This is a genomic window from Actinomadura sp. RB99 (assembly GCF_014706005.1).
Classification (GTDB): domain Bacteria; phylum Actinomycetota; class Actinomycetes; order Streptosporangiales; family Streptosporangiaceae; genus Spirillospora.
On record NZ_JABMCA010000003.1, the window covers coordinates 169,855 to 226,034 of the forward strand.

54 protein-coding genes (2 of these 54 only partly in view) are annotated in these 56,180 nt (G+C 73.4%); 23 read left to right on the top strand and 31 right to left on the bottom strand.

The genetic code is table 11. The features are described from left to right. On the top strand, window positions 1-294 hold the 3' end of the coding sequence (locus amrb99_RS04365) for a DUF4097 family beta strand repeat-containing protein (protein ID WP_190852520.1). It extends 531 nt beyond the left edge of the window; the window shows 294 of its 825 coding nt (coding positions 532-825); its start codon lies beyond the left edge, outside the window; it ends in the stop codon at window positions 292-294. A 1-nt stretch (window position 295) separates the two neighbouring features. Next, window positions 296-1,039, top strand: a complete 744-nt coding sequence (locus amrb99_RS04370) for a PadR family transcriptional regulator (RefSeq protein ID WP_190852523.1) — start codon at window positions 296-298, stop codon at window positions 1,037-1,039. A gap of 72 nt (window positions 1,040-1,111) precedes the next feature. Here the strand turns inward: amrb99_RS04370 and amrb99_RS04375 are convergent, their stop codons facing one another. From amrb99_RS04375 to amrb99_RS04390, 4 genes are all read right to left on the bottom strand, one after another. Then, window positions 1,112-2,080: a zinc-binding dehydrogenase gene (locus tag amrb99_RS04375; protein ID WP_190852525.1), complete on the bottom strand. Its 969-nt coding sequence runs from the start codon at window positions 2,078-2,080 to the stop codon at window positions 1,112-1,114. Between the two features lie 130 nt (window positions 2,081-2,210). After that, complete coding sequence (locus amrb99_RS04380; protein ID WP_190852829.1) at window positions 2,211-2,963, bottom strand: amino acid ABC transporter ATP-binding protein; 753 nt, start codon at window positions 2,961-2,963, stop codon at window positions 2,211-2,213. An 86-nt stretch (window positions 2,964-3,049) separates the two neighbouring features. Next, window positions 3,050-3,997, bottom strand: coding sequence for an amino acid ABC transporter permease (locus amrb99_RS04385; RefSeq protein WP_190852528.1), 948 nt, complete (start codon window positions 3,995-3,997; stop codon window positions 3,050-3,052). A gap of 4 nt (window positions 3,998-4,001) precedes the next feature. Continuing rightward, window positions 4,002-4,973 (bottom strand): transporter substrate-binding domain-containing protein, encoded by a 972-nt coding sequence (locus tag amrb99_RS04390; RefSeq protein ID WP_190852531.1) that lies wholly within the window; start codon window positions 4,971-4,973, stop codon window positions 4,002-4,004. Window positions 4,974-5,328: 355 nt separating this feature from the next. Between amrb99_RS04390 and amrb99_RS04395 the strand changes: the two genes are divergently transcribed. Then, on the top strand, window positions 5,329-6,519 hold the full coding sequence (locus amrb99_RS04395) for an NADP-dependent malic enzyme (RefSeq protein WP_190852532.1): 1,191 nt from the start codon (window positions 5,329-5,331) through the stop codon (window positions 6,517-6,519). A 70-nt stretch (window positions 6,520-6,589) separates the two neighbouring features. Here the strand turns inward: amrb99_RS04395 and sodX are convergent, their stop codons facing one another. Next, window positions 6,590-7,003 (bottom strand): nickel-type superoxide dismutase maturation protease, encoded by a 414-nt coding sequence (sodX, locus tag amrb99_RS04400; RefSeq protein WP_241755228.1) that lies wholly within the window; start codon window positions 7,001-7,003, stop codon window positions 6,590-6,592. Window positions 7,004-7,186: 183 nt separating this feature from the next. Between sodX and sodN the strand changes: the two genes are divergently transcribed. Further along, window positions 7,187-7,615 (top strand): superoxide dismutase, Ni, encoded by a 429-nt coding sequence (gene sodN, locus amrb99_RS04405; protein WP_173099294.1) that lies wholly within the window; start codon window positions 7,187-7,189, stop codon window positions 7,613-7,615. Between the two features lie 55 nt (window positions 7,616-7,670). Here the strand turns inward: sodN and amrb99_RS04410 are convergent, their stop codons facing one another. The 13 genes from amrb99_RS04410 to amrb99_RS04470 form a co-directional block, all read right to left on the bottom strand. Then, window positions 7,671-8,141: a GNAT family N-acetyltransferase gene (locus amrb99_RS04410; protein WP_190852534.1), complete on the bottom strand. Its 471-nt coding sequence runs from the start codon at window positions 8,139-8,141 to the stop codon at window positions 7,671-7,673. Between the two features lie 83 nt (window positions 8,142-8,224). Next, window positions 8,225-9,460: an enolase C-terminal domain-like protein gene (locus amrb99_RS04415; RefSeq protein WP_190852538.1), complete on the bottom strand. Its 1,236-nt coding sequence runs from the start codon at window positions 9,458-9,460 to the stop codon at window positions 8,225-8,227. After that, a complete protein-coding gene (locus amrb99_RS04420; protein ID WP_190852540.1) occupies window positions 9,457-12,504 on the bottom strand; it encodes a glycoside hydrolase family 38 C-terminal domain-containing protein in 3,048 nt (1,015 codons plus the stop codon). The genes amrb99_RS04415 and amrb99_RS04420 overlap by 4 nt, the downstream gene beginning before the upstream one ends. 33 nt (window positions 12,505-12,537) lie before the next feature. Then, window positions 12,538-13,344, bottom strand: a complete 807-nt coding sequence (locus tag amrb99_RS04425) for a carbohydrate ABC transporter permease (protein ID WP_190852542.1) — start codon at window positions 13,342-13,344, stop codon at window positions 12,538-12,540. Beyond that, the gene (locus amrb99_RS04430) at window positions 13,344-14,306 is read right to left on the bottom strand and encodes a sugar ABC transporter permease (RefSeq protein WP_241755229.1); all 963 of its coding nucleotides are present in this window, start codon (window positions 14,304-14,306) and stop codon (window positions 13,344-13,346) included. Before amrb99_RS04430 ends, amrb99_RS04425 begins: the two co-directional genes overlap by 1 nt. A 4-nt stretch (window positions 14,307-14,310) precedes the next feature. Beyond that, complete coding sequence (locus tag amrb99_RS04435) at window positions 14,311-15,588, bottom strand: extracellular solute-binding protein (protein WP_190852544.1); 1,278 nt, start codon at window positions 15,586-15,588, stop codon at window positions 14,311-14,313. A 222-nt stretch (window positions 15,589-15,810) separates the two neighbouring features. After that, window positions 15,811-16,503: an FCD domain-containing protein gene (locus tag amrb99_RS04440; RefSeq protein ID WP_190852546.1), complete on the bottom strand. Its 693-nt coding sequence runs from the start codon at window positions 16,501-16,503 to the stop codon at window positions 15,811-15,813. A 37-nt stretch (window positions 16,504-16,540) separates the two neighbouring features. Next, window positions 16,541-17,506, bottom strand: coding sequence for an alpha/beta hydrolase (locus amrb99_RS04445; RefSeq protein WP_190852548.1), 966 nt, complete (start codon window positions 17,504-17,506; stop codon window positions 16,541-16,543). A gap of 4 nt (window positions 17,507-17,510) precedes the next feature. Further along, on the bottom strand, window positions 17,511-18,686 hold the full coding sequence (locus tag amrb99_RS04450) for a DUF5005 domain-containing protein (RefSeq protein ID WP_190852551.1): 1,176 nt from the start codon (window positions 18,684-18,686) through the stop codon (window positions 17,511-17,513). Between the two features lie 19 nt (window positions 18,687-18,705). Beyond that, window positions 18,706-19,518, bottom strand: a complete 813-nt coding sequence (locus tag amrb99_RS04455) for an SMP-30/gluconolactonase/LRE family protein (RefSeq protein WP_190852553.1) — start codon at window positions 19,516-19,518, stop codon at window positions 18,706-18,708. Next, window positions 19,519-20,328: an SDR family oxidoreductase gene (locus tag amrb99_RS04460; protein WP_190852555.1), complete on the bottom strand. Its 810-nt coding sequence runs from the start codon at window positions 20,326-20,328 to the stop codon at window positions 19,519-19,521. Continuing rightward, on the bottom strand, window positions 20,325-21,287 hold the full coding sequence (locus tag amrb99_RS04465) for a DUF4432 family protein (RefSeq protein ID WP_190852557.1): 963 nt from the start codon (window positions 21,285-21,287) through the stop codon (window positions 20,325-20,327). The genes amrb99_RS04460 and amrb99_RS04465 overlap by 4 nt, the downstream gene beginning before the upstream one ends. 2 nt (window positions 21,288-21,289) lie before the next feature. Further along, complete coding sequence (locus amrb99_RS04470) at window positions 21,290-22,477, bottom strand: DUF5005 domain-containing protein (RefSeq protein WP_190852560.1); 1,188 nt, start codon at window positions 22,475-22,477, stop codon at window positions 21,290-21,292. A gap of 35 nt (window positions 22,478-22,512) precedes the next feature. Between amrb99_RS04470 and amrb99_RS04475 the strand changes: the two genes are divergently transcribed. The 3 genes from amrb99_RS04475 (at window position 22,513) to amrb99_RS04485 (ending at window position 24,840) form a co-directional block, all read left to right on the top strand. Further along, entirely contained in the window at window positions 22,513-23,448 is a 936-nt protein-coding gene (locus amrb99_RS04475; RefSeq protein WP_206699784.1) for a sugar kinase, read from the top strand. Window positions 23,449-23,602: 154 nt separating this feature from the next. Further along, window positions 23,603-24,031, top strand: coding sequence for an anti-sigma factor (locus amrb99_RS04480; RefSeq protein ID WP_151598884.1), 429 nt, complete (start codon window positions 23,603-23,605; stop codon window positions 24,029-24,031). Continuing rightward, the gene (locus tag amrb99_RS04485) at window positions 24,028-24,840 is read left to right on the top strand and encodes an RNA polymerase sigma factor SigF (protein ID WP_190852562.1); all 813 of its coding nucleotides are present in this window, start codon (window positions 24,028-24,030) and stop codon (window positions 24,838-24,840) included. Before amrb99_RS04480 ends, amrb99_RS04485 begins: the two co-directional genes overlap by 4 nt. An 89-nt stretch (window positions 24,841-24,929) precedes the next feature. Here the strand turns inward: amrb99_RS04485 and amrb99_RS04490 are convergent, their stop codons facing one another. Then, the gene (locus tag amrb99_RS04490; RefSeq protein WP_190852564.1) at window positions 24,930-25,478 is read right to left on the bottom strand and encodes a hypothetical protein; all 549 of its coding nucleotides are present in this window, start codon (window positions 25,476-25,478) and stop codon (window positions 24,930-24,932) included. 75 nt (window positions 25,479-25,553) lie between these two features. On the opposite strand from amrb99_RS04490, the gene amrb99_RS04495 reads away from it, so the two are divergent. Further along, the gene (locus amrb99_RS04495; protein WP_190852566.1) at window positions 25,554-26,495 is read left to right on the top strand and encodes a diacylglycerol kinase family protein; all 942 of its coding nucleotides are present in this window, start codon (window positions 25,554-25,556) and stop codon (window positions 26,493-26,495) included. A gap of 295 nt (window positions 26,496-26,790) precedes the next feature. Then, window positions 26,791-27,051 carry a WhiB family transcriptional regulator gene (locus amrb99_RS04500; RefSeq protein ID WP_151541468.1) on the top strand — a complete coding sequence of 87 codons (261 nt, stop codon included), beginning with the start codon at window positions 26,791-26,793 and terminating at the stop codon, window positions 27,049-27,051. A 185-nt stretch (window positions 27,052-27,236) separates the two neighbouring features. On the opposite strand, the gene amrb99_RS04505 is transcribed toward amrb99_RS04500, so the two are convergent. Next, entirely contained in the window at window positions 27,237-28,931 is a 1,695-nt protein-coding gene (locus amrb99_RS04505) for a histidine kinase N-terminal domain-containing protein (protein WP_190852574.1), read from the bottom strand. A 73-nt stretch (window positions 28,932-29,004) separates the two neighbouring features. On the opposite strand from amrb99_RS04505, the gene amrb99_RS04510 reads away from it, so the two are divergent. Both amrb99_RS04510 and amrb99_RS04515 read left to right on the top strand, forming a co-directional pair. After that, window positions 29,005-30,171: an 8-amino-7-oxononanoate synthase gene (locus amrb99_RS04510; RefSeq protein ID WP_190852576.1), complete on the top strand. Its 1,167-nt coding sequence runs from the start codon at window positions 29,005-29,007 to the stop codon at window positions 30,169-30,171. 37 nt (window positions 30,172-30,208) lie between these two features. Further along, window positions 30,209-31,018, top strand: coding sequence for a GntR family transcriptional regulator (locus amrb99_RS04515; RefSeq protein ID WP_347256527.1), 810 nt, complete (start codon window positions 30,209-30,211; stop codon window positions 31,016-31,018). A 76-nt stretch (window positions 31,019-31,094) separates the two neighbouring features. On the opposite strand, the gene bioD is transcribed toward amrb99_RS04515, so the two are convergent. Then, window positions 31,095-31,820, bottom strand: coding sequence for a dethiobiotin synthase (bioD, locus tag amrb99_RS04520; RefSeq protein WP_190852584.1), 726 nt, complete (start codon window positions 31,818-31,820; stop codon window positions 31,095-31,097). Between the two features lie 141 nt (window positions 31,821-31,961). Here bioD and amrb99_RS04525 point away from each other — a divergent pair, with 141 nt between their 5' ends. After that, window positions 31,962-32,708 carry a hypothetical protein gene (locus tag amrb99_RS04525; protein WP_190852600.1) on the top strand — a complete coding sequence of 249 codons (747 nt, stop codon included), beginning with the start codon at window positions 31,962-31,964 and terminating at the stop codon, window positions 32,706-32,708. A 36-nt stretch (window positions 32,709-32,744) separates the two neighbouring features. On the opposite strand, the gene amrb99_RS04530 is transcribed toward amrb99_RS04525, so the two are convergent. Continuing rightward, a complete protein-coding gene (locus tag amrb99_RS04530; protein ID WP_190852602.1) occupies window positions 32,745-34,406 on the bottom strand; it encodes a carotenoid oxygenase family protein in 1,662 nt (553 codons plus the stop codon). Between the two features lie 214 nt (window positions 34,407-34,620). On the opposite strand from amrb99_RS04530, the gene amrb99_RS04535 reads away from it, so the two are divergent. Beyond that, window positions 34,621-35,112 (top strand): GNAT family N-acetyltransferase, encoded by a 492-nt coding sequence (locus tag amrb99_RS04535; protein WP_190852604.1) that lies wholly within the window; start codon window positions 34,621-34,623, stop codon window positions 35,110-35,112. Between the two features lie 75 nt (window positions 35,113-35,187). Here amrb99_RS04535 and amrb99_RS04540 read toward each other — a convergent pair whose 3' ends face one another. From amrb99_RS04540 to amrb99_RS04565, 6 genes are all read right to left on the bottom strand, one after another. Continuing rightward, a complete protein-coding gene (locus amrb99_RS04540) occupies window positions 35,188-36,525 on the bottom strand; it encodes a biotin carboxylase N-terminal domain-containing protein (protein ID WP_190852606.1) in 1,338 nt (445 codons plus the stop codon). A gap of 146 nt (window positions 36,526-36,671) precedes the next feature. Further along, a complete protein-coding gene (locus amrb99_RS04545; RefSeq protein WP_190852608.1) occupies window positions 36,672-38,018 on the bottom strand; it encodes an HD domain-containing phosphohydrolase in 1,347 nt (448 codons plus the stop codon). Between the two features lie 11 nt (window positions 38,019-38,029). Further along, entirely contained in the window at window positions 38,030-39,376 is a 1,347-nt protein-coding gene (locus tag amrb99_RS04550; protein WP_190852610.1) for an HD-GYP domain-containing protein, read from the bottom strand. 680 nt (window positions 39,377-40,056) lie between these two features. Next, the gene (locus amrb99_RS04555) at window positions 40,057-40,974 is read right to left on the bottom strand and encodes an NAD-dependent epimerase/dehydratase family protein (RefSeq protein ID WP_190852612.1); all 918 of its coding nucleotides are present in this window, start codon (window positions 40,972-40,974) and stop codon (window positions 40,057-40,059) included. Between the two features lie 78 nt (window positions 40,975-41,052). Next, complete coding sequence (gene rsrA / locus amrb99_RS04560; RefSeq protein WP_151541342.1) at window positions 41,053-41,364, bottom strand: mycothiol system anti-sigma-R factor; 312 nt, start codon at window positions 41,362-41,364, stop codon at window positions 41,053-41,055. A gap of 89 nt (window positions 41,365-41,453) precedes the next feature. Next, window positions 41,454-42,059, bottom strand: a complete 606-nt coding sequence (locus amrb99_RS04565; RefSeq protein ID WP_151541343.1) for a sigma-70 family RNA polymerase sigma factor — start codon at window positions 42,057-42,059, stop codon at window positions 41,454-41,456. A 444-nt stretch (window positions 42,060-42,503) separates the two neighbouring features. On the opposite strand from amrb99_RS04565, the gene amrb99_RS04570 reads away from it, so the two are divergent. After that, complete coding sequence (locus amrb99_RS04570; protein WP_190852615.1) at window positions 42,504-43,307, top strand: methyltransferase domain-containing protein; 804 nt, start codon at window positions 42,504-42,506, stop codon at window positions 43,305-43,307. A gap of 21 nt (window positions 43,308-43,328) precedes the next feature. Here the strand turns inward: amrb99_RS04570 and amrb99_RS04575 are convergent, their stop codons facing one another. Beyond that, window positions 43,329-43,661, bottom strand: coding sequence for a TraR/DksA C4-type zinc finger protein (locus tag amrb99_RS04575; protein ID WP_190852617.1), 333 nt, complete (start codon window positions 43,659-43,661; stop codon window positions 43,329-43,331). 103 nt (window positions 43,662-43,764) lie between these two features. After that, complete coding sequence (locus tag amrb99_RS04580) at window positions 43,765-44,613, bottom strand: SOS response-associated peptidase (RefSeq protein WP_241755230.1); 849 nt, start codon at window positions 44,611-44,613, stop codon at window positions 43,765-43,767. Between amrb99_RS04580 and amrb99_RS04585 the strand changes: the two genes are divergently transcribed. From amrb99_RS04585 to amrb99_RS04615, 7 genes are all read left to right on the top strand, one after another. Continuing rightward, window positions 44,612-45,718, top strand: a complete 1,107-nt coding sequence (locus tag amrb99_RS04585; protein ID WP_190852619.1) for a DoxX family protein — start codon at window positions 44,612-44,614, stop codon at window positions 45,716-45,718. The genes amrb99_RS04580 and amrb99_RS04585 overlap by 2 nt on opposite strands. Before the next feature lie 297 nt (window positions 45,719-46,015). Continuing rightward, window positions 46,016-46,507, top strand: a complete 492-nt coding sequence (locus amrb99_RS04590; protein ID WP_347256542.1) for a sigma-70 family RNA polymerase sigma factor — start codon at window positions 46,016-46,018, stop codon at window positions 46,505-46,507. Window positions 46,508-46,620: 113 nt separating this feature from the next. Next, complete coding sequence (tnpB, locus tag amrb99_RS04595) at window positions 46,621-47,958, top strand: IS607 family element RNA-guided endonuclease TnpB (RefSeq protein ID WP_241755251.1); 1,338 nt, start codon at window positions 46,621-46,623, stop codon at window positions 47,956-47,958. Continuing rightward, complete coding sequence (locus amrb99_RS04600) at window positions 47,955-48,656, top strand: zf-HC2 domain-containing protein (protein WP_190852623.1); 702 nt, start codon at window positions 47,955-47,957, stop codon at window positions 48,654-48,656. The genes tnpB and amrb99_RS04600 overlap by 4 nt, the downstream gene beginning before the upstream one ends. Before the next feature lie 72 nt (window positions 48,657-48,728). Next, window positions 48,729-50,036, top strand: coding sequence for a 3-phosphoshikimate 1-carboxyvinyltransferase (gene aroA, locus amrb99_RS04605; RefSeq protein WP_190852625.1), 1,308 nt, complete (start codon window positions 48,729-48,731; stop codon window positions 50,034-50,036). Between the two features lie 75 nt (window positions 50,037-50,111). Next, the gene (gene rsgA, locus amrb99_RS04610) at window positions 50,112-51,077 is read left to right on the top strand and encodes a ribosome small subunit-dependent GTPase A (RefSeq protein WP_347256528.1); all 966 of its coding nucleotides are present in this window, start codon (window positions 50,112-50,114) and stop codon (window positions 51,075-51,077) included. Between the two features lie 68 nt (window positions 51,078-51,145). Next, entirely contained in the window at window positions 51,146-52,723 is a 1,578-nt protein-coding gene (locus amrb99_RS04615) for a serine/threonine-protein kinase (RefSeq protein ID WP_190852627.1), read from the top strand. 58 nt (window positions 52,724-52,781) lie between these two features. Here amrb99_RS04615 and amrb99_RS04620 read toward each other — a convergent pair whose 3' ends face one another. Further along, a complete protein-coding gene (locus amrb99_RS04620) occupies window positions 52,782-53,654 on the bottom strand; it encodes a hypothetical protein (protein WP_190852630.1) in 873 nt (290 codons plus the stop codon). A gap of 251 nt (window positions 53,655-53,905) precedes the next feature. On the opposite strand from amrb99_RS04620, the gene amrb99_RS04625 reads away from it, so the two are divergent. Both amrb99_RS04625 and hisN read left to right on the top strand, forming a co-directional pair. Beyond that, window positions 53,906-55,564, top strand: coding sequence for a transposase (locus amrb99_RS04625; RefSeq protein ID WP_190852633.1), 1,659 nt, complete (start codon window positions 53,906-53,908; stop codon window positions 55,562-55,564). A 51-nt stretch (window positions 55,565-55,615) separates the two neighbouring features. Beyond that, window positions 55,616-56,180, top strand: the 5' portion of a protein-coding gene (gene hisN / locus amrb99_RS04630) for a histidinol-phosphatase (protein WP_190852635.1). It continues 239 nt past the right edge of the window; the window shows 565 of its 804 coding nt (coding positions 1-565); the start codon lies at window positions 55,616-55,618; the stop codon falls past the right edge of the window.

The window sequence follows — 56,180 nt, forward strand, 5'->3', positions numbered from 1 at the left end:
GACGTCGACCTGGTCGGCGACGGGCGGGTGGAGGTCAACACGGTCTCCGGCGAGGTCGCGCTGCGGATCCCCGAGTCCGCCGGGGCGCGGGTGACGCTGAACGCGGCGGCCGGCCGGATCGAGACGTCCTTCCCCGAGCTCGGCCGCACCGACCGGGCCGTCGCCACCACCGTCTCCGGCAAGATCGGCGACGGGTCGGGCCGGCTGTCGGTCAACTCGGTGTCCGGCTCGATCACCCTCCTCGGCCGCGACGACGCGGCCCCGGAGATCAGCACCCCGCGAATGGAGAAGTGAGTTGAGCCCCGTTTTCGGCCACGGCCGGCTCCGCCTGTACCTGCTGAAGCTGCTGGAGGAGAGCCCGCGGCACGGCTACGAGGTGATCCGGATCCTGCAGGACCGCTTCCTCGGGGTGTACTCGCCCTCCCCCGGGACGATCTATCCGCGGCTGGCCCGGCTGGAGGCCGAGGGCCTGGTCACCCACGAGGTCGTCAAGGGCAAGAAGGTGTACTCGCTGACCGACAAGGGCCGCGAGGAGCTGGAGCGCCGGATGGACGAGCTGGCCGAGCTGGAGGAGGAGATCACCGCGTCCGCGCAGGAGTTCGCGCGCGGTGTGCAGCAGGACGTCCGGCAGACCGTCAGGTCGCTGCGCGAGGAGCTGACGCAGGCCGCGCGGACGATGCGCGACCAGGGGAAGACCACATCCAAGGAGGCGTGGAAGGAGACCACCGACCGGCAGAAGGACGAGTGGCGGCGGCAGAAGGACTTCTGGCGCGAGCAGAAGCAGGCGTGGAAGGAGGAGTGGCGGCAGAACTGGGAGGACGCCTGGAAGACGGCGACCGGCAGCCGCGAGGACATCGCCCGCCTGAAGCTGGAGCGCCTGCTGCGCCGGTTCGTCGAGGACGTCCGGAAGGCCGCGAAGCGGTCCCGCCTCAGCGACGACGACCTGGCCGCCGTCCAGACGCTCCTGGACGAGACCCGCGACCGCCTGCGCACCGAGATCCTCGACCGAGACCGCGACCGCGACCGCGACCGTGACTGACCGTCCCCTCCGCCGCCGAGGCGCGGCGGGCCGCCGTCAGGGACGCCGCGTGACGACGGCCCGCCGCGGCGGTCACGGGGTGAAGACGATCTTGCCGAAGAGGTCGCCCTCCTCCATCGCGGCGAAGCCGTCGCGCGCCCGCGACAGCGGCAGCGTCCGGTCGATCAGCGGGCGGGTGCCGGTCTTCACCAGGAACCGCGCGAGCCGTTCGAGCTGCTCCCGGGTGCCCATCGTGGAGCCGACGACCTGGAGCTGCAGGAAGAACACCCGGTTCAGCTCCGCCGGGGGCACCTGGCCGCTGGTGGCGCCGGACACCACGATCCGGCCGCCCGGCCGCAGCGACTTCAGCGAGTGCGACCACGTCGCCTGGCCGACGGTCTCGATGACCGCGTCGACCCGCTCCGGCAGCCGCGCGCCGGACTCCACGGCGACGTCCGCGCCGAACTCCAGGGCGCGCTTGCGCTTGGCCTCGCTGCGGCTCGTCGCGAACACCCGGAACCCGGCCGCCGACGCCAGCGCGATCGCGGCGGTCGCGACGCCGCCGCCCGCGCCCTGCACCAGCACCGTCGCGCCGGGCTGGAGCCCCGCCTTGTCGAACAGCATCCGGTAGGCGGTCAGCCACGCCGTCGGCAGGCACGCGGCCTCCTCGAACGACAGCTCCGCCGGCTTGCGGACGAGGTTGCGGCGCGGCACCGCGACCTTCTCGGCGAGCGTCCCCTGGTGCAGCTCCGACAGCAGCGACCGCTTCGGGTCGAGGGTCTCGTCGCCGCCGCCGCGCTCCGGGTCGCCGATCACCGAGTGCACGATGACCTCGTTGCCGTCCTCGTCGACGCCGGCGGCGTCGCAGCCGAGGATCATCGGGAGCCGGTCGGCGGGGAGCCCGACGCCGCGCAGCGACCACAGGTCGTGGTGGTTGAGCGCGGTGGCCTTCACCGTGACGGTCGTCCAGCCGTCCGGCACCTCGGGATCGGGCCGCTCGCCCAGCGTCAGCCCGTTCAGCGGATTGTCTGCGTCGATCTGTGTGGCCGTGACAGCGAACATGAACGCACACTAACCGCCCGGCCGGGACGCCGGACGACCCGCCCCCACCGGGGGACGGGCCGTCCGGAACGCGTTCCGCGAACTCCGGGGCGGACCCCGGAGCGCCGGGGCCACCGCCCCGGGCGCGGAGTCAGAGCACCTTGGACAGGAAGTCCTGCGTGCGCTGGTGCTGCGGGTTCGCGAGCACCTCGCGGGGCGTGCCCTTCTCCACGACGACGCCGCCGTCCATGAAGACGAGCGAGTCGCCGACCTCGCGGGCGAAGCCCATCTCGTGGGTGACGACGATCATCGTCATGCCGTCCACCGCGAGCTGCTTCATGACCTCCAGCACCTCGCCGACCAGCTCCGGGTCGAGCGCCGAGGTCGGCTCGTCGAACAGCATCAGCGCCGGTTCCATCGCCAGCGCCCGCGCGATCGCGACGCGCTGCTGCTGCCCGCCGGACAGCTGCGAGGGGTAGCTGCGCGCCTTGTCGGCGAGCCCGACCCGCTCCAGCAGCGCGACGGCCGCCTCCCGCGCCTTCGCCCGGGGGATCCGCCGGACCTGGACCGGCGCCTCCATGACGTTCTCCAGCGCCGTCATGTGCGGGAACAGGTTGAAGCGCTGGAACACCATGCCGATGTCGCGGCGCTGCGCGGCGACCTCGCTCTCGCGCAGCTCGTGCAGCTTGCCGCCGCGCTCCCGGTAGCCGACCAGGTGCCCGTTCACCCACAGCCGCCCGGCGTTGATCTTCTCCAGGTGGTTGATGCAGCGCAGGAACGTCGACTTGCCGGACCCGGACGGGCCGATGACGCACATCACCTCACCCGGCATGACCTCCAGGTCGATGCCCTTGAGCACGTCCAGCCGGCCGAAGGACTTGCAGACGCCCTCGGACCGCACCATCGGCCCGCCGGACGAGGCGGTGGGCACGGCGCCCGGGGGCACGTCGTCCGCGGGCTCCGCGCCGGACTTGTCCAGGCTCGGTCCGCTCATCGTTCCCTCCCCTCCACCGTTTCCCGGTAGGCGCGCCGGGAGTTGCGCATCCCCGCCCACATCCGCTCCAGCATCGTCTGCCGCTGCGCGGTGCCGCGCCCGAAGTAGCGCTCCAGGTAGAACTGCCCGACCGTGAGGATCGACGTCATGATCAGGTACCAGATGCTGGCCAGGAGCAGCAGCGGGATCGTCTGGTACGTCCGGCCGTAGATGATCTGCACCGAGTACAGCAGCTCGGGCACCGCGATCACCGACACCAGCGAGGACGTCTTCAGCATCGAGATCGTCTCGTTGCCGGTCGGCGGGATGATCACCCGCATCGCCTGCGGCAGCACGATCCGCCGCATCGTCTTGGCGCGGCTCATGCCGAGCGCGCTCGCCGCCTCCGCCTGGCCCTGGTCGACCGACAGGATCCCGGCCCGCACGATCTCCGACATGTACGCCGCCTCGTTCAGCCCCAGCCCGAGGCAGCCCGCGACGAACGGGGTGATCAGCGAGTTCGCGTCGAAGTGCGCGAACGTCGGGCCGAACGGGATGCCGATGGACAGCTGCGGCACGAGGGCCTTGATGAACGCCCACAGCAGGATCTGCACCAGCACGGGGGTGCCGCGGAACGCCCAGATGTACAGCCAGGCGGACCCGGAGATCAGCGGGTTCGGGGACAGCCGCATGATCGCCAGCAGCACGCCGCCGACCACGCCCATCACCATCGCGATGGCGGTCAGCTCCAGCGTCTTGCCGATGCCGGTCATCACCGCGGTGATGGTGAAGTTCTGGCCGATGACGTCCCAGCCGAAGTTGGGGTTGTTGACGACGCTGTAGACCGCCCACACCGCGATGTACGCGATGATCACCGCGGCGACCCAGCGTCCCCAGTGGCGCACGGGGACGGCCCGGATCTCCTCGGGCCGGCCCTCGCGCGACGTCTCGTCCGTGACAGTCATCCGGTCAGCTCGTGGCGCCGTTGATCTGCGGCGAGGTGTTGGCCCCGCTGGTGATGCCCCACTTGTCGAGGATCTTGTTGTACGTGCCGTCGGCCTGCAGCGCCTTCAGCGCGCCGAGGATCGCGTCCTTGGTGGTGCCGAGCTGCTTGCCGACCGCGATGCCGTACGGGGCGGTGTCGTAGGTCGCGCCGGACACCTCGAACTGGCCGCCGGACTGCTTGGCCGCGTAGTCGATGACGGGCGAGTCCGCCAGCACCGCGTCCGCGCGGCCGCTGCTCAGCGCCAGGTTCGCGCCGTTCTGGTCCGGGTAGGGCTGGCCGACCGGACCGGGCTTGCCGGCGTCCTTGCACTTCTTCGTCCGCGTGCCGAGGCCCTTGGCCGCGTCGACCGTGGACGACACCTCGTCGTTCTGGACGGTGCCCTTCTCGACCGCGACCTTCTTGCCGCACAGCGACAGGTCGTCCGGCTTGAGGTTCTGCGGGTTGCCCTTCTTGACCATCAGCGCGGAGCCGGCGGTGAAGTAGGTGACGAAGTCGACCGTCTTCTCCCGCTCCTTGCTGTCGGTGAAGGAGGACATGCCGAGCTGGTACTGGCCGGACTTGATGCCCGGGATGATCGCGTCGAAGCCGGCCTTCTGGAAGGCGAACTCGACGCCGAGCTTCTTGCCCAGCGCCTTCCCGAGGTCGAGGTCCATGCCGATCAGCGTCTTGTTGTCGGTGTCGTAGAACTCGTTGGGCGCGTACGACGGGTCGGTCCCGACGGTGATCTTGCCGGCGGACTTGACGTCCGGGGCCAGCTTGGCGTTCAGCGAGGCGTCCTGGGTGATGCCGGAGAAGATGTCCCCGACGGACTTGGTCGGCGCGGCGGCGCCGCCACCGGAACCGTTGTCGTCGCCACAGGCCGACAGGGCGAGGGCGCCTGTCAGCACGAGCGCGCCCGCCGCGAGGGCGTGGCGGCGCAGAGAACCAGTGATCACAGGTCCCCCTCCAGAGGTCGCATCGGATCCGCACGGATCCTGAGGTCAAGTGCACATTTTGGCGCACACCAGGGCCGATGCGGATAAAGGGTGCGACACAATCGGACAACGAGGCAGCCCGGCACCCCCGTCGCCACCTCGGGCTCCAGCACTCTACGCCATGATCCGCGCACCGTCCGCGACGATCAGTGACGGTCGCCACCGCCCCGCGCCCCGGATCGGCGGGACCCCGTGTGGCACAATCGGACAACGGGTGACCCCCGTACGTCGCGAGATGTCCACCAGGTGACGGCCACCAGACCACACCACCGCGGCGGCATCGCCCGAAAGCCAACTTTCACTGACAGGGGTCGCTGTGGCTGCCGAGCCCATTCCCACCGAACCGCTCTCACTGGACGACGATCCGGCCTTCCCGCTGCACCGCGGCGGCAAGCTCGAGATGCGGTCGACCATCCCGGTCCGCAACAAGGACGATCTGTCCCTCGCCTACACGCCCGGCGTCGCCCGGGTCTGCACCGCCATCGCCGACAACCCCGAGCTCGCCTACGACTACACCTGGACGTCCAAGGTCGTCGCGGTCGTCACCGACGGCACCGCCGTCCTCGGCCTCGGCGACATCGGCCCGGCCGCGTCCATGCCCGTCATGGAGGGCAAGTCGCTGCTGTTCAAGGAGTTCGCCGACGTCGACTCCGTGCCGATCGCGCTGAACTGCACCGGCGTCGACGAGATCGTCGACACCGTGATCCGGCTGGCGCCGAGCTTCGGCGGCATCAACCTCGAGGACATCAGCGCCCCCCGCTGCTTCGAGATCGAGGACCGGCTCCGCGAGGCCCTCGACATCCCCGTCTTCCACGACGACCAGCACGGCACCGCGATCGTCGCGCTCGCCGCGCTGAAGAACGCCGCCCGCTTCGTCGGCAAGCCGCTGTCGGAGCTGCGCGCCGTCGTGGCCGGCGCCGGCGCGTCCGGCATCGCCGTCTCGCAGATCCTCATCGAGGCCGGCATCGGCGACATCGCGCTGTCCGACAGCAAGGGCCTCATCCACGAGGGCCGCGACGGCCTCAACCCCGTCAAGCAGCGGATCGCCGCGATCACCAACCGGTCGCACCTGAAGGGCTCCACCGAGGAGGCGCTGCGCGGCGCCGACGTGTTCATCGGCCTGTCCGGGAGCACCGTCCACGAGTCGTGCGTCGCCACCATGTCCGACGGCGCGATCGTGTTCGCACTGTCCAACCCCACCCCCGAGGTGCACCCGGAGGTCGCGCGCCGGCACGCCAAGGTCGTCGCGACCGGCCGCAGCGACTTCCCCAACCAGATCAACAACGTGCTCGCCTTCCCCGGCATCTTCCGCGGCGCGCTCGACGTCCGCGCGCACTCCATCACCGAGGGCATGAAGCTGGCCGCCGCGAACGCGCTGGCGGACATCGTCGGCGACGACCTCACCGCCGACTACATCATCCCCAACCCGTTCGACGACCGGGTCGCGCCCGCCGTCACCGCCGCGGTCGCCGCGCAGGCCCGCGCCGAGGGCGTCAACCGCATCTGATCCGCCCCGCTCCGCCGCGCCTCGCGCCGGGCCGCGCTCCCCACCCGCGGGGCGCGGACCGCGCCGCCTCCTACCGCCCGTCCACGGCCCGACCGGCCCCCGGACGGACGGACGCGCGCCGCCACGGCCAGTACCGGGCCACGACGCGGCCGAGGACGTGGCCGTCCGGGACGGCACCGAAGTCCCAGCTGTCGCGGCGGCCGCGGGCGCGCTGGTTGTCGCTCTCCAGCCACCAGCCGGTCCCCGACCGGTGCGCCACCCGCTTGACGATCAGCACGTCCGCCCGCTCCGGGTGCCTCGCGACGACGACGTCCCCGGGGCGGGGCCGGACGCCCGCCAGCACCACCAGCCAGTCCCCCGGCGCGAGCGCGGGCAGCATCGAGTCGCCGTCCACGGCGACCGTCCGCAGCCGCCCGCGCGTCCCGGCCAGCGCCAGCAGCAGCGCACCGCCGAGCGTCCAGGCCACCGGGTGGCGCATCCGCATCGCTCTCCTCGCCTTCGTGCACGGGCGCTTTCGCGCGCCGGGCCGCATAGTCGCGCGGCCACGGGTACATCTCACCGCTGGAAGGGGTTCCGGGTCGCGCCGCGGTCCGGGTCCTAGGCCGAAATACCGAGCGCCCTGGCCGGACGGGCCCCGGGGCACAAGGGTAATGTCGGTGACCTGAGCATGATCCGCAACGAGGGAAGGGAATCGCAGGTGTTCAAGCTTCTGCGCCCGAAGACCACGGTCTCCGCGCACTGCGACCTGCCGTGTGGCGTCTACGACCCGGCGCAGGCCAGGATCGAGGCCGAGTCGGTCAAGGCGATCTGCGAGAAGTACGCGGCCAACGAGGACCCGGAGTTCCGCGCCCGCGCGATCCTGATCAAGGAGCAGCGCTCCGAGCTGGTCAAGCACCACCTGTGGGTGCTGTGGACCGACTACTTCAAGCCGCCGCACTTCGAGAAGTACCCCCAGCTGCACCAGCTGTTCAACGAGGCGACCAAGCTCGCCGGCGCCTCCGGCACCAAGGGCAGCATGGACCCGAAGGTCGCCGACGACCTGCTCGGCAAGATCTCGGAGATCGACAAGATCTTCTGGGAGACGAAGCAGGGCTGACCAGCCTGAACACCGAGGCCCGGCCCCCCGCGGGGGCCGGGCCTCGGTCGTTGCGTCAGGAGCGGGCGAGCTTGGTGAGGGCGTCGCCGGTGAGGCGGTAGGTGGTCCACTCGTCCTGGGGGCGCGCGCCGAGCGACCGGTAGAAGCCGATGGCGGGCTCGTTCCAATCGAGGACGTCCCACTCGACGCGCTCGTAGCCCCGCTCGTCGGCGATGCGGGCGAGCTCGGTGAGCAGCGCCTTGCCGTGGCCGTGGCCCCGGACGGCCGGATCGACGAACAGGTCCTCCAGGTGGATGCCGTGCGTGCCGTTCCACGTCGAGAATGTGAGGAACCACACGGCGAACCCCGCGACCCGGCCCTCGTGCTCGGCGATGAGCACGTGGACGCGCGGGTCGTCGCCGAAGAGCCTCGCGTGCAGCTGCTCCTCGGTGGCCTTCACCTCGTGCAGGGCGCGCTCGTACTCCGCCAGCTCGCGGATGAGCCGGAGGATCGCGGGGACGTCGTCGGGAACGGCTGGGCGGATCATGCCGGAAAGGCTATGCCAGGCCGCCGCGTGCGCCGCCCCCGGCCAGAGCGCGCCCGGCGGCGCCTCCAGCGGCGCCTCCGGATCTATAGGGCGACCAACGGCTTGTCCGGGTCTGCCCACCGCTGGTTCGGGACGAGCGGGTACCAGCCGGGGCGGCCCGGGTCGCGGTCGTAGGGGTAGCCGCCGAGCTCGCGGTAGAGCTCGGCGTACTCGGCGACCTTGTCGCGGTCGAGCGTGACGCCGAGGCCGGGCCCGGACGGCACCGCGATCCGCCCGCCCGCGTACCGGAACGGGCCGCCCTCGATGACGTCGCCGGCGAGGTGGTGGTAGTGCGCGTCGGCGGCGTAGGTGAGGTTCGGCAGGACGGCGCCGAGGTGGAGCATGGTGGCGAGCTGGATGCCGAGCTCCCCCGACGAGTGGACCGACACCCCGAGCTGGAAGGTGTCGCAGATCCCGGCCGCCTTGACGCACGCGCGGATGCCGCCCCAGAACGTGGTGTCGAGGAGCACCACGTCCACGGCGCGGTGCAGCACGTTGGTGGCGAGCTGCTCGAAGTTCACGACGACGGTGTTGGTGGCCAGCGGCGTCGGGGTCTTCTCGCGCACGAGCCGGAGCCCCTCCAGGCCCCAGACGGGGTCTTCGAGGTAGTCGTTGTTCATGTGCTCGATGGCCTTCGCGAACCGGAGCCCCTCGTCGAGGCTCAGCACCGCGTTGGGGTCGTAGCGCAGCCGGTCGCCGGGGAACGCCTCGGCGAGCGCCCGGTAGCACTCCAGCTCGTAGCCGGGCGGGAAGACGCCGCCCTTCAGCTTGTGGACGGCGAAGCCGTGCCGCTCCTTGAGGTCGCGGGCGTGCGCGACGAGCTGCTCGGGGGTGCGGACCTCCGGCGTCCGGCCGTCCGCGCCCGGGTAGCGGTAGAAGAGGTAGGACGCGAACGGGACGCTGTCGCGGACCCGGCCGCCGAGCAGGTCGTGGACGGGGACGCCGAGGTGCTTGCCGACCAGGTCGAGGCAGGCGAACTCGATGGCGGCGAGCATCTGGGTGCGGTTGTTGTAGAGGCTCGCCGTCGGGTTCGCGATCTTGAAGCGGAGGGCCTCCAGCTCGAACGGGTCGTGGCCCTCCAGGTAGGGCGCGAGGGCGCGGAACGCGTCCTCGGCGCTCTGCCCGCCGCCGCCCATCTCGCCGAGCCCGACGAGGCCGTTGTCCGCCTCGACCTCGACGATCGTGCGGACGAAGCGCCCCCAGTGCGCGCCGTTGCTGTGCAGCAGCGGCGCCTCCAGCGGGACCGCGACGGTCGTGGCCCGGATGCCGGTGATCTTCATTCGGTGTTCCCCTTCACCGTGACGGCGGCGATCCCGCAGGCGGGCAGGCGGACGGTCGCGGCGCCGTCGCGGACGGGCGCCTCGGCGGCGTCGCGGCCGAGCCCGGAGTCGACGATCGCGCGGCGCATCCCGGGGACGGTCAGCGTCGTCTCCACGGGCGCGGCGGCGAGCGAGCGGAGCCGGACGACCAGGTCGGCGCCGTTCCGCCCGATCGAGGTGACCTGCACGTCGGGGTCGTCGACCGACGCGAACGCCTCGGCCGGCGCGGCGGGCGCGGTCCCGGCGCCGGTCGTCAGCGTCGCGACGAACGGGTCGGTGAGCCCGGCGGCGGCGAGGGCGCCGAGCCGCCGGCCCGGGAGCCCGCCGGCGGCGGACGCGACGGCGTACCGGAAGGTGGTCTCGCCCTGCTGCTGGGACGGGAAGTTGGTGTCCCAGATGTTGTTCAGCGCCCAGGAGTAGACCGTCGCGGGCTCGTCGTCGACGGTGGGCGGGAACGGCGCGTACGGCATGTGGATGGAGCCGAACTGGACGAGCGGCGCCTCCAGCGTCGCCCACGCCACGGTCAGGTCGGGGTCCTCGAACGCGACCCAGTGCCGGATCGGGCGCATGTGCTCGGCCGATCCGGGGACGCTGGGCACGCCGGTGCCGCCGACGCCGCCGGTCAGCTCCCACGCGGCGGGCGGCCCGCCGGCCGCGAAGGGGAAGGCGAAGAACACCGCCTCCTTGGTCGCGGTGGGCTGTTTGCCGAGCTGGAAGCGCAGGTCGAGGCGCGGCACGCCCGCGTGCAGGTCGAGGGTCGTGCGGATCCAGTCGACGCCCTTTCCGGTGAGCTCCACGATGAGGCGTTCTCCCACCGGGGTGCGTTCACACCTGACGACGGCGGCGTGCCGGCCGAGGGCCCGGTCGCCGAGGAGCGTCCGGTCGTGGACGAGCATGTGCCCGGACATGTGGTTGAAGTGGGGCGCGGTGGCGTACCGGTCGTAGACGTACTGCCCGAACCCGGCGGCGGCGTCGGCGTTGACCAGTTCGCGTCCGGCGGCCTTGTCGAAGACGGAGGAGAGGTGGCCTTCGGCGAGGTCGTAGGTGACGCGGTAGTACTCGTTCTCGATCACCCCGTCGCGGCCGAGGTCGACGGGCGCGGGCGCGGGGGCCTCGCCGCGCACGACGTCCAGCCGCACGCGTCCCATGCCGGGGACGTCCGGGACGACGGCCTCCAGGTGGCGGCCGATGGGGCGGGTCGGCCACTCGTCGGGGTCGACCTCCTCCTCGTGGTGCGGCAGCGGTTCACCGGTGCGGGCGTCGAGCAGCGTCACGGGGATGTCGACGGGCACCACGTCGCGCGGCAGGAAGGCGCGGACGACGTCGGTGCGGGCGGCGGACCCCGGGTTCAGGACGGCGAACGAGGCGAGCGCGTCCGGCGCGGGCGCGAGCGCGGCGCCGAACCGCCGCGCCCCGGCCTGCAGCAGGTCGAGGGCGTCGTCGTAGGACTGGTAGCCGACCGCGGACTTGCGGGTCCACTGCAGGCCGCCGGAGTCGGTGCCCTCCTCGGCGTCCTCCCACGGGTTGGCGGCGCCCCAGGTGTGCTCGTCGAACAGCGCGGCCTTGTCGTAGGCGTCGTCGAGCCCCTCGGCCTCGGCGCCGGCGAGGGCGTGCAAGGTCTCGGCGGTGCGCAGGACGTTCTGGGCGCGCCGGACGTGGCCGAGCGGGCGGGCGCCGGAGCCGAGCCCGTCGGCCCACCAGTCGGTCCAGTCGCCCTCGTGGACCTGGAGCCGGTCGTGGTGGTGCTCCTCGACGTGCGCGAAGAAGTCGGCGTTCGTCGCCATCCGCAGCCGCGGGTACTCCCAGGTCGCGTTCCAGCGCAGCGCGATGTCCGCGGGCATGATCGACGGGCCGGCGTTGTCGGCGTGCGCGCCCTGCACCCGCAGGTGCACGGCGTCGAGGACGTCGGGGGCCTTGTCGGCGCCGACCTGGCCGGGGGCCGCGTACCAGCCGAAGGTGCCCGGCCCGTACGGGTAGGGCCGGTCGGCGAGGGAGGACAGGTAGCGCGGGAGCAGGTCCTCGGCGAGGTCGTAGCCGTCGACCAGCCCGACGGTGTTGCCCTCCATGTAGGCCATGCCGTGCGGGGTGTCGGTGAACCACACGATCAGCTCGCGGCCGCTCGGCGCCCGCCAGCGGAACGGGCGGCCGAGCTTGTCGCCGCCGGTGATGTAGGGGACGGAGCGTCCCGCCCAGTTGTGCGCCGCCGCGAGGTACCGGACGCCCGCGGCGTTGAGCGCGTCGACGACGCCGACGACCGCGCCCGGGATGTCGGTGTGCATCGCCGAGCGGACGTCGATGCCGTGCCGGTCCCGCAGGTCTTTGACGAACCGGAGCTGCCGGTACAGCTCGTCGGTCGAGCACGCCTCGGTGTGCAGCTGCATGGGGAACGCGGTGACCTCGATGTTCCCGCTCCGGGTCCGGTCGACGAACTCGGCGACCTGGTCGTCCGGCCGGGTGGCGAGCCAGCGCAGCGCGGGCAGCGACGACTCCACCGACCAGCGGAACCGGGCGTCGTCGGGCCGGCCGTCGGTCTCCCGGGACAGCCGCAGCGCCGCGTCCAGGTAGTCCAGGTGGTGGCGCAGCACGGTGCCCTGGGTGTCGGTGTAGCCGATGTCCAGGTGCGAGTGGTGGACGACGAAGACGCTCCACTTGCGCTGCGGGGTGACGTCGAGGGGGGCGGCGCCGACGAGGCCCGCACCGTCCCGCACCTCCAGCGTGAGGCGGCGCGGGGCGTCGACGGCCGGGACGAGCAGGGTCGCCCGGCCCGCGTCGTCGGTGCGCTCCTCGGCGTCGCCGAGCCGCAGCGTCAGCCCGGGGCCCGCCTCGATCCGGACGGCCTGCCGGAGCGCGCCGGCCGCGTCCCGCCTGAACAGCGGGAGCACCGCCGCCCGCACCGACAGCCCGCGGACCGCGAGCACCTCCGCGGAGGTGTCGTGGCGGAGGGCGGCGCGGATTCCGTCGTAGTCCGGGGAACCGAGGCTCTCCGTCAGGAGCCGACTGGTCATCCGTGTCCTCTCAGAATGACTGTGACCGGGGGGTCAGAACTGGGCGAGCGTCAGCCCGCGGGTGAACAGCCGCTGCGTCGCCAGGAACAGCACGACCGTGGGGAGCGAGACCACGAGCCCGGCGGCCAGCGCGACCGGGACGGGCGTCCCGGCGTACACGTCGGTGGTGAGCGCCGACAGCTCCGCCCAGACCGGCCGCACGTTGTCGGACTGCGCCAGCGTCAGCCCGAACAGCAGGTCGTTCCAGACGTAGGTGAATTCGAGGATGAACACCGCGGCCAGCGCGGCCGACGAGAGCGGAAGGTAGATGCGCCAGAAGATGCGGAACGTGGACGCGCCGTCCAGCCGCGCCGCCTCGAAGATCGAGACGGCCACCGAGCCGAAGAAGTTGCGCATCACCAGCGCGGCGAGCGGGACGCTGATCGCGGTGTGGACCAGCACCAGGCCCATCTGGTTGTCGTAGAGCGACACCTTGCTGTAGCCGACGAACAGCGGCACCAGCAGCATCTGGAACGGCACGACGGTGCCCGCGAAGATCACGATGAACCAGAGGAAGCCGAACCGGACGCGCAGCACCACGATCGCGTACCCGGCGAGCGCGCCGAACAGCACGGCGAGCGCCGGCGCGACCAGGCTGTAGATCGCGGTGCTGCCGATGGTGGAGCCGACGTCGGTGCGGCTCCACGCCTCGGAGATGTTGTCGAACAGGCCGACCGACCCGGGCGGCTTCACCGCGTCGGACGGGTCGTAGTCGCCGGCGGGGCGGACGGCGTTCGCGACGATCAGGTACGTCGGGAACAGCCACACCAGACCGAGGACGATCAGCACGGCGCGGCGCATCAGGAGCCCTCCCTGGCGAGCTGGTGGCGCAGGTAGACGTAGGAGGCGAGGCCGGTGACGGTGGTGAGCGCCACCGCGATCGCCGACCCGTAGCCGTACTCGTCGGCGACGAAGACCTGGCGGTACATGGTGACCGCGAGGGTCTCGGAGGTGCGGCCGGGGCCGCCCTGCGTCATCACCCAGACGATGTCGAAGGTCTTCAGGCTCGCGACCAGCGCCAGCCCGAACACGACGGTGGTGAGCGGCCGCATCAGCGGCCAGATGACGTGCCGGAACAGCTGCCATCCGGACGCGCCGTCGATGCGGGCGGCCTCGATGGGGGCGCGCGGGATCGACTGGAGGCCGACGACGAACAGCAGCATGTTGACGCCGAGCTGCTGCCACGCCCACACCACGATCATCGCGAGGGTGTTGCGGGGGCCGTCCTGCAGGAACTCGGTGTGGCCGCCGGGCATGCCGAGGAACGACAGCACCTGGTTGGCCATGCCGTCGGGCTGCAGGATGAAGCCCCAGATGAGGCCGAGGCCGGCGCCGGACATGGCGTACGGGATGAGGAACGGCAGCCGGTACCACGCGCCGCCCTTGATGTTGTACGACAGCACGGCGACCAGCAGGCCGAGCCCGACCGGCAGGATCGTGGTGCCCGCGACCCACAGCAGGGTGTTGCGGACGGAGGTGAGCAGCGCCTCGTCCTGGAACAGCCGCCGGTAGTTGTCGAGCCCGGTGAACTTCGGCGACCCGAGCCCGTCGTAGCTGGTGAGGCTCAGGTACGCCGTCCACAGGAACGGCAGGTAGATGAGCACCGCGACGAAAAGGACGGCCGGGGTGAGGTAGGCGTGCCGGAACCGGCCGTGCATCGCGAACCCGCTCGGGAGGCGCCCGCCTCCCCCGCCGCGCTGGTGCCCGCCGTGCGCGCGGCGGTGCGGGGTCCTCGCGCGCACGGCGGTCGTCTGGTCGGTCATCGGTTCAGCTTCCGGCCTTGTGGGTCTTCCAGTAGTCCTCGTTGGCCTTCTGGATGTCCTTGAGGACCGACATGTACGAGCCGGGCTTGCTCAGGAAGCCGTCGAACCCGCTGAGCGCGGCCGTCAGGACGGGCGCCGGCGCGGCCTCGAAGTAGCGGAGCACGAGCCGGTTCCCGCCGTTCGCGGCCTCCTTGGTGATCTTGTCCAGCTCCGGGTCGGCGATCTTGACCTTGGGGTTGCCGGACACGTCGCCGCGCGCGTTGGCCCACTTCTCCTGCGCGGCGGGGGTCACCCACCACTTCAGGTACTTGGTGCTGGCGGCGGCGTCGGGCGCCTTGCGCAGCGAGCACAGCGGCCCGCTCTCGAAGATCAGCGACCGCTTCGGCAGGGACGGCTGGACGTTCGGGATCAGGAAGAACCCGTAGTCGGTGCCGAGCTTGAGGCCGCGCTGGGTCATGCTGGTGTTGAACCAGGTGCCGCTGATGACCATGGCGGCGTCGCCGGCCTTGAAGTGGTCGGCGGGGTCGGCCTTGTCGCCGGGGTTGGAGAAGTAGCCGGAGTCGATCATCGACTTCCACTGCTCCATCACCTTGACCACGCCGGGGTCGGTGTAGGACGCCTGGCCGGTGGACAGCCGCTCGTACAGGTCGGGGTCCGTGCCGGCGAGCAGCTGCTCGAACCAGGCGAAGGAGAACAGCGAGGTCGGCGTGGTCTGGTTGAACGGGACCTGCCCCTTGCCCTTCAGCGTCTGGGCGATCTTCATCAGGTCGGCCCAGGTGGCGGGCGGCGCCAGACCGTACTTCGCGAAGATCTTCTTGTTGTAGAACATGCCCCAGTACCCGGTGTTCAGCGGCACGCAGTACTGCTTGCCGCCGACCGTGTAGTACTTGGCGAGGTCCTGGGTGAGGTCGCCGCTCTTGATGGCGTCCTGCCAGATCGACGTGGTCTCGGCGACCTGGTTCTGCGCGACGATCTCCTCCAGGCGCCCGCCGGTCTGCCAGGTGAACAGGTCCGGCTTGACCTTGGTGCGGAACGAGGACTTGATGAACGCGGTGTAGGTGGGCTCGTCGGTGTACCCGACGGGCTTCATGTCCAGCCCGGTCTGCTGCTTGCCCAGCGCGCTCATCTGCTCGAAGAAGGGCTTCCACGCGCCCTTGTCGTTGTAGAGCCTGAGCCCGGACTTCGACCCTCCCGAGTCGTTGCCCGAGGCGCAGCCCGCGACCGCGGCGAGCGCCGCGGCCGCCGCGAGGACGGCGGTCGTGCGCATGCGCATCGACGGCATGGGGGCCTCCCTGGTTCGTGGGGTGGTTGGAGGTCGGCTGACGGTGTTCCGGTGTGCGGACGGTGGTGGGGTGCGGAGGTGGTGGAGGGTGGGGGTGGGTGTCGCCGGTCGAGGGTGTGCCGAAGGAGACCGCGGGCCCTGAGCGGGCGGGCGGCCGGTGACGGGCGGTGGGTCGTGGGGCGGTCAGAAGGGGTGTCGCCGGTGGGTCGGGCGGGCGGTGGGTCAGGCGAGCCGGGACGCGATGACCTTCGTGACGTCGCGCAGGTGGGCGCGCATCAGCTCCTCGGCGCGTTCGGCGTCGCCGGCCTCGATGGCACCGAGGATGGCCCGGTGGTCCTCGTGGTCGCGGCGCCGGTCGTCGAAGATCCGCAGTATCTCCCGCTGCTCGGCGCCGTGCACCGACAGCAGCGAGTCGATGACCTCGCCGAGCACGGCGTTGCCGGACGCGTGCGCGGTGGCGCGGTGGAAGGACATGTTCGCCGCGTCCAGCTCGGCGTCCTCGCCCTCCAGGTGCCGGCCCGCCTGGTCCAGGCCGGCGCGCAGCCGCTCCAGGTCGCCGGGTTCGGCGCGGCGGGCGGCCATCGCCGCGAGCGGGGGTTCGATGAGCAGCCGGGCGTCCAGGAGCTGGAGGAGCTGGTCGCCCTGCAGGGGCCGGACGTTCGGGTTGGGGATGACGACCCGTTCCAGGTCGGCGCCGACGTAGATGCCGGAGCCGTGCCGCATCTGGACGGCGCCGGTGGCCTCCAGCCGGCGGAGCGCCTCGCGGAGCGTGGGGGTGGTCACCGCGAAGCGCTCGGACAGCTCCCGTGCCGAGGGCAGCCGGTCGCCGGGACGCAGCCCGCCGGAGCGGATCAGCTCCAGCACGCGCTCGGTGAGCGCGTCGGAGAGGCTGGGCCGGGCCACATCCTTGGACATTCGTTACCTCGTTCACTCCCGGAAGAAGTCAAGTCATCTAATCACTTGATGTACCAGGATGTCCAGGGTCGAGGCGGTGTCCGGGCCCGAGAAGGAACGCCCGGCGCAGCGCCGCGTGCTGGTCGGCGAGCGCCCGGCGCGCCACCGCCGCCGACAGGACGCCGTCGAAGCCGTGGTAGGCGCCCGGCACGTGCCGCAGCTCGACCGGCACGCCGGCCTCGATCATCCGCAGCGCGTACGCGAGGTCCTCGTCGCGCAGCGGGTCGGCCTCGGCCGCCAGCACGTACGCGGGCGGCAGCCCGGACAGGTCCCGCGCGCGGGCCGGGGCGGCGTACACGGGCGTCTCCCAGCCCGGCGTCCCCCGGGCCGGGCCGAGGTAGTGGCGCCACATCTGCTCCACCTCGCCCCGGTTGAACAGCGGCGGCTCGGTGTAGGCCCGCATCGACGGGCTGTCCATGCGGTCGTCGAGCACCGGGTAGAGCAGCAGCTGGAAGGCGAGCGGCGGCCCGCCCTCGTCGCGCGCCCGCAGCGCCACCGCCGCCGCCAGCCCGCCGCCCGCGCTGCCGCCGCCGACCGCGATGCGGCCGGGATCGGCGCCGAGTTCGGCCGCGTGCGCGTGCGTCCAGGCGGTCGTGGTCCAGGCGTCCTCGAACGGCGCGGGGAACGGATGCTCGGGAGCGAGCCGGTAGTCCACCGACACCACGACGATGCCGAGCTCCGCGGCGAAGCCGAGGCAGCGGCGGTGCTCGTTGCCCAGATCGCCGGTGACGAAGCCGCCGCCGTGGAAGTACACCAGTGCGGGCCCGGCGGGCCGGTGCGGCCGGTAGACGCGCACCGGGACGCCGCCGGGGACCGTCCGGTCGGCGACGTCCACGCGCGCGTCGGCCGCCGGCTCCCCCGACAGCGCGGCCGCCAGGTCCCGCATCGCGGCGCGCGCCCTGACCGGGTCGGCGAGGCTCACGTACGGCATCCCGCCGAGCGCCTCGGACAGTTCGGGATCCATCGGATCAGCCCGTCACGGGGACGTCGACGAAGCGCGGGCGGTAGATGCTCACGTTGCGGTACACGTCCCGCGTCGGCCCCGTGGTCGTGTCGAGGCTGTTGACGTTGTACGACACCACGAGCTTGTTCGCCGTCGTGAGCGAGGCGTGCGCGTGCGCGTTGTAGGTGTAGACGTCCGGGTCGCCGTACGAGCCGAACGGCCCGCCCTCGGGCGTGCTGTAGACGGTCCTCTCGTCGGTGAACGGCCCGGCAGGCGAGCAGGACAGGTACGTGTCGATCTGCGCGCTGAACACGTCCTTGGTGTCCTGCGTGAGCAGGATGTAGAAGTTCCCGCGCTTGCTCACGCTGAACTCGTTGGACACGCCGCCCAGCACCTCCACGGCCGCCGACTCCGACGGCGACCATGCGCCGCCCGCCGCCAGGTAGCTCCACGGCCCGCGCAGGTCGGTGCCCGCCACCCGCGCGACGTACATGTGCTTGCCGCCCGAGCCGAGGTCCTCGGTGCCGTAGACATAGGTGTAGCCGCCGTCCCGCAGCAGCGCCGACCCCCACATGACGCCGCTGCCGGACGGCAGCGAGGTCACCGAGGTCGGCCGGGTGAGGTCGCTCGTGGAGAACCGCGCGAGGACGTTGGCGTCCCACGTCACGTCCAGGTCGCCGGACCCGACCTTGTACTCGCGGTACGGCTGCTGGATCTCGCCGCCGTTCATCGTCATGTCGCCCGCCCAGTAGACGTGCGACGCGTCGCGCGGCGGCAGCAGGGCCGTCGGGTTCGCGGCGGTGCCGCCGTGCGCGGTCCCGGTCAGCGCGCCGGCCGCCGACCGCACGACGAACGTGTTGTTCACGAACGGGGTCGTGCCGCCGTCGGCGACGGCCATCGGCCGCGACCCGTCCGCGTTGACCTTGCCGAGGAAGGTGTCGGAGAAGCCGAACACCGTCCGGCCGTCCGGCAGCTTCACCGAGTAGGTGCTGTCGGCGCCGGTCCAGTCGTCCAGCAGCGCGTTGCCGTTGCCGTACGAGGTGAACTGCGCGTTCAACGACGTGTCGGGCGTCGCCGTCCCGAACGTCGGCGCGGCGCTCCCGCCGCAGGTCAGAGCGCCGGCATGGGCCGCGGCCGAGGGTGCGAGCAGTGCGGTCGCGGCCAGCGTCGAAGCCGCGGCCGCACGAACGAGAAGACGCATGCGGACCTTCCTGGGGGTGTCAGAGGTCGAACGCGCTGATGTGCCAGCGGCCGAGGTTCGCCACGAACGCCGTGGTGCCCCGGAACGCGAGGTTCGTCGGGTGGCAGAGCAGGTGGGCGGTGGGGTCGCGGACGACCGTCTCCGGCCGCCCGTCCGGGGTGAGCCGCAGCACCTCGCTGGGCTCGTAGAGGCCGACGTAGAGCAGGCCGTCGGGGCCGAACGCGATGCCGTCGGGGACCGTGCCGGGCAGCTCGGCGACCGTCGTGCGGTCGCCCGCGGTGCCGTCCGCCCGGATCTCGACGCGGGTGATCCCGGGCAGGAACGACTCGGCGACGTACAGGGCCGACTCGTCCGGTGCCAGCGCGAGGCCGTTGGCGAACGCCATCGGACGCTCGTCCCAGACCTCGCCGGTGCCGTCCGGCGCGTAGCGGAACACCGAGGGCCCGGGGGCGTCGATCTGCCGGCTGTCGGAGACGTAGATCCGGCCGTCCGCGTCGATCACCGGGTAGTTGGGGTTGACGAAGCGGTGGCCGTCCGCGCCGTCCGCGAACAGCGACACCTCGCCCGAGGCCAGCTCCAGCCGGAACACGCCGGGATGCTGGATGTCGCAGATGTACAGGTGGGTGGCGGACGCGTCGAACGCGATGCCGAGCACGAACCCGTGGGTGGTCGCGACCTGCTCGACGCTCCCGCCCTCCGGGTCGACGCGGAAGATCTGGCCGGCCTCCCCGCCGCACCAGACGCTGCCGTCGGGATGGACCGCGACGCACTCGGGGTGGTCGAGGCGCGGGCTGCTGAACAGGCCGTCGAAGAAGACGCGGGCGGCGGGCATTCAGACCTCCGGGAGTGCGGCGGGGTTGCGGGCGAGCAGGCCGCCGTCGACGCGGTGCTCGGCCCCGGTGATGAACGAGGAGCGCGGGCCGGCGAGGAACGCCACCACCTCGGCGACCTCCTCCGCCCGCGCGACGCGGCCCAGCGGATGCGCCCGGCCCCACTCGGCGACCTGGTCGTCCTGGCTCGTCCCGCCGCGGAACAGGTCGGCGGCCCAGCGCAGCATCGGGGTGTCGACGGAGCCGGGGCACACGACGTTGGCGCGGATGCCGTCGGCGGCATGGTCCAGCGCCATCGCCCGGGTGAGCCCGTTGATCGCGGCCTTGCTCGCGGTGTAGGCGGCGACCCGGTCCTGCGACGCGAACGCCTGGACCGACGACACCGTGACGATCGTGCCGCCGCCGCGCCGCCGCAGCTCCGGGACGGCCGCCTTGCAGACCAGGAAGACGCCCTTGAGGTTGACGTCGAGGACCTCGTCCCACAGCTCCTCGGGGGTATCCTCGACCGTGCCGTACCGCTGGATCCCGGCGGAGGTGACGACGGTGTCGAGCCCGCCGTGCGCGTCGACCGCGCGGCCGACGAGGCCGCGCATCTGCGCGGCGTCGGTGACGTCGGCGACGACGCCGGTCACGTCCAGGCCGGCGCCGCGCAGCTCCGCCTCGGCGGCGCGGACGCCGTCCTCGTCGACGCCGCAGAAGACGACCGCGGCGCCGTCCTCCGCGAGCCGCCGCACCACCGCCCGGCCGATGCCGAGCGACCCCCCGGTGACCACGGCGACCTTGCCGGCGAACTCCCCGCCGCCTGCCCTCATCGCGCTTCCTCCCCCTCGATCACGGCCGCGCGCAGCCACAGCGGCTTGGTCTCGTGCGGCCGCAGGGTGAGCGCCGACCCGTTGCGCACCGCCTCGGCGAGGCCCTCCGTCGGCCGTCCGGCGAACGGTTCGAGCCCCACCACGTACGCGCGGCCCCACCAGGGCGCCTCGCGGGACGCGCCGAGCTCCCGCCACAGCCACAGGTCCGGCAGGACGGCGGCGTCCCAGCGGACCCGCAGGCCGAGGCCCGCGTCCGGGTCGATGATCTCGTAGCGGCCGTCCCGGAACCCCGACAGGTAGTGGATGTCGCTCGGCGCGCCGTGCTCGGGGACGACCGCCAGCTCCGGCTCCGCCGCCACCCCGTCCGGGAACCGGATCCGGTGCCCGGGGCGCAGGAACGGGGCGCCGAAGACGATGTGGTGGCCCCACATCACCTCCAGCTCCACCCCCGACTCGTTGGTCAGCTCCTCGTCGACGCACAGCTCCGCCTCGCCGGACGCCAGCCGGAACGTCTTCACCACGCGCAGCGGCACGCGCCGCGCCCGCACGGTCAGCCGCACCGCGGCCTCGGACGGGTCGTCGGCCGCGATCTCGACGTCCCAGGGCAGCCCGGCGACCTCGCCGTGCTGCGCCAGCGCGGCGCCGCGGTAGGTGCTCGGCTCGCCGCCGTTGGGCAGCACCTCCTGCCAGCCGCCCTCGTAGTGGTCGAGGAACGCGGCCACGTCGTCGCCCGCGCCGCCCGCCACGTCGCGCGGGTTGCGGATCCCGTCCGGCGCGAGCCAGACGAAGTCCATGTCGCGCCGCTTGTAGCAGAACTCGGCGACGTCGCCGCCCTTGTCCGCCAGGACGGTCACGCGCAGCAGCTCGTTCTCCAGCACGACGGCGCGCATCCCGAACCAGGTGATCTCGTGCAGGCGCGCGCCCCAGTTGCGGGCCGGGCGATGCCGTCGGTACGCCATCGTCAGCCGAACTTCAGGTCGACGAAGCGGGGCCGGTAGATGGTGACGTCCTTGTAGTGGTCGGTGTTGACGAAGCTGTTGACGTTGTAGGACACGACGACGCTGCCGGGGCGGCTCAGCTCCGGGTGGGCGTGCGCGTTGTAGGTGAAGACGTTGGGGTTGCCGTAGCTGCCGTTCGCGCCGGTCTCGGGCGTCGAGTAGACGGTGGTCTTGCCGGTGAACGGGCCCTGCGGCGAGCACGAGAAGTACGCGACGATGTTCGTGTTGAACTTCTCGGTGGTGTCCTGGGTGATGAGCATGTAGGCGCCGCCCATGCGGGTGACGCTGTACTCGTTGGCGACCCCGTCCATGATCCGCGCGGAGTCGGCCTCGTTCGGCGACCAGGCGCCGCCGCCCGCGTAGAACTCCCACGGCCTGGTCAGGTCGGTGCCGCGGACGCGGGCCAGGTGCATGTACTTGGTGTCGCCGAGGTCCTCGACGCCGTAGACGTAGATCATGCCGCCCGACCGCTCCAGCCAGGACGCCCAGGAGATCCCCTTGGACGACGGGATCGCGGTCACACCGACGGGCGCGGACAGCCGGTCCGGCCGGAACTTCGCGACGACGTTGCGGAGCCAGCGCCAGTCCCAGATGCCGGGGCCGAACCGCTCGTACTCCTGGTAGGTCACCTGGACCTTGCCGCCGGCGGTGATCGCGTCGCCGGCCCAGTACCAGTGCTTGTCGTCGCGCGGCGGCATCACGGCCTTCGGCTGCTCGCGGGTGCCGCCGTGCACGGTGCTGAGCCGGTCGCCGGACTTCACCACGAACGAGTTGTTGATGAACGGGGTGGTGCCGCCCTCCTCGACCACCGGCGACCGGCCGCCGTCGGCGTCGACCTTGCCGAGGAAGGTGTCGGAGAACACGAACGCCACCCGCCCGCCGGGCAGGGTGGTGGAGAACGTGCCGTCCGCGCCGGTCCAGTCGTCGGTCCGGCGGTTGTCGTTCCCGTAGCGGGTGAACAGGGTGTTCAGCCCGGCGTCGGGCGCCGAGCTCCGGAAGGCGGGGGTCGGCGTGCCGCCGCACGCCCGCGCGGCGGTGGCGGCGGCACGGGCGGGAGCGGTGAAGGTCGTCGTGGACAGGGCCAGGGTGAGAACGCCGGCGGCGAGGCCGCGCCAGGGGGATCTTCTGCGCACGGCCAGAAGTCTGGTCATCAGATGACTTGTTGTCTAGATGTATCGTGCGGTCCGTGAACGTTCCCCGGGTCGCCCTCATCGGCGAATGCATGATCGAACTGCGGCATCTGTCGCCGGACCGGCTCGCCCTCGGCTACGCCGGAGACGTCTTCAACACCGCCGCCTACCTCGCGCGCAGCGCCGCGCCCGGCGCGCTGGACGTGCAGTTCGTCACGGTCACCGGCGACGACCCGTACAGCGCGGAGATGCGCGCGCGCTGGCACGCCCACGGCGTCGGGGACCGGTACGCGCGGGTGCGCCCCGGCGGCCGCGCCGGCCTCTACCTGATCCGCACCGACGAGCACGGCGAGCGGACGTTCCAGCACTACCGGAGCGAGTCGCCCGCCCGGGACCTGTTCGGCCCGGACCAGCCCGCCGCGATCGACGAGGCGATCGCCGGCCACGACCTGGTCTACCTGTCCGGCATCACCCTCTCGATCATGACGGGGCCGGCCCGCGCCCGGCTGGCCGAGGTGCTGGCGGAGACCCGGCGGCGCGGCGGGCTGGTCGCCTACGACGGCAACCACCGGCCGAGCGGCTGGCCCTCCCCCGGCGCGGCGGCCGGGGCCGCCGCGGCCGTGCTGGCGCACACCTCCATCGCGCTGCCGTCCCTGGACGACGACCGGATCGTGCACGGCGACGCGTCCGCGCGGGCCTGCGTCGAGCGGCTCCGCGACGCGGGCGTCCCGGAGATCGTCGTCAAGCTCGGCGCCCAGGGCTGCGTGATCGCCGACCGCGACGCGATGGAGGCGGTGCCCGCCGTCCCGGACGTGAACGTGGTCGACACCACGTCGGCGGGTGACGCGTTCAACGGCGCCTACCTGGCCGCACGGCTCGCCGGCCGGGACCGGCGCGCCGCCGCCGAGGCCGGGACCCGCCTGGCCGCCGACGTGATCGGCCATCCCGGCGCGCTCCTACCGCCTCTCCCGGCCCGCCGTCCCGGACCGTGACGCCCGCCGTTCGGCGGCCCGAAGCCCCCTCAGAGACCAAGTCATTTAGTCAATACTCGGACAACCGGTCGAAACCTGTGCGCGCCGGAGTCTCGCAGTGGGCGCCGCAGGCGGTAGTTTCGGAAGCAGCGGGACCATCCTGCGAGGGAGTGACGTGACCGAGGAAACCGCTGCCATGCCTGCCAGTACACAGTTGTCCGTGCGCGACGTGGTGACAGTGAAGCTGCCCGCCGCGAGCGCCTACCTGTCCGTGCTCAGAACCGCCACCGCGGGACTGGCCGCCAGGCTGGACTTCACGCTGGACGAGATAGAAGACCTGCGCATCGCGGTCGACGAGGCGTGCGCGATGCTGCTCTCCCAGGCCGTCCCCGGGACGGACCTGTCGTGCGAGTTCGAGCTGACCGGGGAGGCCATGCGCATCTCGGTGTCGGTGATCACGGTGGACGGGCAGGAGCCCAACCGGGACACCTTCGCCTGGACCGTCCTGTCGTCGCTGGCCGGCGAGGTCGACGCCCAGATCGGCTCCGACGACCGGGTGACCGTGACGCTGCAGAAGCGGCGCGGTACGGCGGGGGCCCCGTGACAGAGAAGACGACCATCGCCGGCGCGAGCAACGAGCGGTCCGAGAGCGGCGTACCGGACCGCGCGCGGGCCCGCGCGCTGTTCGAGCGCCTCGCCGAGCTGCCCGAGGGCGACCCGGAGCGGCAGCGCATCCGCGACCAGCTCGTCGAGCTGCACCTGCCCCTGGTGGAGTACCTGGCCCGCCGCTTCCGCAACCGCGGCGAGTGGCTGGACGACCTGATCCAGGTCGCCACCATCGGGCTGATCAAGTCGATCGACCGGTTCGACCTGGAACGCGGCGTGGAGTTCTCCACCTACGCCACGCCCACGATCGTCGGGGAGATCAAGCGGCACTTCCGCGACAAGGGCTGGGCGGTGCGGGTGCCGCGCCGGCTCCAGGAGCTGAAGCTGTCGCTGACCAAGGCGATCAGCGACCTCGCCCAGCGCGAGGGCCGGGCGCCGACGGTCAGCGAGCTGGCCGCCCACCTGCAGATGAGCGAGGAGGAGGTGCTGGAGGGCCTGGAGTCGGCGAACGCCTACTCCACGGTGTCCCTCGACGCGCCCGACTCCGGCGACGAGGACGCGCCCGCCGTGGCGGACTCGCTCGGCATGATCGACGAGTCGCTGGAGGGCGTCGAGTACCGCGAGTCGCTCAAGCCGCTGCTGGAGAAGCTGCCGGCGCGGGAGAAGAAGATCCTGCTGCTGCGGTTCTTCGGCAACATGACGCAGTCGCAGATCGCCGCGGAGCTCGGCATCTCGCAGATGCACGTGTCGCGGCTGCTGGCCCGCACGCTCGCGCAGCTGCGCGAGGGCCTCACCGCCGACGAGTGACGCCGAACGCCGAGGGGCCCCGGGGACGTGTCTCCCCAGGGCCCCTCGGCGTTCGCTGGTCCTCCGGCCGCCGGGCTTCCGGCCGCCGGTCAGTTCTTCGCGGACGTGCCCTTGGCGGGCGCGTCTTTCGCGGGCTGCTCCTTGAGGCGGTCCATGAGCTTCTGGCCGAGGGACCGGTCGTCCCGGGGGCGCGGCTCCGCGGCGCGGGGCGCGGGCTCCGCGCCGCCGGACGGGGCGCCGTCCTCCTCCTCGTCCTCGTCATGATCGCGGACGAGCCAGGCGGTGCTCGGCGGGCTCAGCACCGCGACCAGCGCGAGCACCGCGACGATGCCCATCGGCAGGGCGATCTCGGGCCGGTCGCTCTGCCAGAGGGACCAGGCCACGGGCAGCGCGAACAGCTGGGTCAGGACAGTGGGGGCGCGGCTGCCCTGGGCGCCGCGCAGCAGGCCGCGGGCGCAGGCGAGCATGCCCACGCCGCCGGCGAGGGCGAGGACGGTCACGCCGATCGCGCTCACCGGGTCGACGGCGGCGCCCGCGGCGGTCTCCACCCCGGTGTAGACGCCGAACGCGACGGCGCCGAGGCCCTCCGCGCCCTCCAGGGCGGCGGCGGCCCGCACGGTGTTGGGACGATCGGTCACAACGAAACCCTACTCGCCCGCCGCCGCGGCCGATGCGTGGGGAAACGCACGGGAAACGCTCGATACGCTGGCGCCGTGCGCGCCATGCTCATCGCCAATCCCAAGGCGACCTCCACCTCCCGGCGAGCCCGCGAGATCCTCGTCCGGGCCTTCACCGGCGATCTCGACCTCGAGATCGCCGAGACCGCCCATCGCGGGCACGCGACCGAGCTCGCCCGCGCGGCCGCCGACAAGGGCTACGACGCGGTGATCGCGCTCGGCGGGGACGGCACCGTGAACGAGACGGTGAACGGCCTGCTGGCGAACGGCCCGTCTCCGGACCTGCCCGCGCTGGCGGTCCTGCCGTCGGGGAGCGCGAACGTGTTCGCCCGCGCGCTCGGGCTGCCGAACGACCCGGTCGGCGCGACGCGGGCGGTGCTGGAGGCGGTGCGCGCCGGGCGGTACCGGACGGTCGGGCTGGGGGCGGCGTGCCTGCCGGACGGCGTGGAGCGCTATTTCACCTTCAACGCCGGCGTGGGGCTGGACGCGGAGGTCGTCCGGGAGGTGGAACGCCGCCGCGGCGCGGGCGCGAAGGCGGATCCGTCACTGTACGTGCGGGCCGCGGTCCGCCATTTCTTCACGGGCACGGATCGGCGCCATCCGGCCCTGACGCTAGAAGTGCCGGGACGCCCCCCGAAAGCGGGCCTGTTCCTGGCGTTCGTCTCCAATACGGCGCCGTGGACTTTCATGGGGCGGCTGCCGGTGAATCCCAGTCCGAAGTCGAACTTCGCGCGCGGGCTGGACGTGTTCGGGATGCGCACGATGGCCGCCGGCCCCATCCTGGGGGCGCTCGCGCAGATGATGCTGGTGCGGACCCGTCCGGTGCAGGGGCGCGACGTGGTGAACGTGCACGACGCGACGGAGGTCACCCTGCGCGCGGACCGTCCGATCGCCTTTCAGCTGGACGGCGACTACCTCGGGGAACAGCGCAGCGTGACGTTCCGCTCGGTGCCGAAGGCGGTCCGCATCCTCATCTGAGACCGCCGTCACGCCATGCTGAGAGCCAAGTAACACGGCCGACCCACAGGTGTGACACATGCGACACCCATACTTTGAGAATCCTTTCTCAAAGGTCTTGCGTCTGCCCGCGCCCGGCTGACACGCTCAAAGTGCGCCAGCCGACAGGGGCCCCAACGTCGTCCGCCTCCTGATCGCAGCGCCGCGGAACAATCACCCTCGGATCGCCGGCCACCGCCGCTCCGGGCGTTCGCGACATGTGAAACCGTTCACAAACGTGGAGTGTCTCACACCACCTGACGAAGGAGTGGACCGCATGGACTGGCGCCACCGCGCTGCCTGCCGTGACGTGGACCCCGAGCTGTTCTTCCCGATCGGCAACACCGGGCCCGCGATCCTGCAGATCGAAGAGGCCAAGCAGGTTTGCCGGCGCTGCGACGTCACCGACGCCTGCCTGCGCTGGGCGCTGGAGTCCGGCCAGGACTCGGGCGTCTGGGGCGGCATGGGCGAGGACGAGCGCCGCGCCCTCAAGCGCCGCGCCAGCCGGGCCCGCGCCCGCGCCAACGCCGGTCTCTGATCCACTCGCACCACCCTCACCCCCAGCACCGAGCGGCGCCGCCTCCGAACCCCCAGGGCCGGAAACCCCGGCGCCGCCCGCATCTCGCCTCGACGTGCCCGCCGCCTGGAGACAGGCCGCGGGCACTCGGCGTCTCCAGGGGCGTTTCCCCAGGCCGAACCCCCAAGCCGTGCGCCAGACCCGTCCTATGACTGGGCCGAGCGGGGCGCGTGGAGCCGGTTGCTGTAGTCGAGGGGGACGTCGACGATGACCTCGGTGCCGCCGCCGGGCCGGTCCCGGAAGTCGAGGCTGCCGCCCAGCTCGCCGACGATCAGGGTGCGGACGATCTGCAGCCCGAGGCTGTTGCTGCTCTCCACGTCGAAGTCCGGCGGCAGGCCGACGCCGTCGTCGGCGACGATCGTGACGAGCCGCGGGCCGGAGACGGGCTCGCGCGCCACGGGCGGCTCCTTCCGGGCGCGCGGGTCGTGCGCGTCGGAGCCGGGCCACTCGCCCCAGACCGCCACACCGGCCGGCTCGGGGGCCGCGCCGCCCTCGCCGTAGCGGTGCGCGACGACCTCCAGGGTGCCGAACCGGCTGGCGAGCCCGTGCTCCAGCGCGTTCTGCAGCAGCTCGGTGAGCGCCATCGCCAGCGGCGTCGCGACCTCGGCGGGCAGCACCCCGAAGCTGCCGGTCCGCTTCGGGGCGACCTTGGTCTCCGGGGTGGACACCTCCCCCGCCATCATGATCACCCGGTCCGCGATGTCGTCGAAGTCGATCAGCTCGTCCGGGGTGTGCGACAGGGTCTCGTGCACGATCGCGATCGACCCGACGCGGCGGACCGCCTCGTCCAGCGCCGCCCGCCCCTCCGGGATCCGCAGCCGGCGCGCCTGCAGCCGCAGCAGCGCCGCGACGGTCTGCAGGTTGTTCTTCACCCGGTGGTGGATCTCCCGGATGGTGGCGTCCTTGGTCATCAGCTCCCGGTCGCGCCAGCGCAGCTCGGTGACGTCCCGGCACAGCACGATCGCGCCGATCCGGGTGCCGCCGACCACCAGCGGGATCGTCCGCAGCTGCATGACCGAGCCGTTCGCCTCGACCTCCACCTCGCGCGGCGCCCGCCCGCTGAGCACGACGCTGAGCGCCTCCTCCAGCGGCTCGCCGGTGTCGCACAGGTCGGCGGTGACCTTGCCGAGCGACTCGCCGACCAGGTCGGACGGCAGGCCGAGGCGCCGGTAGGCGGACTGGGCGTTCGGGCTGGCGTAGACGACGCCGCCGGCGCGGTCGAGCCGCATCAGCCCGTCGCCGACGCGCGGCGAGCGGACCATGTTCGGCTCCTCGCCCGGCACCGGGAACCGCCCCTCGGAGATCATCTTCGCGAGGTCGCTGGCGCTCTGCAGGTAGGTCAGCTCCAGCCGGGACGGGGTGCGCGCCGAGCTGAGGTTGGTGCTGCGCTGGATCACCCCGAGGATCTTGGCGCCGCGGCGCACCGGGATCGACTCCTCCCGGACCGGGATGCCGCTGCCCCACTCCGGGTCGCCCTCCCGGACGATCCGCCGCTCCCGCCACGCCACGTCGATCAGCCCGCGCCGGCCCGTCCGGACGACCTTGCCGACCAGGTCCTCGGGGTAGGCGGTGGGGCCGGTCGTCGGCCGCATCTGCGCGATCGCCACCCAGCCCTGCACGGCCGCGCCCGTGTCGATCGTGCCGCCGCCGCGCCGCCCGCCCCGCGCGGGCGGGCCGTCGGCCGGGACCTTCGCGCCGGACCGCAGCGGCACCCACAGCAGCAGGTCCGCGAACGACAGGTCGGCGAGGAGCTGCCAGTCCGACACCAGCGCGTGCAGCCACTCCACATCGGTCTCGGTGAGGTCGGTGTGGTCGCGGACCAGATCGGTCAAGGTAGGCACACGACCATCATCGCCCATCCGTTCCGGTGCCCCGGCGCCGTGCCCGCCGCCCCCGACCTGGCAGGATTCGGGCATGACCGACGACCCCCTCGCCAGGCTCCGGGACGCCGCCGCCCGGCGCGCCGAGGCGGGCCTGCGGCGGACGCTGCGCCCCCGCGCCGCCGACCACGACGGCCTGGCCGACCTCGCGTCCAACGACTACCTGGGCCTGTCCCGCGACCCCCGGCTGGTGGCGGGCGCGGTCGCCGCCGCGCGCGAGTGGGGCACCGGGTCCACCGGCTCCCGGCTGGTCACCGGCACGACCGCGCTGCACGCCGAGCTGGACCGGCGGCTCGCCGCGTTCACCGGCAGCGCCGCCGGGCTGGCGTTCTCCTCCGGCTTCCTGGCCAACCTCGGCGCCGTCACCGCGCTGTCGGGCCCCGGCACGCTGGTGGTGTCCGACCAGGTCAACCACGCCTCGATCGTGGACGCGTGCCGGCTGTCGCGGGCCCGCGTGGCGATCGTCCCGCACCGGGACGCCGGGGCCGTCGAGCGGGCCCTCGCCGAACGTGACGAAGACCACGCGATCGTCGTCACCGACGCGGTGTTCTCCGTGGACGGCGACCTCGCGCCGCTGGCGGAGCTGCACCGCGCCGCGCGGGCGCACGGGGCGCTGCTGGTGATCGACGAGGCGCACGCGCTCGGCGTCGTCGGCGACGGCGGCCGCGGCGCCGCGCACGCCGCGGGCCTGGCCGGCGAGCCCGACGTGGTCCTCACGCTCACCCTGTCGAAGTCGCTGGCCGCGCAGGGCGGCGCCGTCCTCGGCGCGCCCGAGGTGGTCCAGGCGCTGCTGGACACCGGCCGCTCGTTCATCTTCGACACCGGCCTGAACCCGCCCGCCGCGGGCGCCGCCCTCGCCGCCATCGACGTGCTGGAGGCCGACCCGGGCCTGCCCGGCCGGGCGCGTGCCACCGCCCGCCGGATGGCAAACCTCGCGGCCGGTTCCGGTCTGGAGACCGCCGACCCGGCCGCCGCCGTCGTCCCGGTGTTCCTCGGCGAGCCCGACGACGCGGTGCGCGCGGCCGGGATCTGCGCTGAGCACGGGCTGCGCGTCGGCTGCTTCCGTCCCCCGTCCGTCCCGAAGGGCCGGGCGTGCCTGCGGCTCACCGCGCGCGCCACGGTCGACGAGTCCGACCTCACAAGGCTGCGGACGGCCCTGGCGGAGATCGCCCTCTCTACCGGCCGTAGTCTTCACGCATAACATCGGGGGAAACCGATGATGAACGTGAGGAGAGGCCGTGACGGAGGTCAGGGGCGGGCCCCGGCACGGGGACGGATTCGAGCGCGGATTCGATCGGGCGGTACTCGGCGACCTGGGCAAGCACCACACCAACCAGGCGCCGCGCATCCCGAAGTACTACAAGCTCAAAGAACTCCTCGTCGAGCTCATCCAGTCGCTGCCGCCGGGCAGCCCGCTGCCTCCTGAGCGGGCGCTGGCAGAGAAGTACGAGACGTCCCGGACCACCGTCCGGCAGGCCCTCGCCGAACTCGTCGTCGAGGGGCGCCTGCAGCGCATCCAGGGCAAGGGCACGTTCGTCGCCAAGCCGAAGGTGTCGCAGGAGCTCCAGCTCGTCTCCTACACCGAGGACATGCGGCACCACGGGCTGCGCCCCGAGACCCGCATCCTGGACGCCGGCTACGTCAGCGCCGACGAGCGCCTAGCGTCGCTGCTGTGCATCCGGCCGGGCGGCCGGGTGCTGCGCGTCCACCGGCTCCGGCTCGCCGACGGGGAGCCGATGTCGGTCGACACCTCGCACCTCCCGGCCCGCCGCTTCCCCGGCCTGCGCCGCGAGCTGCCCCGGCACCGCTCCCTGTACGAGACCCTCGCGACCGCCTACGACGTCCACCTGACGGAGGCGGAGGAGACGATCGAGACGGTGCTGGCGACCCCGCACGACGCGCAGCTCCTCGGCGTCGACGTCGGCCTGCCGATGCTGCTGCTGTCCCGGCACGCGTTCGACACGACGGGCCAGCCCGTCGAGTGGGCACAGTCCATGTACCGGGGCGACCGGTACAAGTTCATCACCCGCCTGCGCCGGGACACCTGACCCGGCGCAGCCGGCCGGGGGGCGTGGGGGGTCGTCCCCCCTCGGGAAAACACAGCTCGGCGAAGCCGGGCGGGCGTCAGTCCGTTTCGGGGGCGTGCGCCTCGCGGAAGGCGGCGGCGTCGAAGGAGCCGCCGAACGACGGGGCCAGGCCGCGGTGCGCGGCGACCAGGAACTCGGCCGGGTCCAGCGCGGACGCGCCGGCCGGGAGCGCGCCGGACAGCGGCCGCGCCGCGATGGTCTCCAGGTCCCGGATGTTGCTGCGCATCGCCAGGTCCGGGTCGTCCGGCCAGGCCCCGATGACCACGCCGGCGAGCTGCACGCCGCGGTGCGCCATCGCCTCCAGCGTGAGCGCGGTGTGGTTGAGGGTGCCGAGGTCGGGACGGGTCGCGACGACGACCGCGGCGCCGAGCCAGCGGGCGAGGTCGGCGATGGTGGTGCCCTCCTCGTCGTAGCGGACGAGCAGGCCGCCCGCGCCCTCCACCAGCACGAGCCGGCGGGTCGCGGCGAGTTCCTGGACGTGCTTGGCGACGTCGGGCAGCCGGACGGGCGGGACGCCGGCGCGTCGGGCCGCGGCGGCGGGCGACAGCGGGTCGGGGAAGCGCGCGGACTCGTGCACGTCCTCGACGCCGGCGAGCCGCCGCACCTCGTCGAGGTCGCCGGGCTCGCCGCCGCCCATCCCGGTCTGCCCGGGCTTGACCACGGCGACCGACGCGCCGCGCGCGGCCGCGACGGCGGCCAGCGCCGCGGTGACGATCGTCTTGCCGACGCCCGTACAGGTCCCGGTCACTACGAGCACACTCACGCCCGGCACCCTAGCGTGCGGAGCGGGAGCCGGCCGGTCGCAGACTCCACAGTCTTTCCGCCATCGGATTTGTAGCCGGGGGAACCGGGCGGGGCGGCGGCGCGTCGAAGACGCATGGCCGGTTCGCACACTCGCACCAGCTTGATCGCCGCGCTCGCCTGCGCGGGCACGGTGGCGGCCTGCGGCGGGGCCTCCGGGGTGGAGAAGCCGCCGCACGCGCTGCCGTCCACCGGCACCGCCACGCACTCCGCGAAGGACTCGCCGCGCGGCGAGCATCTCGTCCTGCGGATGCGCAGGACCGGCGGCATCGTCGGTCTCGGCGGCGGGCTGCCGGACTTCTCGCTGTACTCGACGGGCCGCGCGCTCGTCGCGGCGCGGGAGAAGGTCACCGAGTACCGGCTGAAACCCGCGGCGCTGGACCGCCTGCTGCACGAGGCGCGCGCCGCCGGGCTCGGCCGCTCGCACACCGTCAGCGCCGGGCAGGTCGCGGACGCGAACGTGCTGGAGTTCACCATGGGCGGCGCGCACACGAAGATCGTCCTTCCGGAGTCCCAGTCGGACCCGGGGGTGCGGTTCCAGGCGCGCCTCGATCCGGCCCGGTGGCCCGCCGCCGACCTCGCGTCCGGCGCGCGACCGTACGCCCCGGGCAAGGTCGCGGTGCTCGCGTCGGAGGGCGCGGTGGCCGACGGCCCGGTCCGCACCTGGCCGCTGGCGCCGCTGGGCCGGGGCACGACGCTCCCGGGGGCCGTCTGCACGCTCGCCGCTCCGGCGAAGGTCCCGGCGACGGGTCCCGGCACCGCCTGGCGCAGCGGCGGCAAGACCTACACCGTCCGGCTGCGCCCCCTGCTCCCCGACGAGCACACCTGCGCCGACCTCCGTCCCCGGTGAGTTGCGGCGTGCCGCCCTTTTGCGGCGCGCCACTGCTCAGCAGGAGAGCTCGGCGGCCACCTCGCGGGTTTCGGCCCGCAGGTCGGGGGCCAGCTGGTCCAGGCGCGCGTCCAGGTCGTCGGCGAAGCGGAGCCGTTCCACGTCGGGTGCGGGGACGGCCTCCGGCATCCACGCGGAGTGGATGAGGAACGGGACGGTCGTGCCGGGCGGCGGCGCCAGCACGGCGAGCGGGCCGCGCCCGACGTCGGCGGCGTCGAACAGCTCGACGCGGAACCGGTCGTCGTTGTGGACGGCGACGACGAGGTAGCCGTCGTGCCCGCCCGGGTCGGCGCCCGCGTAGCGGCTGCCGCCGCGCCCGCGCGGGACGAACGAGGGCGACGTCGGGTAGTCGTCGAGCGCGAACGTCCATTCGGCGAGCGGCCTGAGGTCGTCGCGGTCGTGGCTGACCAGGACCGCCGGGGTCTCCTCCGGCGGGAACAGGTCGGCGTCGATGCGGCCGGTGTAGTTGCGCAGCGCCCGCTGGTTGATGGCCTCGGGGTGGAAGCCCAGGTAGACGAGGTGGTGCCGGGTCGGGGCGGTCTGCCCCTCGATGCTCCAGTCGATCGCGGACAGCTCGGCCTGCCACCAGCGCTCCGGGTCGCGGGCGCGGGCGCGCTCGCCGACCGTCCCGGTCTCCGGGTCGAACAGCAGGACGGTGGTGAGCGCGGGCGTCATGCCGTGGCAGTACATGCCGCGCAGCGCCGGGTCGATGGGGCGGCCGAACGCGTCGAGGTCGTCCTCGCGCAGGTACATGCCGATGTCGACGCCGGGCGTGTGCTCCATGACGACCTGGACGCCGCCGGAGTCGTCGTACTTCGCGTAGAAGTGGTTGACCTCGGGGGCGATCCGGAACTCCTTGCAGGCGACGGTGCCGGCGCCGGGGCGCAGGTCGTCCTTGCGGATCAGCAGGACGGGCCCGTCGGGGTTGTTCGCGACGGTGCGCTCCGCGCCGAACACCTCGTCGGTGTCGATCTTGTAGGCGGTGTCGGCGAGCACGAGCCAGTCGCGGGTCTGCGTGACGGTGTGCGTGGCCTGCGGCAGGACGGCGCCCTCCACGTCCCAGCGCTCGACCCGGCTCCCCTCCCCCGCGTACCGGATCACCGCGACCGCGCCGGTCATGACGTCGCGGCTGACCGTCCACAGGCAGCCGCGCTCGGGGTCGATCACCGGGTGCGCGGACGTGGAGATCAGCGGCAGCACCGCCTGGTCGATGGCGGGCCTCCAGTCGTCGCGGTGGCCGACCTCGGCGACGAACCCCAGCGTGACCGGGTCGACCTCGACGGGCCGGCCCGCGTCCCAGGTGGCGAACAGCCGGTCGCCCCACGGCAGCGGCGCGGTGTTGGCGGCGTTCACGAACCCCCACGGCGAGCTCGTGCCGACGGGCCCGGCGGTGAACAGCTCGGGACGCCGGCGGCGCAGCCGGACGGACGGGGTGTCGATCACCCGGGCGCGCCAGCGGAACCGGCCGTCCGCGTCCGGCCGGAGCGGCAGCCGCGCGATGATCCCGTCGCCGAAGAACGCGTGCACGGGATGGGTGCGCTGGTCGGAGGTGCTGACGACGAAGTGGCCGCGGACGTCGTCCGGCCACGCGCCGGCGACGACCGCGAGCTCCAGGTCGCCGACGTCCTGCGTGCCGAGGATCGAGCGGGGGACCGGCATGGCGCCTCCTGGGGGTTCGGCGGGCCGCCACCTGACGGGCACCCGCCAATCAACACGGCGCCGGGGCTAGTAGTCAAGTAGCTAACGACTAGCGCGGCGCCCCGGCCGGCCCGCCGGGCGAGCGTCCCGGCGGGATACGGATAGCCTGATATGTCGCGGCCGTCCGGTCGCGATGATCCGGCCCCAACGGCTCCCCCGCCTGGAGAAGCACCCGATGCAGCACGTCACCGTCCGCGACGCCCGCCCCCACGAGTACGACCTGATCGGCGAGCTGACCGTCGAGGTGTACGTGCACGGCGGGCTGGTCTCGCCCGAGTCGTCCTACGTGGGGAAGCTGCGCGACGCCGCCGACCGGGCCGCCAAGTCGCAGCTGCTCGTCGCGGAGATCGGCGGGGAGGTCGCGGGCGCCGTCGCCTACTGCCCGCCCGGCAGCCCGTACGCCGAGCTGGCGGGCCCGGACGAGGCCGAGTTCCGGATGCTCGCCGTGCTGGCGAAGGCCCGGCGGAGCGGCGCGGGACGCGCCCTGGTCGGCGAGTGCGCGGCGCGCGCCCGCGCCGCGGGACTGACCGGGCTGCGGCTGTCCACGCAGGCGAACATGGAGGCCGCGCACCGCATGTACGAGCGGCTCGGCTTCGTCCGCACCCCGGACCGGGACTGGTCCCCGATACCGGGACTCCGCCTGCTCACCTACGCCCTGGCCTTCTAGCCACCGGCCCCGGCCCCCGCGACCCGACCGGCCTGTCGTCCCGCCGGACCGCCGTCCCGCGTCGGAACGCGCGGTTCAGCGGATGCGCATGCGCGCCACCACGCCGGTGTCGTACGTCCCGTCGATGAACTCGCGGTGGTCGAGCAGCTCGGCCAGGAACGGCAGGTTCGTGGCGACGCCCTCGATGCGGAACGCGCCCAGCGCGGCGCGGGCCCGGGCCAGCGCGTGCGCGCGGTCCTCGCCGTGCACGCAGAGCTTGGCCAGCAGCGAATCGTAGTGGTGCGTGACGGTGTTGCCCTCGTGGTAGCCCGCGTCGATGCGGATGCCGTCGCCGACCGGCTCCTCCCACACCTTGATCTCGCCGGTCGCGGGCCGGAAGTCCCGCGGGTCCTCGGCGTGGACGCGGAACTCGATCGCGTGGCCGCCGGGCGCGGCGGCGGCCGGTGCGCCCCGCTCCCCGGCCGCGATCCGGAACTGCTGCTCGACCAGGTCGACGCCGGTGACCAGCTCGGTCACCGGATGCTCGACCTGCAGCCGGGTCGTCATCTCCAGGAAGGCGAACTCCTGCGCGACCGGGTCGAGCAGGAACTCGACGGTCCCGGCGCCCCGGTACCCGACGGCCTCGCCCGCGCGGACCGCCGCGGCGAGCATCCGCTCCCGCAGCGCCGGGGCGACGCCGGGCGACGGGCTCTCCTCGACGACCTTCTGGAACCGGCGCTGGACGGAGCTCTCCCGCTCCCCCAGCGCCACGACGGTGCCGTCCGCGAGGCCGAGGATCTGCACCTCGACGTGCCGGGCGCCCTCGATGTACCGCTCCAGCAGGACGTCGCCGTGCCCGAACAGCCGCCGGGCGGCGGCGTGGGCCGCCTCGAACGCGGCGCGCAGCGACGCCTCGTCGTACGCGGCGCCGAGCCCGGCGCCGCCCCCGCCGGCGGCGGGCTTCACCATCACCGGGTAGCCGATCCGCTCGGCCTCCTCCAGCGCGGTCGCCACGTCCGGGACGGGCTCCCACGCGCCGGGCGAGACCGGGACGCCCGCCTCCTTCATCAGGTTCCGGGCGTTGATCTTGTCGCCCATCCGGGCGACGACGAGCGGCGGCGGCCCGACCCAGACCAGCTCCCGCTCGGCGACCGCCCGCGCGAACGCGGCGCTCTCGGCGAGGAACCCGTAGCCGGGATGGACGGCCTGCGCGTTCGTGCGGTGCGCGGCCTCCAGGACGGCCGCCGCCTCGAGGTAGCTGCGCGCCGGGTCGGCCGGGCCGATCAGCACCGCCTCGTCCGCCTCGGCGACGTACGGCAGGTCGGCGTCGGCCTCGGAGTACACCGCGATCGCCTTCAGGCCCATGGCCTGCGCGGTGCGCACGACCCGGCCGGCGATCTCGCCCCGGTTCGCCACCAGCACGGACTCGAACACTCGCGGACTCCTCCTCGGAGATCTGCTCCCGCCGGCGGCGCCGGCGGACCTGCCCCGCCGACCCTAGCGTCCGCGCCGCGCCGCGTCCGCCCGTACGTGCGACGAACGGCCGGCCGCGCACCCGCGAGCGGGCGGGGAACCGCCGGTCAGGGGCGGGGGCGGCGGTCGACGACGCGGCTGAGCGCCTCCACGACCGTCGGGTCGTACTCGGCCGCCGAGTCCAGCCGGAGCCGCTCCAGCACGGCGGCGCCGCGGTCGCGGTCGGCGGAGTCGCCCACCAGGTCGTCGTAGGCGTTCGCGACCTTGATGATGCGCCCGGCCAGCGGCGGCGCCGGGGCGGGCCGCTCGGCCGCCTCGCCGGAGCCCGCGAGCGTCTCCGGGCCCGTCCGGTACGGGTGCGACGACAGCTCGACGATGTGCGCGACCCGGTCCAGCACGCCGGTCTGCTTGATGACCTCGGCGCCGAGCTCGGCGATGCGGCGCTGCTCGGCAGGCGACGCGAGCACGGTCGCGCCGCCGGGGATCGGGTCGCCGAGCGAGAGCTGCCCGATGTCGTGCATCAGCGCCGCGTACTCCAGCTCCAGCAGCTCCTCCTCGGACATGCCGAGCTCCCGGCCCATCGCGACCGACAGCCGCGACACCCGCCGCGAGTGCCCGGTCTCGACGTACCCGCCGACCTCGGTGACCCGCGACAGGGCCCGGACGGTCTGCAGGTACGTCGCGCGGATCCCCGCGTACCGGCGGAACGCGAACTGGGTGACGAGGATCGGCACCGTGAAGATCAGCAGCGCGGCCTCGCCCATCGCCGTGGTGGCGACCGCGATCAGCATCGCGGTGGCGCTGGTCGCCGCGCACAGCGCCATCTTCGCGTCGATCTCGTCGCGCAGCGCGATGCCGAACCGGGCCCGCACCGCCTCCGCCCGGATCATCGCGGCGATCAGCACGTCGGTGAAGCAGGACAGCACGACGACCAGGCCCATCACCGCGAGCAGCAGCTGCCAGGGCAGCCCGAGCGACAGCATCGGCCGGAAGCACAGCGCCACGACCGCGACGGTGAACAGCCGGCGCGCCATCGCGTCCGGGCGCGGCGACCGGCCGACCAGGATGTGCGGCAGCGAGCCGACCAGCATCCCGACGGACGTCACCGCGACGACCTGCAGCGGCGAGTGCTCGGCGGGGACGACGCCGAGCGGCGCATCCGGCGGGGCGCCCTCGGGGCCGATGCCGACCAGCAGCGCGTAGCCCATCGCGCCGGCGCTGGCGATCGGCGCGACCTCCCGGTTGCCGGGCATCACCATCCGGAACAGCTCGCCGAGCGCGATCAGCACGCCGAAGATGATCGCGACGTTGGGCTGCCGGAGCCCGGCCGCGGCGACCTCGGCGATCGCGACGACGACGAACAGCCCGGCGGTCGCGATCAGCAGCAGCTGGCCGGAGTCGATGGTCTGCCATGCGGCCCGCTCGCGGCGGGCCCGGATCTGGGTGCTGCTCATGGGAGGTCCCGTCACCGCCGTGCTTCGTCTCCGGCGACCCGCAGCGGCGCGCTCGGGTCGTCATGGTCCTGCTGGGTGGTCTCGACGACGTCGTCGTCCGGCAGCACGACGGGCCGCGGCGGCTCCCAGCCGTCCCGGTCCAGCGCGCGCAGGAACGCCTCCACCATCACCGGGTCGAAGTGGTCGCCCATGCCGCGGCGCAGCTCCGCGACGGCCTCCGCCACGGTGCGGGCCGCCCGGTAGGAGCGGGTCGAGGTCATCGAGTCGAACGCGTCCGCGACGGAGATGACCCGGGCGAACTCGGGGATCTCGTCGCCGGCCAGGCCCATCGGGTAGCCGCGGCCGTTCACCTTCTCGTGGTGGTGCATGATCCCGGCGAGCGCCTCGTCCAGGAACCCGATCTCGCGGACGATCTCCAGCCCGCGCATCGGGTGCAGCTGGATCGCGGCGAACTCCTCCTCGGTGAGGGAGCCGGACTTCTGCAGCACCTTCGTCGGGACGCCGAGCTTGCCGACGTCGTGCAGCATCCCCGCGTACCGGATCGCCTCGACCCGGTCGGCGCGCATCCCGATCTCCTGCGCGATCATCACCGAGCCGCGGGAGACCCGCTCGGAGTGGCCGCGGGTGTAGTAGTCCTTGGTCTCGACGGCCTGGCAGAGCGCGGCGAGGGTGGCGGCGTGCGCCTGCTGCTGCGCGTACGCCTGGTCCATCGCCCACCGGGCGATGAACAGCGGCAGCAGCACCAGCACGGCGGCGAAGGCGCCGATCCGCGGCCACAGCCCGGCGATCAGCAGCCCGACCATGCCGTAGCCGAGGCAGCCGACGGCGAGCTGGCCGCTCTCGTGCAGCAGCTCGCGCGGCGCGGCCTGCCGGGACAGCAGCAGCACGCCGGCCATCAGCAGCAGGTTCACCAGGACGAAGGTGACGAGGGCGCCGAGGAACGGGCCGATCACGTTCTCCACCCAGCGGGACTGCTCGGGGTGGAAGCGGTCACCGCCCAGCAGGTCGAAGACCGTGCCGGCGCAGAAGCCGCTGAGCGCGAACTGCGCGCCGTTGAAGGCGCGCTTCTCGGGCGCGAAGAACCGCTGCCCGGTGACCAGGGCGCTGAGGCCGAGCAGGGCCGCGCCGGCCGGGCCGAGGAGCACGACCCCCGCCAGGCTGGCGGCGAAGCTCAGCGAGACGCGGGCCCGCTCGACGTTCAGCCGGGCGGGCGCCGAGTCGCAGATGAGGAAGAGCAGGGCCAGCACGGCCAGCTTCGTCCAGTCCACCCCCGTGAAGGACGACGTGGCGATCACCGCGGCCGCGAGCGCGACCACCCCGCACACGTACGCCCAGGCAGCGAGAGGTAGTCCACGCATTGCCGCCCCTTAGGGAGTGACGAACGAGCGGGCCGCCGCCGGGATCGACCGTGCCTGCCGGCACTAGACCCAGGAAACGCCCTCGGGCATCATCAGCGACGATCCCGTGGCGTCCTGGCACCGGCCTCGTCCGGCCGGATTGCCGCACTCGAGCATGGCTTCCGCCTCCCCCCGTCGACCGGGTCCGGCCGGCGCGCGGCGCCGGCCCGCCGGAACCGCTCGGCCCGGTCTCCCAGGTCCGCACATACCCCGAATTCGGGGGCGTGCACCGCGTTCCCGTCGCTGATTTCGGCCCCAGCCTAACGCGAACTGCCCAGGTCACACAGGCATGCCGGGAATCGTGAGCAAAGCGTGAAGCAAGTGTCACTTTAAGTGATCAATTCCCGGGGATTAATGTACTCAGCGTACCCGCACAATGCCGCTGCACAATCTCAATGCACGTGCATCTGCAAATGGCATTCTTGAATCAGCCAGAATCGCCTCATCAATGGCACCAAGCCGCATTCCTCTACTCTCCGGCACGGATCCCAGCACGGGGCCACCGGTCGGGCGGTGCCGCCGGCCAACGGCACGGAGCGGCCGGTCGGGCGGTGCGGCGGTCGGGCGGTGCGGCCGGTCGGGTGGCGCGGCGGTCGGGCAGCGCGGCCCGGTCACGCGCGGTCCGGTCACGCGCGGTCCGGTCAGGCGGTGCGGGCGCGCGCCCAGGCGGCCGTTTCGGCGAGGCCGTCGGCGAGGCTCACCCGCGGCTCCCAGCCCAGCGCCTCCCGCGTCGGGCCCGGGTCCACCGCCATCGCGGGCAGGTCCCCGAGGCGCGGCGGCGCGAAGTCCGGCTCGTCCGGTGCGCCCACCGCGGCGGCGACGAGCGCGTGCAGGTCCCGGTCGGTCGTCTGGAGGCCCGTCCCGACGTTGAAGCGGCCGCCGCCGCCCGCCTCTCCCGTCGCGCGGGCGAACGCGTCCACCACGTCCAGGACGTACACGTAGTCGCGGGTCTGCCGACCGTCCCCGAACACCTTCGTGGGGCGGCCCGCCAGCAGCGCGTCGGTGAAGATCGAGATCACGCCGGCCTCGCCCTCGGGCGTCTGCCGCGGACCGTACACGTTCGCCAGCGTCAGCGTCGTGTAGTCGAGGCCGTGCAGCGCCTTGTACATCCCGGCGTACACCTCGCCGGTCACCTTCGAGGCCGCGTACGGCGACGCGGGGCGCAGCGGCGCGTCCGGCGGGACGGGCAGCGCGTCCGGCACCCCGTAGACCGCGCAGCTGGAGGTGAACACGACCTTGCGGCTGCCCGCCGCCCGCGCCGCCTCCAGCACGTTCGCCGTCCCGAGCGCGTTGACCCGCGCGTCGTGCAGCGGGTCGGCCACGCTGGCGCGCACGCTCACCTGCGCCGCCAGATGGCAGACGACCTCGGGGCGGCGCGCCGCCATCCGCTCGGCGAGCGCCGGGTCGGCCACGTCCATCCGCCACAGCTCGATGGCCGGGTTCCGGTTGGCCCCCGACGACAGGTCGTCCACGCCGACGACCTCGTGGCCGTCGGCGAGGAGCCGGTCGACGAGATGGGACCCGATGAAGCCGGCCGCGCCGGTGACGAGAGCGAGCACCCCAGCACGATACCCAGCCGCGGCGCTCCCGATCATGCGCGCCGCCGGGGCCCGGTCAGGCGGGCCCGGAAGGGCCGGTCAGGCGGACTCGGAGGCGCCGGTGCCGCCGGACGCGACGCCGCCGGACGCCTTGATCTCGCCGCAGATCTCCTCGATCCGGCCGAGCACCTTCGAGCGCAGCTCGGCCGGGGCCTGCTCGCACCCGCAGGACTTGTTCACGATCTTCTTGACGGCCTCTTCCAAGCCGTACTCGCGCAGGCAGGGCCCGCACTCGTCGAGGTGCTCGCGCACCTCGCCGCAGCCGCCCTGGTCGAGTTCGCCGTCAAGGTAGGTGTAGACGCGCGCGAGGACCTCTTCGCAGGACGTCTCGTGGTGGTCGCCACAGCTCATGGCTCACGCACCCCTCTCGCTCACCGCGCCGCGCCCGGCCGCGGTGTCCGGCATGTCGCTCCGCTCTACGCGTCCGGCGCTCCCCCGGCTCATGCCGGCCCCCCGGTGGCGCGCGTCAGCCCGCGGTCCTGAGCGTAGTCCTCCAGCATCCCGCGCAGCTGCCGGCGGCCCCGGTGCAGCCGCGACATCACCGTGCCGATGGGCGTGCCCATGATGTCGGCGATCTCCTTGTAGGCGAAGCCCTCGACGTCGGCGAGGTAGACGGCGATGCGGAACTCCTCGGGCAGCTCCTGCAGCGCCCGCTTCACGTCGGAGTCGGGCAGGTGCTCAAGCGCCTCCGCCTCGGCGGACTTCAGGCCGCTCGAGGTGTGCGACTCGGCGCGCGCGAGCTGCCAGTCCTCGATCTCCTCGGTCGCGGACTGCTGCGGCTGGCGCTGCCTCTTGCGGTAGGAGTTGATGAACGTGTTGGTCAGGATGCGGTACAGCCACGCCTTGAGGTTGGTGCCTTCCTTGAACTGGTGGAAGGACGCGAACGCCTTGGCGAAGGTCTCCTGTACGAGATCCTCGGCGTCCGCCGGGTTGCGCGTCATGCGCAGCGCGGCCGAGTACAGCTGGTCCAAGAACGGGAGCACGTCGCGCTGGAACCGCTCCTGGCGCTGCTCAACGGTCTCCGTGGTGCCCGGTACCTGACCCACCCCCTTGACTGTGGCGCCCTTGGCCTTGGCCGGCCTGGTGGCGTCGTATCCCACAGACGATATCGGGCCGCGCTGCCTCATCACGCCCTTGGGGGCGCGCGCGCCGCCGGGCGGGGACACTACCCCCGCGCCGCGCGGGTAATCGGCAACGGCTGTGGTCATCGGCCTGCACCTCCGCTGTGTGCTCGTCCATCGCCTCGCCCGCGAGCGCGGACAAGGCGTCCGTCCGGTCGTGCCGCGACACGTGTGCGGACGGTTATGAGACGGTGCAACGCCGGGACGCGCCCGCCGATTCCCCGACCGGGAGCCGCACGCGGAAAAGATTCCGGACGTCCCCGAGCGGACCGGGCCACCCCGCACGGCCTGCACGGAGGGTGATGACCGGGCCCTGACGGGGAAAGAACTGACGTACACGGCGAGAACAGGAGCAAACCGTTGCTACCGGTGCCGGCGCGACCTCCCGAGCCCACCATCGCCAGCCTGCGCGACTCCCCCACGGAGGGCGACGCCCTGGCGCGCTACTGGAGGTTCTACTGGGCGGTGGCCGACGCGCAGCTGGCGCGCTGGCTGCCGCGCAGGCCGTCGCGCCTCCTGGACATCTCCGGCGATCACGGGCGGTGCGCCGAGCGCGCCGCGGAGGCCGGCCACACGGTCGTCGAGGTCCGCGACCCGCTGCTGGAGCGCCGCACGGCCGGCGCGCTCGCGGCCGGGACGTCCGGCGACGGGGCCTCCGGGCCGGGCCCCGCGACGACCAAGGTCCTCGGCGACTCGGGCTCGCTCGCCTTCCTCGGCGCCGCGTCCATGGACGCGGTCCTCGCCGAGAACCGGGTGCTGTCGCGGCACCTGGCCACCGAGGAGACCATCGCGGAGATCGCGCGGGTGCTGCGGCCCGGCGGGCGCGTGCTGCTGTGCGTGGACTCGCTGACGCTCGGGATGGCGCTGCTGGCCGAGCAGAGCCACTGGGCGCACCTGTCGGACGTGCCGAGCGCGGAGGTCGTCCTGGTGCCGTGGCCGGACGGGACGATCACCCGCTGCTTCGGCGCCGACCAGCTCCGCGAGCTGCTCGCCGAGGTGGGGCTGGAGGTCTCCTGGATCAGGCCGCGCACGGCGCTGTCCCCGTCGACGGTGGAGCACGTGCTGTCCTCGTCGCCGGACGCGCTGCCGCGCCTCGTCCGGACCGAGCTGAACGCCCCGCCCGGGGACGAGTCCCTGGGTTTCCACCTCCTGGCGAGCGCCAGGCGCCTCTAGGACGGCCCCTGAGGCCCGTTCCTACCGTCCGCGGCGGTCGTACCGGGCCTGGCACCGCACGCACCTGGCGGCGTCGGGACGGGCCTCCAGGCGCCCTTCCGGGACCGGGTCCCCGCAGCCCACGCACCGGCCGTAGGAGCCGGCGGCGACGCGGTCGAGGGCGGCCTGGACGGCGGCGCGGTGCCGGCGGAGGGAGTCGAGCGCGGCCTCGACCCGGTCGCGGTCGGAAAGGCCGGAGCCGGCGTCCGCCGCGGAATGGTCGCGCTCCGGGCTCTCCCCCCGCAGAATGGCGATGGAACGATCCAGATCCTCGACCATCGCCTCCAGTCGGGAACGGGCTGCGGCTGCGTCCACGAGGTCCGAACTCCTCCCGGTGGGGGTCTCCGGGCAAAGCCCTCCGGCGAACGGGAGGCCCGGTTCCGGCCGCCGGAACCGGGAGGGGCCGGGGCGGCGGCGGTCAGAACAGCGCGCCGGAATGGTTGTCGGAACTATCCCCATCACTGGACGGTTCTATGAGTTCCGGCCCGTTGTTTTTCACGCTGTTGACCGCTTTCGACACGGGATAGGCGTCCATCGTGCCGGTCATCGCGGGAACCAGCAGACCGCGCACCCCGTCCGGGTCGGTCAGCTCGGGATCGAGCCAGGCGTCCCACTGGTCGGGCCGGACGACCATCGGCATCCGGTCGTGGATCCGGCCGAGGTCGTCGGGCGCGTCGGTGGTGATCACCGTGCACGTCCACAGCCAGTCGGCGTCCTCCTCGTCGCGCGGCTTCCACAGCTCGTAAAGCCCCGCCATCGCCATGACCCCGCCGTCCTTGGGACGGATGAAGAACGGCTGCTTCCGCGGCTTCTTCTTCGCCTTCTTCTCTCCGTCCGCCGGGTCGTCGGCGTCCTGGAGCGTGTACCACTCGAAGTAGCCGTCGGCGGGCAGCAGGCAGCGCCGCCGGGCGAACGCGCGGCGGTAGGACGGCTTCTCGTGGACGGTCTCGACCCGCGCGTTGATCATGCGGGAGCCGATCGACAGGTCCTTCGCCCAGGACGGGACGAGGCCCCAGCGCAGCGTCCGGAGCTGCCGCACCGCCTCCTCGTCCTCCGGGGCGTCCTTCGGCCGCCGGCTGAGGACCGCCGGGACCTGCTTCGTCGGGGCGACGTTGTAGTCGGGCTGGATCTCCCCGCCGGCCGCGTCGACCTGCACCTGGAACTCGTCCAGGAGCTCCTGACGCGCGCGGGTGGTGGCATATCGACCGCACATGGTCCCCATCCTGCCGCGCTTGAGGCGCATCGTGGCGGGCATGTAGCGGGTCATGCGACCCATCGAGACCCTGGCCCGCCCCCTGGTGGCGGCCCCGTTCATCATGACCGGTCTGGAGGCGGTCCGCGATCCGCGCCCGCGCGCCGAGCAGGTCGGGCCTTCGGTGAAACCGATCGCCGACCGGATCGACTGGATGCCGAAGGACCCCGAGACCCTCGTCCGGATCGAGGGCGCGATCAGCGTCGGGACCGGTGCGCTGCTGGTCATGGGCAAGTTCCGGCGGCTGACGACGCTGCTGCTCGCCGCCCAGATGGTGCCCGCGCTGGCGACCGAGCACCGCTACTGGACCGAGGACGACCCGGACCGCCGCGCCGAAGAGCGCTCCCACCTGCTGAAGAACGCCGCGCTGTTCGGCGCGCTGCTGATCTCGGCGACCGAGCCCCGGCGTCCCCCGCGCCTCGCCGAGCTGCGCCGCGCCGCGCGCGAGTCCCAGATCAGGGCGGGCGCCGAGACCAAGGCCATGCGCCGCGAGGCCGCGGTGACGCTGCGGGAGGCCCGCCGCGAGGCGGCCCGGCAGGTCCGGGTGGCCCGCGCCGAGGGCGGCCGGAAGGCCGCGAGGCGGGCCGCGAAGGCGGCGAAGACCGGCGGCGGCGGTGGCGCGCTGCTCGGCGCGAAGCTGGGCAAGGCGTCCGCCAAGGCCGGGAAGGCGTCGGGCAGGGCGTCCGGGATGATGGCGCAGGCCGGCAAGTCCATCAAGGCCGGCGCGGCGACGCAGGCCGCGAAGGCGGCGAAGTCGGGCCGGGGCGGCGGTGCCGCGTTCGGGATGAAGCTCGGCCGGGCGTCCGGGAGGGCCTCCGGCCGGGGCGGCGCGCTGCTGGGCGGGCTGAAGCTCGGCAAGGCGTCCAAGAAGGGCGGCAGGCTCGGGCTGCTGGGCGGCAAGGCCGCCGGGCGGGCCGGGAAGGCGCAGGGCATCGCGTCCCAGGCCGGCAAGACGGTGAAGGCGCAGACCGCCGCGCAGGCCGCGCGCGCCGCGAAGGCCGGCAAGTCGGTCAAGGCGGGCACCGCGACGCAGGCGGCGAAGGCCGCGAAGGCGGGCCGGACCGTCGGGACCGGCACGGCGGTGCAGGCCGGCAAGGTGCTGCAGGCCGTCAAGCACTGAGCCCGCGCCCCCCGGACGCCCCACCCCGGCGATGCCGGACCCGGGCCCGCGCGGGAGCCGGCCTGGTGCCGGTTTCCCGAAGCGAGCCTTAACGCGGCCTCAAATCCGTTGAACCGCGCACCGGGTCGCCCGCGTACTGCCTGGTGACCGCCCGCTACCTGGGTCCTTCGACCGACACGGAGACGCCCGGCCATGGCAGCACCCGGATCGACCCGCCGGACCGGCGGCCTGCGGAGCCTGCTCCGCAGGCCGGGTCCGGGCGGCGGACCGCCCCCCGCGCCGGCCGGCGAGCAGCTGGTGGCGGAGCTGTACCGGGAGTACCAGCGGCCGCTGATGTCGTTCGTGCTGCGGCTGACCGGCGGCGACCGGCAGTGGGCGGAGGACGTCGCGCAGGAGACGATGATCCGGGCGTGGCGGAGCGCGGACCGGCTGGACGTCCGCTCGACCTCGCTGATGCCCTGGCTGGCCACCGTGGCGCGGCGTATCGTGATCGACGACCGTCGGCACCGCGACGTCCGGCCGCCCGAGGTCGGCGACGCCCCCCTGGAGAACCTCCCGATGGCGGACGAGATGGACGCCCTGCTGCGCAAGGTCGTGGTGACCGAGGCGCTGGCCTCGCTGTCGCCCGCGCACCGGCAGGCGCTGACCGAGACGGTCCTGCGCGACCGGACGGTGAACCAGGCGGCCGAGCACCTCGGGATCCCCGTGGGGACGGTGAAGTCCCGGGTGTACTACGCGCTTCGCGCACTGCGCGTCGCCCTGGAGGAGAGGGGGGTGCGGGACAGATGACCGAAATGCGGACGAACGCGCGCGTCTGCGCGTATGCGTCATCCGAGCCTCGCCGTCGCCAAGGCACCTTCGCCAGGGTTTTGTCGGCGGCCCCGATTACGGTACGGGCTGTGATGGTGACGCAGGCGTACCGGTTCGCGCTGGACCCCACTTCCCGGCAGGAGCGGGGGTTGCGGTCGCATGCGGGGGCAGCGCGGTTCGCGTGGAACTGGGGTCTGGCCGCCTGCCGGGACCGCTACGACGCTGAGGGCAAGTGGTGGTCGGGCGCCGAGTTGCACCGGTTGTGGAACCGGGAGAAGAAGTCCGATCCGGGCCTCGGGTGGTGGAGCGAGAACTCCAAGTGCGTGTACCAGGAGGCGTTCCGCGACCTCGACCGGGCGTTGCGGGAGTTCGTCCGGTCCCGAAAGGGCGTTCGCAAGGGCCGCCGTCTGGGGTTTCCCCGGTTCAAGAAGCGCGGACGGTGCCGTGATTCGTTCCGATTCGGCGCCGGTGCGATGCGCTGCAGCGGCCGGACGGTGACGCTTCCGCGCCTGGGCACGATCCACACGCACGAGTCCACCCGCAAGCTGGCCCGCCGTCTGGAGAACGGGACGGCGCGGATCCTGTCGGCCACGGTGTCGCGGACCGCGCACCGCTGGTACGTCTCCTTCACCGTCCAACTCGACCGCATCGTCGCCGAGCGGCACGTCCGGCCGGGCAGTGCGGTGGGCGTCGATCTCGGAGTGACGACGCTGCTGACCGCTGTGGACGACCATGGCCGCGTGACCCAGATCGCCGGGCCGAAGGCGCTGCGGACCGGGTTGCGCAAACTGCGGCGGCTCGGCAAGGCCCACTCGCGTAAACAGCGCGGCTCAACCAACCGTGCCAAGGCCGCCAAGCGGCTCGCCCGCCACCACGCCCGCGTCGCCGACATCCGCGCGGATGCCCTGCACAAGGCCACCACGCATCTGGCCGCCCGGTACGAAACCGTGGTGGTCGAGGACCTCAACGTCCCCGGGATGATCGCCAACCGGCGGCTCGCCCGCGCCGTGGCCGACCAGGGTTTCGGAGCCGCGCGGCGGATGCTGGAGTACAAGACCGGCTGGAACGGCGGCCGTCTGGTCGTGGCCGATCGGTGGTTCCCCTCGTCCAAGACCTGCTCGGGCTGCGGCGGGCGAAAGCCAAGCCTGTCGCTGTCCGAGCGGACCTTCCGGTGCGACGCCTGCGGCCTGACCTTGGACCGCGATGTCAACGCCGCGATCAACCTGCGTGACCTCGCCGCCAGTGGGGCGGAGAAGCGAAACGCCTGTGGAGGCGCTGTAAGACCCGGCCTTGCCGGGCAACCGCCCGCGAAGCAGGAACCCGGCGGCCGCGAACGCGGGCATGACCGGGGCCGCCGCCGTGCAAGCGGCGGCTACCCGAACAGCGGATGCCCGCATCCGCTCACGTTCCAGGTAACGGTGACCTCATGAGTTCGCAGGTCGAGCACACCGATGTCGGCGCCTACGCGCTCGGGCTCCTCGAAGCCGACGATCGGCGGGCCTTCGAGGCGCATCTGGCGGGGTGCGGCGTCTGCCGCGCCGAGCTGCGCGAGATGGGCGGGCTGGCGGAGGCGCTCTCCGGGATCGATCCGGCGGAGGCCGAGCCCCCCGGGGAACCCGCGAGGCCGCCCGCGCCGGTGATCGACATGGTCCGGCGCAAGCAGGCGCGGGACCGGCGGACGCGGCGCGTCGCGTACGGGGCGGGCGCGGCGGCGGCAGCGGCGCTGGTGGCGATCGGGGTGGGCGTCGGGACGACGCTGGGCGACGACGAGGGCAAGCCCCGGCCGCAGCCGCAGCCCCAGGCGATCGTCGGCGAGCGGCACCAGGCGACGGACGCGCGGACCGGCGCGTCCGGCACCGTCGGCCTGGTGGACAAGAAGTGGGGCACGCAGGTGACGTTCGAGCTGACCCACGTCAAGGGCCCGCTGAGGTGCCATCTGGAGGCGGTGTCGACGTCGGGGGCGCGGTCGGTCGTCGGCGGCTGGCGCGTTCCCGAGCCCGGGTACGGCGTCGCCGGGTCGCCGAAGCCGCTCGCGATGCAGGGCGCGACCGCGCTGTCGCGCAGCGAGATCAGCCGCTTCCAGGTCGTGGTGGACGGCGGGGGGACGCTGCTCACCATCCCGCTCTGACCCGCGAGGTGTCCCGGTCCGGCCCGCGAAAACGTTCGCGCCGCCCCCGCGGCCGCCCGATAACCTTGGGGCATGCCCTCTCCGCACTGGAACGCCCCGGTCGCCGACGGCCCGGTCGACGCCACGGTCCGGCTGCCCGGCTCCAAGTCGATGACGAACCGGGCGCTGATCCTCGCGGCGCTCGCCGAGGACCCGGTGTGCATCACCCGGCCGCTGCACAGCCGCGACACCGAACTCATGGCGGACGCGCTGCGCGCGCTCGGCGCGAGCATCGGGGAGGACTCGAAGGCGGTCGCCGGCGGGTCGTCGCCCCACGCTGATGCCGACTGGCAGACCGTGCCGCAGGAGCTGCGCGGCCCGGCCCGGGTGGACACCGGGCTCGCCGGGACGGTGATGCGGTTCGTCCCGCCCGTCGCGGCGCTCGCCGCGGGCGAGGTCTCCATCGACGGCGACCCCTACGCCCGCAAGCGGCCGATGGGCCCGATCATCACCGCGCTGCGCGCGCTCGGCGTCGCCATCGACGACGGCGGGCGCGGCGCGCTGCCCTTCACCGTGCACGGGACCGGCGCGGTCGACGGCGGGCCGGTCACGATCGACGCGTCCGGGTCGTCGCAGCTGGTGTCCGGGCTGCTGCTGGCCGCGCCGCGGTTCGGCAAGGGCGTGGAGGTCCGGCACGAGGGGCCGCCGGTGCCGTCCGCGCCGCACCTGGCGATGACCGTCCGGATGCTCCGCGACCGCGGTGTGGCGGTCGAGACGGACACCGACGTCTGGCGGGTCGCGCCGGGTCCCGTTCGCGGCGGCGAGTGGCTGATCGAGCCCGACCTGTCCAACGCCGCCCAGTTCCTGGCCGCCGCGCTCGTCACCGGCGGGCGCGTCACCGTGCCGGACTGGCCGTCGGACACCACCCAGCCCGGCGACGCGCTCCGCGATCTCCTCGCCCGGATGGGCGCGGACGTGGCGCCCGGCCCGGACGGGCTGACCGTCCGGGGGGACGGCGGGTTCGGCGGGCTGGAGGCCGACCTGCACGACGTCGGCGAGCTGACCCCGGTGCTGGCGGCGCTCGCGGCGCTGGCCGACGGCCCGTCCCGGCTGACCGGGATCGCGCACCTGCGCGGCCACGAGACCGACCGGCTGGCGGCGCTCGTCACGGAGATCAACGGGCTGGGCGGGGACGTCCGGGAGCTGCCGGACGGCCTGGAGATCCGGCCGCGCCCGCTGCACGGCGGCGTCTTCCGCACCTACGACGACCACCGGATGGTGATGGCGGCGGCGGTGCTGGGGCTGGCCGTCCCGGGCGTGGAGGTGGAGAATCCCGCCACGGTGGGCAAGACACTTCCAGGCTTCACGGAGCTGTGGGCGTCGATGCTGGCGTCCGCCTGAGAGCGGCGCCGGCCGGAGAACGGAGACCGACCACTGGCACGACGAGTACAGGACTACGACGAGGACGACGTCCGGGTGCGGCCCGGGCGCCGCGGGTCGCGGCCGCGCACCCGCCGCCGCCCGGCGCACGAGGACGCCTCCGCCGGGTTCGTGACGGCGGTGGACCGCGGCCGGTACCGCTGCCTGGTGGACGCCGGGACCCGCGACGAGCGGCCCGTCACCGCGATGCGCGCCCGCGAGCTCGGCCGCAAGGGCGTGGTGGTCGGCGACCGGGTCGCGCTGGTCGGGGACGTGTCCGGCGCGACGGACACCCTCGCCCGGATCGTCCGGGTGGAGCCGCGGGCGTCGTCGCTGCGCCGCACCGCCGACGACACCGACCCGTTCGAGCGGATCATCGTCGCGAACGCCGACCAGCTGGTGATCGTGACGGCGCTGGCCGACCCGGAGCCGCGGCCCCGGATGATCGACCGGCAGCTCGTCGCCGGCTACGACGCCGGCATGGACCCGCTGCTCTGCCTCACCAAGGCCGACCTCGCCGACCCGGACGGCCTCGTCGCCGAGTACGCGCCGCTCGGCGTCCCGTACGTGGTGACGCGGCGCGGCGGCGACCTCGACGAGCTGCGCGGGCACCTGTCCGGCCGGATGAGCGTGCTCGTCGGGCACTCGGGCGTGGGCAAGTCGACGCTGGTCAACGCGCTGGTCCCGGACGCGGAGCGGGCCGTCAGCCGGGTGAACGCGGTGACCGGGCGGGGCCGGCACACGTCCTCGTCGGCGATCGCGCTGGAGCTGCCCGGCGGCGACGGCTGGATCATCGACACCCCGGGGGTGCGCAGCTTCGGGCTGGCGCACGTCGAGCCGGAGAACGTGATCAACGCCTTCGAGGACCTGGCGGAGGGCGCGGCGGAGCGCTGCCCGCCGCTCTGCGACCACCTCCAGGAGTCCTGCGGCCTGGACGGATGGGTCGAGGACGGGCACGCCAGCCGGGCCCGGCTGGACTCGCTGCGCCGGCTGCTCGCCAGCCGGGAGGGCGAGCCGGAGTAGCCGCATGCCCCGGAAACGGGGCGAGAACGGCGCTTCACTCCGTGTGGTACGTCGGTATCGTCGCCTGCATGCCGCGCACGATCGACGAGGGCCGCTACGAGCTCCTGGAGGAGCTCGGCCGCGGCGGTATGGGCGTGGTCTGGCTCGCCCGCGACACGGTGCTGCACCGCGAGGTGGCGATCAAGGAGGTGTCCCCGCCGCGCGGCCTGGACGGGACGCAGACCGAGCACGTGTACGCGCGGACGATGCGGGAGGCGCGGTCGGCGGCGCAGCTCGACCATCCCGGCATCGTCACGGTGCACGACGTCGTCCGGGAGGACGGCCGCCCCTGGATCGTGATGCGGCTGGTGCGGGCGCCCGCCCTGGACGCGGTGATCAGGCGGGAGGGCCCGCTCGCCCCGGACCGGGTGGCGCGGATCGGGCTGGACCTGCTGGGCGCGCTCCGGGCGGCGCACGCCGAGGGCGTGGTGCACCGCGACGTCAAGCCGGGGAACGTGCTGCTCACCGACGAGCGGGCCGTGCTCACCGACTTCGGCGTCGCCACCATCGCGGGTGATGAGACGCTCACGCAGACCGGCGCGATCGTCGGCTCCCCCGCCTACCTGTCGCCCGAGCAGGCGCGCCGCGAGGACGCCACCGCGGCGTCCGACCTGTGGTCGCTGGGCGCCACGCTGTACGCGGCGGTCGAGGGCCGCCGCCCGTTCGAGCGTCCCGACATCTACGCCCTGATGGGGGCGCTGCTGCGGGAGGACCCGGACCCGGTGCGCCGCGCCGGGCCTCTGGAACCGGTCCTGCGCGGGCTGCTGCGCCGCGACCCGCAGGAACGGCTCGGCTATGACGAGGCCGAACGGCTTCTCCGCGCGATCGCGGCGCAGCCCACGCCCGGCCCGGCCGCTCCAGGCCCGAATCCGCCAGGCCCGCTGCCGAACCCGGAGCCGCGAGGGCTCAACGCCACCCTTGGCCAGGGCGGCGAAGGGACGCAGCCGCCCGGCCCGGCGCCCGGACCCGAGCCGCCGCCGCTTCCCGAACCGCCGCCGCCCCGGCCCGCGCGGCGGCGGTGGGAGCTGATCGTCCCGGCGGGGATCTTCGCGGTCGCGCTGGTCGCGGCGGCCGTGGTGTTCGCGGTCTTCGTCGACGGCGGCGGGAACGGCGGGCCGCGCGGCACGCCGAGCGCCCATCCGTCGCCGAGCGCGGGCTCCGGCGTCCCGCCGGGCTACCACCGGTACGAGGGGTCGGCGTTCGTGGCGGCCGTGCCCGACGGCTGGACGGCCGACGGCTCCGGCGACGACGTCACCTTCACCGCGCCCGGGAAGGGCGCGACGCGCGGCCTGGCCGTGACGCGGGCCAAGCCGGGCCCCTTCGACACCAGCGATCCCGGGGACGCCCTCGCGGCGGCGACGAAGGACTTCGACTACACCGACTACAAGCAGGTGTACTTCAATCGGAAGGTGCCGTACCTGGGCCGGGACGCGGCGGAGATCGAGTTCACGTTCACCAAGAACGGCACGGCCGGACGGGCGCGGGTGCGGGTCTTCCCGTTCGACGGCGCGCTCTACCAGGTGATCCTGGCCGCCGACCAGGCGCACTGGGACGCGACCGTCCCCGTGTACGAGACGTTCCTCGCGAGCTTCCGCTCCTCCGGCTGAACCGGCGCCCGCACGGACGCCCTGACCGGCCGGGCGGCGCGGCCGGTCAGCCGGAAGTTCACGTGGCCGGACGCTCCTGAGCGGGGTCGCCGAACAGGGCGCGGGCCCGCGCCTCCGCCTCGTTCAGGGCCCGGACGTGCTCGGGCGCCAGCTCCTCCACGCACCGGGTCATCTCCTCGGTGACGTGGCTGAACGCGTTCTCCTCGGCGGCGCGCAGCGCGGCCCGCACGGTCGCGGACCGGGCGCCGAGCGCGGCCCATTCCAGCTCCAGCCGCGCGACGGCCTCGTCGAACGCGCGGGCCGTCCCGGCGCCGGCGTCCTTCAGCTCCTCGGGGATCGGGCCGCGCCCGGCCTTGCGGGCCTGCGCGGACAGGCCGGAGACGCGGTTGGCGAGCGCCAGGCCCTCGCGGGCCAGCGGCAGCACCTCGGTGATCAGGTCGGTGACGGCCCTCGCCAGCTCCTCGACCCGGGTGAGCAGGGTCTGCGTCGCCTCCTCCAGCGCGCCGGACGTCCGCGCGGCGACCCGTTCGGCCACGTCCTGCCTGCTGCGGGACAGCACGGGGACGACGTCGCGGTCGAGGCGGCGGCGCAGCTCCTCCTCGCGGGCGTCGCGCCCGCCGGTCCCGTCGCTCCCGGCGCGCTCCGCCCAGTCCGCCCAGAGCCGTTCGAGGCGCTCGTCGCCGGACGCGGCGATCTCCGCCGTGATCTCCTCCAGCGCCTCGCCGGCGCGGGCCTTCAGCCGCTCGACCCGCCCGTACAGGGCCTCCCGTTTGAACGGGTCGTTCAGCTCGTTCAGCTGCGCCTGCAGCCGGCGGGAGACGTCGATGGCGTGCTCGGCCAGGGGGACGAGGCGGTCGGCGAGCTCGTCGAGCGTCCGCGCGCGGCGCGGATCGGTCAGCTCGGCGACCCACCCGGGTAGATCGTGGGCCATGCGCCCATGCTGCCAGGTGCCCGCGCGCGGCACCGCCCGCCGCGCCTCGGGGGCGGGCCGAAAAGCCGTAACGGCCGGGGGTTCTGGACTGCTGGCGTGTGAGTGTCCAGGGTGGAGTGCCGGCGTGTGTTGGGCGGAGCCGTGTTCCCGTAGGGCTGGTCAGGGCGGCCCGGGCCAGTGGGGTCGGTTGCGGTGTGCGGCGAGTGACATATCGATTGCACGTTCGAATGCAGTCACTTAAAGTATCGGCCATGAAACAGTCCGCCACCGATGGTGAGAGGGCCACCACCGGCGCGTTCGCCGCGCCGTTCGTGGTGGCGGGGCCGTCGGGGGTGGCGGTGCGCGACCGCCTCAAGGGCCTGACCGCCCAGGACGAGCGGGTGCTGCGGCTGGCCGGTGCGCATCTGGGGTCGCTGGCCGGCCGTGATCTGAAGGTCCGCTGCGCCGACGGCCTGGAGCATGACGCGCAGCGGTGGGCGGTGCGCAAGCGGGAGTTGACGGGCGAGTCGTCGGCGCGGTGGGCCGGGAGTATCACCAAGGCCACCCATGACCAGTGGGCGCTGGCGCGGCGTGGCCTGCTGGCGCATCTGCGCTCGCTTGAGGCCGGTGTGGCGACGATCGAGCATCGGCTGTCCCTGCCGATCGGCGCGCCGGGCAGCAAGCGGGCGCCCGGCGGCTACCGCTCCAGACGGGAGTGGTTCGCCAAGTCCCGTCGCCTGGGTGTGCTGCGGGACCGGCTGGCCGCCGAGCGGGCCGACTGGGACGCCGGGCGTGTGCATGTGGTGCGGGGCGGCCACCGGCTCCTCAACGCCCGGCACCATCTGAATGAGGCCGGGCTCACGCAGGAGCAGTGGCGGGAGCGGTGGGAGGCCCGACGCTGGTTCCTGCGCGCCGATGGCGAGTCGGGCAAGCGGTACGGCAACGAGACCATCCGCATCGCCCCGGGCGGGGAGGTGTCGATCCGGCTCCCGGCCCCGCTGGGGTACCTGGCGAACGCACCGCACGGCCGGTACGTCCTGGCGGCCCGCGTCGCCTTCCGGCACCGGGGTACCGAGTGGGCCGACCGCATCACGGCCGACCGGGCGGTGGCCTACCGCATCCACCTCGACGTCGAGCGAGGCCGCTGGTACATCACAGCGTCCTGGCAGCGCGTCACCGCACCGACACCCCCGCTGGAGACCGCGCGCGTACGTGGCATGATCGGGGTCGACACCAACGCCGACCACTTCGCCGCCTGGCACCTGGACCGGCACGGAAACCCCGTCGGCGACCCCAAGCGGTTCGGCTACGACCTGTCCGGCGACGCCGCGCACCGCGACGCCCAAGTCCGGCACGCCATCACCGGCCTGCTGCACTGGGCCGCCGACTGCGGGGTCGCCGCGATCGCCATCGAGGACCTCGACTTCGCCGCCGAGAAGACCCGGGAGAAGCACGGTCGCCGCAAACGGTTCCGGCAACTGATCTCCGGCATGCCCACCGGGCGACTGAGGGCCAGGCTGGTGGCGATGGCGGCCGAAGCCGGGCTGGCGATCGTGGCGGTGGACCCCGCCTACACCTCCACCTGGGGCGCCCAGCACTGGCGTGAACCGATGAGCAGTAAGACCAGGAGGGTTTCCCGGCACGATGCGGCGAGCATCGCGATCGGGCGACGCGCCCTGGGGCACCCGATCCGGCGACGAACGGCACCACCCCGCCATCACCAGAGCGATGATCGCGGGCATCGGACCGTCCAGACCGGACCGGGTACCCTGGGGCGTGAGGGACCCCGCCACCCCGTCACGGAGCCCGTACACGATGCAGGCCCCCCCGACGCGGGCAACCAGAACGCGGGGAACCAGCGCGTCCAACACCGTTCGGGACACGCGCAGCACCGGGACATGGGTTCAGAACTCACTCCTGGACACTGTTGAGGAACGGTGAGTGTGTCGGTGCGGGCCGTGATCGCGGTAGCGTGGCACGCCGTGGCGGGCTATTCCGATGACCTGCGTCTCGCGCACGTGCTGGCGGACGGGGCCGACGACATCACGACCAGGCGTTTCCGCGCCCTCGACCTGAGCGTCGAGACCAAGCCGGACCTGACGCCGGTCAGCGACGCCGACCGCAGCGTGGAGGAGCAGATCCGCGGCACGCTGAAGCGGGCCCGGCCGAGGGACGCGGTGCTCGGCGAGGAGTACGGGCGGACCGGATACGGCAACCGGTGCTGGATCATCGACCCGATCGACGCCACGAAGAACTTCGTGCGCGGCGTCCCGGTGTGGGCGACGCTCATCGCGCTGATGGAGAACGACGAGATCGTGGTCGGTGTCGTGTCGGCGCCGTCGCTGAACCGGCGCTGGTGGGCGGCGCGCGGCGGCGGCTCCTGGACGGGCCGCAGCCTGACCCGCGCGACCCGGATGACCGTGTCGGCGGTGACGGAGCTGTCGGACGCGTCGCTGTCGTTCTCCAGCCTGAGCGGCTGGGAGGAGCAGGGCCGGCTCCCCCACTTCCTCGACCTGACGCGGCAGGTGTGGCGGACGCGGGCGTTCG

What these genes read in the sequence shown, in the direction of transcription:
- sodN (WP_173099294.1), top strand. Translation starts at nt 7,187, where the DNA reads ATGATCCGCAACGAGGGAAGGGAATCGCAGGTGTTCAAGCTTCTGCGC.
- amrb99_RS04415 (WP_190852538.1), bottom strand. Translation starts at nt 9,460, where the DNA reads ATGAAGATCACCGGCATCCGGGCCACGACCGTCGCGGTCCCGCTGGAG.
- amrb99_RS04625 (WP_190852633.1), top strand. Translation starts at nt 53,906, where the DNA reads ATGAAACAGTCCGCCACCGATGGTGAGAGGGCCACCACCGGCGCGTTC.
- amrb99_RS04530 (WP_190852602.1), bottom strand. Translation starts at nt 34,406, where the DNA reads ATGCCGGTCCCCCGCTCGATCCTCGGCACGCAGGACGTCGGCGACCTG.
- amrb99_RS04385 (WP_190852528.1), bottom strand. Translation starts at nt 3,997, where the DNA reads ATGACTGTCACGGACGAGACGTCGCGCGAGGGCCGGCCCGAGGAGATC.
- rsrA (WP_151541342.1), bottom strand. Translation starts at nt 41,364, where the DNA reads ATGAGCTGTGGCGACCACCACGAGACGTCCTGCGAAGAGGTCCTCGCG.
- amrb99_RS04500 (WP_151541468.1), top strand. Translation starts at nt 26,791, where the DNA reads ATGGACTGGCGCCACCGCGCTGCCTGCCGTGACGTGGACCCCGAGCTG.
- aroA (WP_190852625.1), top strand. Translation starts at nt 48,729, where the DNA reads ATGCCCTCTCCGCACTGGAACGCCCCGGTCGCCGACGGCCCGGTCGAC.
- amrb99_RS04410 (WP_190852534.1), bottom strand. Translation starts at nt 8,141, where the DNA reads ATGATCCGCCCAGCCGTTCCCGACGACGTCCCCGCGATCCTCCGGCTC.
- amrb99_RS04455 (WP_190852553.1), bottom strand. Translation starts at nt 19,518, where the DNA reads ATGCCCGCCGCCCGCGTCTTCTTCGACGGCCTGTTCAGCAGCCCGCGC.
- amrb99_RS04600 (WP_190852623.1), top strand. Translation starts at nt 47,955, where the DNA reads ATGAGTTCGCAGGTCGAGCACACCGATGTCGGCGCCTACGCGCTCGGG.
- amrb99_RS04435 (WP_190852544.1), bottom strand. Translation starts at nt 15,588, where the DNA reads ATGCCGTCGATGCGCATGCGCACGACCGCCGTCCTCGCGGCGGCCGCG.
- amrb99_RS04580 (WP_241755230.1), bottom strand. Translation starts at nt 44,613, where the DNA reads ATGACCCGCTACATGCCCGCCACGATGCGCCTCAAGCGCGGCAGGATG.
- amrb99_RS04420 (WP_190852540.1), bottom strand. Translation starts at nt 12,504, where the DNA reads ATGACCAGTCGGCTCCTGACGGAGAGCCTCGGTTCCCCGGACTACGAC.
- amrb99_RS04440 (WP_190852546.1), bottom strand. Translation starts at nt 16,503, where the DNA reads ATGTCCAAGGATGTGGCCCGGCCCAGCCTCTCCGACGCGCTCACCGAG.
- amrb99_RS04430 (WP_241755229.1), bottom strand. Translation starts at nt 14,306, where the DNA reads ATGACCGACCAGACGACCGCCGTGCGCGCGAGGACCCCGCACCGCCGC.
- amrb99_RS04545 (WP_190852608.1), bottom strand. Translation starts at nt 38,018, where the DNA reads ATGAGCAGCACCCAGATCCGGGCCCGCCGCGAGCGGGCCGCATGGCAG.
- sodX (WP_241755228.1), bottom strand. Translation starts at nt 7,003, where the DNA reads ATGCGGATGCGCCACCCGGTGGCCTGGACGCTCGGCGGTGCGCTGCTG.
- amrb99_RS04550 (WP_190852610.1), bottom strand. Translation starts at nt 39,376, where the DNA reads ATGCGTGGACTACCTCTCGCTGCCTGGGCGTACGTGTGCGGGGTGGTC.
- tnpB (WP_241755251.1), top strand. Translation starts at nt 46,621, where the DNA reads ATGGTGACGCAGGCGTACCGGTTCGCGCTGGACCCCACTTCCCGGCAG.
- amrb99_RS04460 (WP_190852555.1), bottom strand. Translation starts at nt 20,328, where the DNA reads ATGAGGGCAGGCGGCGGGGAGTTCGCCGGCAAGGTCGCCGTGGTCACC.
- amrb99_RS04535 (WP_190852604.1), top strand. Translation starts at nt 34,621, where the DNA reads ATGCAGCACGTCACCGTCCGCGACGCCCGCCCCCACGAGTACGACCTG.
- amrb99_RS04470 (WP_190852560.1), bottom strand. Translation starts at nt 22,477, where the DNA reads ATGACCAGACTTCTGGCCGTGCGCAGAAGATCCCCCTGGCGCGGCCTC.
- amrb99_RS04465 (WP_190852557.1), bottom strand. Translation starts at nt 21,287, where the DNA reads ATGGCGTACCGACGGCATCGCCCGGCCCGCAACTGGGGCGCGCGCCTG.
- amrb99_RS04615 (WP_190852627.1), top strand. Translation starts at nt 51,146, where the DNA reads ATGCCGCGCACGATCGACGAGGGCCGCTACGAGCTCCTGGAGGAGCTC.
- amrb99_RS04375 (WP_190852525.1), bottom strand. Translation starts at nt 2,080, where the DNA reads ATGTTCGCTGTCACGGCCACACAGATCGACGCAGACAATCCGCTGAAC.
- amrb99_RS04620 (WP_190852630.1), bottom strand. Translation starts at nt 53,654, where the DNA reads ATGGCCCACGATCTACCCGGGTGGGTCGCCGAGCTGACCGATCCGCGC.
- amrb99_RS04510 (WP_190852576.1), top strand. Translation starts at nt 29,005, where the DNA reads ATGACCGACGACCCCCTCGCCAGGCTCCGGGACGCCGCCGCCCGGCGC.
- amrb99_RS04380 (WP_190852829.1), bottom strand. Translation starts at nt 2,963, where the DNA reads ATGGTGCGGTCCGAGGGCGTCTGCAAGTCCTTCGGCCGGCTGGACGTG.
- amrb99_RS04585 (WP_190852619.1), top strand. Translation starts at nt 44,612, where the DNA reads ATGCGACCCATCGAGACCCTGGCCCGCCCCCTGGTGGCGGCCCCGTTC.
- amrb99_RS04450 (WP_190852551.1), bottom strand. Translation starts at nt 18,686, where the DNA reads ATGCGTCTTCTCGTTCGTGCGGCCGCGGCTTCGACGCTGGCCGCGACC.
- amrb99_RS04425 (WP_190852542.1), bottom strand. Translation starts at nt 13,344, where the DNA reads ATGCGCCGCGCCGTGCTGATCGTCCTCGGTCTGGTGTGGCTGTTCCCG.
- amrb99_RS04445 (WP_190852548.1), bottom strand. Translation starts at nt 17,506, where the DNA reads ATGGATCCCGAACTGTCCGAGGCGCTCGGCGGGATGCCGTACGTGAGC.